This window comes from uncultured Salinisphaera sp., from assembly GCF_964012375.1.
Taxonomy (GTDB): domain Bacteria; phylum Pseudomonadota; class Gammaproteobacteria; order Nevskiales; family Salinisphaeraceae; genus Salinisphaera.
Window position 1 is genome coordinate 1 of sequence record NZ_CAXGSH010000015.1, and the last position, 46,858, is coordinate 46,858.

At 61.5% G+C, this 46,858-nt stretch carries 48 protein-coding genes; 15 read left to right on the forward strand and 33 right to left on the reverse strand.

Annotated features, from left to right (window positions below; all coding sequences use genetic code 11):
- Positions 1 to 326: sigma-70 family RNA polymerase sigma factor (locus ABNU97_RS04315; RefSeq protein WP_348765519.1), on the reverse strand; the 326-nt coding region annotated here is incomplete at its 3' end.
- 421 nt (positions 327 to 747) lie between these two features.
- The gene (locus ABNU97_RS04320) at positions 748 to 1,413 is read right to left on the reverse strand and encodes a hypothetical protein (protein ID WP_348765520.1); all 666 of its coding nucleotides are present in this window, start codon (positions 1,411 to 1,413) and stop codon (positions 748 to 750) included.
- Between the two features lie 467 nt (positions 1,414 to 1,880).
- On the opposite strand from ABNU97_RS04320, the gene ABNU97_RS04325 reads away from it, so the two are divergent.
- Positions 1,881 to 3,878, forward strand: coding sequence for a CocE/NonD family hydrolase (locus ABNU97_RS04325; RefSeq protein ID WP_348765521.1), 1,998 nt, complete (start codon positions 1,881 to 1,883; stop codon positions 3,876 to 3,878).
- 109 nt (positions 3,879 to 3,987) lie between these two features.
- Here the strand turns inward: ABNU97_RS04325 and ABNU97_RS04330 are convergent, their stop codons facing one another.
- From ABNU97_RS04330 to ABNU97_RS04380, 11 genes are all read right to left on the reverse strand, one after another.
- A complete protein-coding gene (locus tag ABNU97_RS04330; RefSeq protein ID WP_348765522.1) occupies positions 3,988 to 4,500 on the reverse strand; it encodes a hypothetical protein in 513 nt (170 codons plus the stop codon).
- Between the two features lie 162 nt (positions 4,501 to 4,662).
- Complete coding sequence (locus ABNU97_RS04335; protein WP_348765523.1) at positions 4,663 to 4,998, reverse strand: zinc ribbon domain-containing protein YjdM; 336 nt, start codon at positions 4,996 to 4,998, stop codon at positions 4,663 to 4,665.
- 180 nt (positions 4,999 to 5,178) lie between these two features.
- The gene (locus ABNU97_RS04340) at positions 5,179 to 5,820 is read right to left on the reverse strand and encodes a Vat family streptogramin A O-acetyltransferase (protein WP_348765524.1); all 642 of its coding nucleotides are present in this window, start codon (positions 5,818 to 5,820) and stop codon (positions 5,179 to 5,181) included.
- A gap of 519 nt (positions 5,821 to 6,339) precedes the next feature.
- The gene (locus tag ABNU97_RS04345) at positions 6,340 to 6,657 is read right to left on the reverse strand and encodes a hypothetical protein (protein ID WP_348765525.1); all 318 of its coding nucleotides are present in this window, start codon (positions 6,655 to 6,657) and stop codon (positions 6,340 to 6,342) included.
- A gap of 80 nt (positions 6,658 to 6,737) precedes the next feature.
- Positions 6,738 to 7,490, reverse strand: coding sequence for a hypothetical protein (locus ABNU97_RS04350; protein ID WP_348765526.1), 753 nt, complete (start codon positions 7,488 to 7,490; stop codon positions 6,738 to 6,740).
- 119 nt (positions 7,491 to 7,609) lie between these two features.
- Entirely contained in the window at positions 7,610 to 7,999 is a 390-nt protein-coding gene (locus tag ABNU97_RS04355; RefSeq protein WP_348765527.1) for a hypothetical protein, read from the reverse strand.
- A gap of 429 nt (positions 8,000 to 8,428) precedes the next feature.
- The gene (locus ABNU97_RS04360; RefSeq protein ID WP_348765528.1) at positions 8,429 to 8,995 is read right to left on the reverse strand and encodes a hypothetical protein; all 567 of its coding nucleotides are present in this window, start codon (positions 8,993 to 8,995) and stop codon (positions 8,429 to 8,431) included.
- A 124-nt stretch (positions 8,996 to 9,119) separates the two neighbouring features.
- A complete protein-coding gene (locus ABNU97_RS04365; protein WP_348765529.1) occupies positions 9,120 to 9,848 on the reverse strand; it encodes a hypothetical protein in 729 nt (242 codons plus the stop codon).
- A gap of 86 nt (positions 9,849 to 9,934) precedes the next feature.
- The gene (locus ABNU97_RS04370) at positions 9,935 to 10,561 is read right to left on the reverse strand and encodes a GIY-YIG nuclease family protein (RefSeq protein ID WP_348765530.1); all 627 of its coding nucleotides are present in this window, start codon (positions 10,559 to 10,561) and stop codon (positions 9,935 to 9,937) included.
- Positions 10,562 to 10,647: 86 nt separating this feature from the next.
- Positions 10,648 to 11,454 carry a DUF5677 domain-containing protein gene (locus ABNU97_RS04375; protein WP_348765531.1) on the reverse strand — a complete coding sequence of 269 codons (807 nt, stop codon included), beginning with the start codon at positions 11,452 to 11,454 and terminating at the stop codon, positions 10,648 to 10,650.
- A gap of 109 nt (positions 11,455 to 11,563) precedes the next feature.
- Complete coding sequence (locus ABNU97_RS04380; RefSeq protein WP_348765532.1) at positions 11,564 to 12,310, reverse strand: hypothetical protein; 747 nt, start codon at positions 12,308 to 12,310, stop codon at positions 11,564 to 11,566.
- 1,136 nt (positions 12,311 to 13,446) lie between these two features.
- Here ABNU97_RS04380 and ABNU97_RS04385 point away from each other — a divergent pair.
- Positions 13,447 to 14,421, forward strand: coding sequence for an integron integrase (locus tag ABNU97_RS04385; protein WP_348765533.1), 975 nt, complete (start codon positions 13,447 to 13,449; stop codon positions 14,419 to 14,421).
- Between the two features lie 48 nt (positions 14,422 to 14,469).
- Here the strand turns inward: ABNU97_RS04385 and ABNU97_RS04390 are convergent, their stop codons facing one another.
- On the reverse strand, positions 14,470 to 14,973 hold the full coding sequence (locus ABNU97_RS04390) for a hypothetical protein (RefSeq protein ID WP_348765534.1): 504 nt from the start codon (positions 14,971 to 14,973) through the stop codon (positions 14,470 to 14,472).
- A 287-nt stretch (positions 14,974 to 15,260) separates the two neighbouring features.
- Positions 15,261 to 16,652 (reverse strand): class II fumarate hydratase, encoded by a 1,392-nt coding sequence (locus ABNU97_RS04395; protein ID WP_348765535.1) that lies wholly within the window; start codon positions 16,650 to 16,652, stop codon positions 15,261 to 15,263.
- Positions 16,653 to 16,922: 270 nt separating this feature from the next.
- Between ABNU97_RS04395 and purB the strand changes: the two genes are divergently transcribed.
- On the forward strand, positions 16,923 to 18,305 hold the full coding sequence (gene purB, locus ABNU97_RS04400; protein WP_348765565.1) for an adenylosuccinate lyase: 1,383 nt from the start codon (positions 16,923 to 16,925) through the stop codon (positions 18,303 to 18,305).
- A gap of 17 nt (positions 18,306 to 18,322) precedes the next feature.
- The gene (locus tag ABNU97_RS04405; RefSeq protein WP_348765536.1) at positions 18,323 to 18,949 is read left to right on the forward strand and encodes a nitroreductase family protein; all 627 of its coding nucleotides are present in this window, start codon (positions 18,323 to 18,325) and stop codon (positions 18,947 to 18,949) included.
- A 16-nt stretch (positions 18,950 to 18,965) separates the two neighbouring features.
- Here ABNU97_RS04405 and ABNU97_RS04410 read toward each other — a convergent pair whose 3' ends face one another.
- On the reverse strand, positions 18,966 to 19,406 hold the full coding sequence (locus ABNU97_RS04410; RefSeq protein WP_348765537.1) for a thioesterase family protein: 441 nt from the start codon (positions 19,404 to 19,406) through the stop codon (positions 18,966 to 18,968).
- A gap of 285 nt (positions 19,407 to 19,691) precedes the next feature.
- Here ABNU97_RS04410 and ABNU97_RS04415 point away from each other — a divergent pair, with 285 nt between their 5' ends.
- From ABNU97_RS04415 to ABNU97_RS04425, 3 genes are all read left to right on the forward strand, one after another.
- Positions 19,692 to 20,342, forward strand: coding sequence for a TetR/AcrR family transcriptional regulator (locus ABNU97_RS04415; RefSeq protein WP_348765538.1), 651 nt, complete (start codon positions 19,692 to 19,694; stop codon positions 20,340 to 20,342).
- Between the two features lie 13 nt (positions 20,343 to 20,355).
- Positions 20,356 to 22,821, forward strand: coding sequence for an acyl-CoA dehydrogenase (locus tag ABNU97_RS04420; protein WP_348765539.1), 2,466 nt, complete (start codon positions 20,356 to 20,358; stop codon positions 22,819 to 22,821).
- A 72-nt stretch (positions 22,822 to 22,893) separates the two neighbouring features.
- Complete coding sequence (locus tag ABNU97_RS04425; RefSeq protein WP_348765540.1) at positions 22,894 to 23,316, forward strand: DUF3293 domain-containing protein; 423 nt, start codon at positions 22,894 to 22,896, stop codon at positions 23,314 to 23,316.
- Between the two features lie 289 nt (positions 23,317 to 23,605).
- On the opposite strand, the gene ABNU97_RS04430 is transcribed toward ABNU97_RS04425, so the two are convergent.
- From ABNU97_RS04430 to ABNU97_RS04440, 3 genes are all read right to left on the reverse strand, one after another.
- Complete coding sequence (locus tag ABNU97_RS04430) at positions 23,606 to 23,881, reverse strand: SelT/SelW/SelH family protein (RefSeq protein WP_348765541.1); 276 nt, start codon at positions 23,879 to 23,881, stop codon at positions 23,606 to 23,608.
- A gap of 2 nt (positions 23,882 to 23,883) precedes the next feature.
- Complete coding sequence (locus tag ABNU97_RS04435) at positions 23,884 to 24,327, reverse strand: thioesterase family protein (RefSeq protein WP_348765542.1); 444 nt, start codon at positions 24,325 to 24,327, stop codon at positions 23,884 to 23,886.
- A 125-nt stretch (positions 24,328 to 24,452) separates the two neighbouring features.
- Positions 24,453 to 24,893, reverse strand: a complete 441-nt coding sequence (locus ABNU97_RS04440) for a DUF3015 family protein (protein ID WP_348765543.1) — start codon at positions 24,891 to 24,893, stop codon at positions 24,453 to 24,455.
- Positions 24,894 to 25,093: 200 nt separating this feature from the next.
- Here ABNU97_RS04440 and sufB point away from each other — a divergent pair, with 200 nt between their 5' ends.
- The 6 genes from sufB to ABNU97_RS04470 all read left to right on the forward strand — a co-directional run bounded on the left by sufB (position 25,094) and on the right by ABNU97_RS04470 (position 30,734).
- Entirely contained in the window at positions 25,094 to 26,581 is a 1,488-nt protein-coding gene (sufB, locus tag ABNU97_RS04445) for a Fe-S cluster assembly protein SufB (RefSeq protein WP_348765544.1), read from the forward strand.
- An 82-nt stretch (positions 26,582 to 26,663) separates the two neighbouring features.
- The gene (gene sufC / locus ABNU97_RS04450) at positions 26,664 to 27,425 is read left to right on the forward strand and encodes a Fe-S cluster assembly ATPase SufC (protein WP_348765545.1); all 762 of its coding nucleotides are present in this window, start codon (positions 26,664 to 26,666) and stop codon (positions 27,423 to 27,425) included.
- Positions 27,422 to 28,750 carry a Fe-S cluster assembly protein SufD gene (sufD, locus tag ABNU97_RS04455; protein ID WP_348765546.1) on the forward strand — a complete coding sequence of 443 codons (1,329 nt, stop codon included), beginning with the start codon at positions 27,422 to 27,424 and terminating at the stop codon, positions 28,748 to 28,750. The genes sufC and sufD overlap by 4 nt, the downstream gene beginning before the upstream one ends.
- A 26-nt stretch (positions 28,751 to 28,776) precedes the next feature.
- Positions 28,777 to 30,027 carry a cysteine desulfurase gene (locus ABNU97_RS04460; RefSeq protein WP_348765547.1) on the forward strand — a complete coding sequence of 417 codons (1,251 nt, stop codon included), beginning with the start codon at positions 28,777 to 28,779 and terminating at the stop codon, positions 30,025 to 30,027.
- A gap of 40 nt (positions 30,028 to 30,067) precedes the next feature.
- Complete coding sequence (locus ABNU97_RS04465; RefSeq protein WP_348765548.1) at positions 30,068 to 30,388, forward strand: non-heme iron oxygenase ferredoxin subunit; 321 nt, start codon at positions 30,068 to 30,070, stop codon at positions 30,386 to 30,388.
- Between the two features lie 58 nt (positions 30,389 to 30,446).
- Positions 30,447 to 30,734, forward strand: a complete 288-nt coding sequence (locus tag ABNU97_RS04470) for a hypothetical protein (protein WP_348765549.1) — start codon at positions 30,447 to 30,449, stop codon at positions 30,732 to 30,734.
- A gap of 25 nt (positions 30,735 to 30,759) precedes the next feature.
- Here ABNU97_RS04470 and recJ read toward each other — a convergent pair whose 3' ends face one another.
- The 8 genes from recJ to surE all read right to left on the reverse strand — a co-directional run bounded on the left by recJ (position 30,760) and on the right by surE (position 39,816).
- On the reverse strand, positions 30,760 to 32,484 hold the full coding sequence (recJ, locus tag ABNU97_RS04475) for a single-stranded-DNA-specific exonuclease RecJ (protein ID WP_348765550.1): 1,725 nt from the start codon (positions 32,482 to 32,484) through the stop codon (positions 30,760 to 30,762).
- A 62-nt stretch (positions 32,485 to 32,546) separates the two neighbouring features.
- Positions 32,547 to 33,935: a threonine synthase gene (gene thrC, locus ABNU97_RS04480; protein WP_348765551.1), complete on the reverse strand. Its 1,389-nt coding sequence runs from the start codon at positions 33,933 to 33,935 to the stop codon at positions 32,547 to 32,549.
- 16 nt (positions 33,936 to 33,951) lie between these two features.
- Complete coding sequence (locus tag ABNU97_RS04485) at positions 33,952 to 35,265, reverse strand: homoserine dehydrogenase (RefSeq protein ID WP_348765552.1); 1,314 nt, start codon at positions 35,263 to 35,265, stop codon at positions 33,952 to 33,954.
- A 34-nt stretch (positions 35,266 to 35,299) separates the two neighbouring features.
- The gene (alaC, locus tag ABNU97_RS04490; RefSeq protein WP_348765553.1) at positions 35,300 to 36,511 is read right to left on the reverse strand and encodes an alanine transaminase; all 1,212 of its coding nucleotides are present in this window, start codon (positions 36,509 to 36,511) and stop codon (positions 35,300 to 35,302) included.
- Between the two features lie 208 nt (positions 36,512 to 36,719).
- Positions 36,720 to 37,640, reverse strand: coding sequence for a peptidoglycan DD-metalloendopeptidase family protein (locus ABNU97_RS04495; RefSeq protein WP_348765554.1), 921 nt, complete (start codon positions 37,638 to 37,640; stop codon positions 36,720 to 36,722).
- Positions 37,637 to 38,212, reverse strand: a complete 576-nt coding sequence (locus ABNU97_RS04500; RefSeq protein WP_348765555.1) for a YqaA family protein — start codon at positions 38,210 to 38,212, stop codon at positions 37,637 to 37,639. The genes ABNU97_RS04495 and ABNU97_RS04500 overlap by 4 nt, the downstream gene beginning before the upstream one ends.
- A gap of 25 nt (positions 38,213 to 38,237) precedes the next feature.
- Positions 38,238 to 38,888, reverse strand: coding sequence for a protein-L-isoaspartate(D-aspartate) O-methyltransferase (locus ABNU97_RS04505; protein ID WP_348765556.1), 651 nt, complete (start codon positions 38,886 to 38,888; stop codon positions 38,238 to 38,240).
- Between the two features lie 178 nt (positions 38,889 to 39,066).
- Positions 39,067 to 39,816 carry a 5'/3'-nucleotidase SurE gene (surE, locus tag ABNU97_RS04510; RefSeq protein WP_348765557.1) on the reverse strand — a complete coding sequence of 250 codons (750 nt, stop codon included), beginning with the start codon at positions 39,814 to 39,816 and terminating at the stop codon, positions 39,067 to 39,069.
- 103 nt (positions 39,817 to 39,919) lie between these two features.
- Here surE and ABNU97_RS04515 point away from each other — a divergent pair, with 103 nt between their 5' ends.
- The gene (locus tag ABNU97_RS04515) at positions 39,920 to 40,498 is read left to right on the forward strand and encodes a Smr/MutS family protein (RefSeq protein WP_348765558.1); all 579 of its coding nucleotides are present in this window, start codon (positions 39,920 to 39,922) and stop codon (positions 40,496 to 40,498) included.
- Entirely contained in the window at positions 40,495 to 41,085 is a 591-nt protein-coding gene (locus tag ABNU97_RS04520) for a DJ-1/PfpI family protein (protein WP_348765559.1), read from the forward strand. Before ABNU97_RS04515 ends, ABNU97_RS04520 begins: the two co-directional genes overlap by 4 nt.
- 90 nt (positions 41,086 to 41,175) lie before the next feature.
- On the opposite strand, the gene ABNU97_RS04525 is transcribed toward ABNU97_RS04520, so the two are convergent.
- The 6 genes from ABNU97_RS04525 to tilS all read right to left on the reverse strand — a co-directional run.
- Positions 41,176 to 42,237, reverse strand: coding sequence for a tRNA pseudouridine(13) synthase TruD (locus ABNU97_RS04525; protein WP_348765560.1), 1,062 nt, complete (start codon positions 42,235 to 42,237; stop codon positions 41,176 to 41,178).
- Positions 42,234 to 42,704, reverse strand: coding sequence for a septum formation initiator family protein (locus tag ABNU97_RS04530; protein WP_348765561.1), 471 nt, complete (start codon positions 42,702 to 42,704; stop codon positions 42,234 to 42,236). The genes ABNU97_RS04525 and ABNU97_RS04530 overlap by 4 nt, the downstream gene beginning before the upstream one ends.
- Before the next feature lie 27 nt (positions 42,705 to 42,731).
- Positions 42,732 to 44,015, reverse strand: a complete 1,284-nt coding sequence (gene eno, locus ABNU97_RS04535) for a phosphopyruvate hydratase (protein ID WP_348765562.1) — start codon at positions 44,013 to 44,015, stop codon at positions 42,732 to 42,734.
- Positions 44,016 to 44,039: 24 nt separating this feature from the next.
- Positions 44,040 to 44,882: a 3-deoxy-8-phosphooctulonate synthase gene (gene kdsA / locus ABNU97_RS04540; RefSeq protein WP_348765566.1), complete on the reverse strand. Its 843-nt coding sequence runs from the start codon at positions 44,880 to 44,882 to the stop codon at positions 44,040 to 44,042.
- A 5-nt stretch (positions 44,883 to 44,887) separates the two neighbouring features.
- Entirely contained in the window at positions 44,888 to 46,543 is a 1,656-nt protein-coding gene (locus tag ABNU97_RS04545; protein WP_348765563.1) for a CTP synthase, read from the reverse strand.
- A 78-nt stretch (positions 46,544 to 46,621) separates the two neighbouring features.
- Positions 46,622 to 46,858: tRNA lysidine(34) synthetase TilS (gene tilS, locus ABNU97_RS04550; protein ID WP_348765564.1), on the reverse strand; the 237-nt coding region annotated here is incomplete at its 5' end.

Below are 46,858 nucleotides of genomic sequence, written 5' to 3' on the forward strand. Positions count from 1 at the left end.
TCGAGCAGTGTAGCCATCATGTCCGGTTCCTCCGGCATCGCCACTTCAGGGCGCTTGCGTCTGAGTACATCCAGTGCGCGATAGCGGGCAATCGACAAAAGCCACGTCAGAGGCGCCCCCCGATCCGGAGCATAGGTGTCGGCTTTCTGCCAGACCCTCACGTAAGCATCCTGCAGCGCATCCCGTGCCTGCTCCGGGTTACGCAGGATACGCAGCAACAGCGCATAAAGTTGCGCGGAGGTCGCAGCGTAGAGTTCCTGGAAGGCGCGTTCGTCGCCCTCTGCTGTGCGCGCCAACAGCGCGGCCAATTGCTCCCGGTCGGCCACCTGCTAGTGGGCCGGCTCGCGCACAACCACGCGTACGGCGCGTAAAGTGCTGTAAAAACAACGGCTTGGTATCAAAACTCTACCTTCGTAATAACACTAGAGCGGGCGCTGACGAGCGCGACTCGGGCATACCGGCGCGGCGCAATTTAGCTGCGAAGCCTCCCGCACGCAAGGGCTTCGCGGGCCGCGTATTGTAGACCAATAGAGCTGTCCACCCCCAAGGCGGATGCCAAGGCTACCCCTCCCGGACGATCGTCGCCACCCGGCAGTCTTGATGTCGTCTAACCGCGATGGGCCTTCGCTACGGCGATATGCGACATCTCGGCCTTGCGAGCCAACGCGCGTCGCCAACCCGGACCGGCGACGACAATACGGCTTTTATTTGTGTTGATCGCTTCACAGGCGACGTGACGACGCACGGCTAAAGCGCTTCGCAGTTCTCCTGTTCGCCGAATGCCTCGACCATCGAGGGAAAATCCTTGAAGTGCGGGCCGATGGGGAGCGGGGTCTTTGCAAACTCTTCGCGCGCTGATTCGTACGTATCCAACGACGTGGCATATCGTTCGCAGGTCTTGTCGTGGTTCTCGTCGATCGAGTAGGCCACGCCCTGATTGAACTGGTCCAACGCCATGCCTACGTGGTTATCGATCGACGCCCAGGTCTGCTCGGCTTTCTCGAAGTGAGAGATCGATAACCCACTCGTCGGGTCGTAACGCCCCTGCTCGGCGAACCACTGCGCATGCTCCCGGTACAGGCCACTCTTATAGAAATTGCCCAGGTAGCGATGCGCGTTCGCGATCGCCGCCGGGTCGCCCGACTTCTCTCCCAGAGTCAGGGCTTCCCTGCCCAATCCCTCGGCCGGGACCCATCGGCCAACGCTCCACATTTGATACGCCTGATCGATCTTGCGCAGCGGGTCGCTGGTTTCTGGAACCAGCGCATAGGCGCAGCCCTGCAGAACGGGAACGACGGCGAGGAGCAAGGGCAGACTTTTCAAGGTTGGCATGGTCAGATGAGTTAAACCGCACGGTTGAAAACGATCAAAGCCGAACAGGCGCCCTCGACGCCGAGCACCGGAGAACATCATATCCAGTTGTGTGCCTTGGCGAGCAGTATTTCGCCGTGATTAAACGCCGGCGCGGTGAACGAACGATGCAACGCCTCCGGGCGCCAGGCCTGCCCGCCCCGAACATCGTCTCATCGACGCTGGGACCCAACAGCGTTGTGGCAACGATGTCTGCGTGCATAACCGGTATTGCCGCGTGTTTGCCTAGCGGCCGGCTTGATTGGACGGCACCGACGGAACGCGGCTCGCTATGAAAAGCATCGAATAAACCAGCTTCACGCTGCCCTGCAGGCGTTCGCGTGGCCGAGTGAGCTTTCTAGATAGTCTCCGCTTCGCGAGCACGATCCAGCGGCCCAGTACGCGCCGCCCGATTGTTCGTTCTGCAGGCAGGCTGGGTTCGCGGCTCGAATTCGCCCGCGCGTTATAAAAACCTGGCGTTTCCGATATATTCAATGATCAAAAAAATAAAGATTGTCGGAGGAGAACAGATGTTGCAGCGATACAGTTTCAGACGCGCGGGCCGCGCGATGGGTATGGCGGTGCTGACTTTGAGCCTGTTGGGGTTAGCCGCCTGCAACGACGACTCCGACACCGCGGAAGTGGCCAACGCGTCGGACAGCCAGTCGCAGCCCGGATCGGCGCCTGACGCCGACGAAACGCCGGGCGCCACCCCCGGGTCTACGCTCACGCCCGGCGGTGACGCCTCCCAGGCGATCGCGGCACGCGATTACAACGCCGTGGTGACCAACCCCACGGACGGCACCGATATCGCGATTACCGTGCTGCAGCCCGCACTGGGACCGGGCCAGGCCGCGCCCCTGATCCTGCACAGTCACGGCTTTGGCGGTACGCGCCTGCGCGGCCGCGACGAGAACACCCTCTACGAAACACTCACCGGCGGCACCCTCCCCTCTGCCGAGGCCGCACGTCGTGCCGCGGCCGATGGTTATTTCGTGATCAGCTTCGACGAACGCGGCTTCGGCGAATCCCAAGGCCAGGTCGAAGTGATCGACCCGCGCCTGGAAGGCGAGGACATCAAGGCGATACTCAACTGGGCTGAAGACCAGATGGCACATCGCGGCCATCTGGGCTATCGCGATGGCAACCTCGTCGTCGGCGCGCTGGGGCTGTCGTATGGCGGCGGCTTTCAGTTGGTGGGCGCCGGGGTAGACCCGCGCTTTGATGCGATCGTACCCACGGTGGGCTGGTACGACCTGCTCTATAGCCTGAGCCCCGACGACGTCATCAAGACTGATTGGGGCGTATTGCTGGTCGGGCTTGGGGCGCCCACATCGCGACTCAGACTCAACCCCCTGCTTTACCAGGCGCTCGTTGAAGGCGCAGCGGCGCCGCTGAGCCAACGCGGTTTTTCGGCCAACGTACGTGACAAGCTGTATGGCAACAGCCCACGCTCGTTTTGCCAAAGCCGCGAATCCACAGGCGGCGAATTCGGCCCCAGCACCTCTGGACGAATGCCACCCCAGGTGGATGCGCTGATCATCCAGGGGGTTGCCGATACCCTGTTCAACCTCAACGAGGGCTGGGCCAATACGCAGTGTCTGCGCGAAGCGGGTAACGACGTGCATTTTGTAGGCATGCGCTTCGGACATACGCTGCCAGTGTTGCAAAGCCTCAAATCACAGAATCGAATCGCCTACAGCACGGAAGCCACCCTGCACTGCGGCCGCCAGACCTTCGATACCGCCGCTCTCGAACTCGATTACCTCAACTGGAAACTACGCGGCACGCCGTTGCCGCAGCCTATCCCGCGCAATTGCGTAACGGTGACCGACAACCAAGGCGTGGCGCTGGATACCCTGCCCGTCGCCGACCCCGCCGAGGGCAACGGCTATCCGGTTAACGCGCAAGCAACCACCGGTGGCTTGAGCCTGCTACTGGATCTGTTGCGCACCCATACCGTGGACGATCTGGTGGATGCGCTCGCCGTAACCGTCGATGACGCCACCGATATCGTGGACACGCTGCTGAATCCGCAGGCCGCGGTGCCCGATGATGCAACGCCCAGTTTCGTGCTGGCCCAGTTGATCAACGCGTTGCCCGCCGACCAGGTGGATACGCTGCTCAGCGGAGGTACCTTTGTGCCCCTGACGACCGTGCAACGCGCCGGCCAGGCGCTGGTCGGCATCCCGGTGGCGGATATTCAGATCAGCGGCGGCGGGGTCGCGCCGGTGGCATTCCTTGGCATTGGCGTGCGCCGGAGTGCCAGCGACGGCGCCGAACTGGTTAATAAACAGGTTCGCCCCGTGCGTGGCACGGGCGAGCGGCGCGTCGAACTCAACGGCATCAGCCGGCCGCTTCAGGTTGGCGATGAAATAGGCCTGATGGTGTATGGCTATCATCCCCAGTATGCGGCGAGCTTTTCGACCATTCCCGGCGTGGTGCGTGTCGAAGGCGAGGTCGGTTTGCCGATCGTGGCGCTGCCTGACGCGGGGCCGGACGCCGGGGCTACCCAGCCCATGCGCTGAACCGAGGCGCTAGTAACCATCGGCTGCGGGTGCATTCTCCAAAAGCGCGCCCGCAGCCAATCGCATGTTGCTTGCGCGCACCCAAGACAAGCGCGAGGCCGGGGCACGGTCAGCGGTCGTGTTGATGGTCAACTTTTTGCTGGCGCCACTGCACGACGCAGTAAAGCCCTGCACCCACTAGACCGCTCCACAGGCATAGCTGATGCAGCATGCCCACCGACAACATCTCCAGGAACATGTTGGATCGGGTTACCGGAAAGAACGGCACCATATCCGAATGCATGATGCTATCGAGCAGGACGTGACTAAAGCTGCCGATAAACGCGCTTACGAATACCACCCACCACGCGATATCGACGCCACCAGTCGGCGCGATACGCAACAAGCGCAAGCCGATCTGAGCCAGATATTTCCCGCTAATCCCCGCGAAGATCGCGATCAGGGTCGCGCCGATATAGGTATGCGAAAAGCCGTGCAGATGGCCGTCGCCGGCGATAAGAACGAGAAGCGGCTGAATATCCATCACGATCTGCGTCCAGCCGAAAATCATCAGGCTGAACGAACCGCCCATCAACGCCTTGATGGCGATGCCCGGGCCCATGTGAAACGGTGTGAACGGCACTTGGTTTCCTGCTTGCGCTTACAAGACACGTATCGGTAGTTCCAGCTCAACCGCGATTTGCCCTGGCACCGATCCTGGACACAAACCGCCGATCGGCGTTGGCCGAGACGTCCGCTTCGACGCGTCGGCGAGAGCGTACTCCTGAAGCCAGCAACCTGGCGCTCAGGCCTTCTTGACGAACGCTGCCGTCACCATCATTTCACCGGCGCCATCCACCTTGCAGTCCAGCTGGTGATCTTTCGCATCGAGAATTCGCCTGACCACCGCCTTCGTGCCGATCTTCAGCACCATCGAACTGCCTTTTACTTTCACGTCCTTCGCCAGCGTGACCTTGTCGCCTTCGGCCAACTCCGTGCCATTCGCGTCCTTGGCACCCGTCTTGTCTTCTACGGTCACCTCGTCCGGATTCCATTCGTGCGCACATTCAGGACAAACCAGAAACGCCTGATCACGATAGGCAAACTGCGACTGACATTCAGGGCACGGCGGCAACGACATACGACTCATCCGGGGTGATTTGAGGCGCCATGATAAGCGCAGGACATGGCCCGAGCGAGCGCTAGGACGCTTCGCCAGACACAGTCCTACAAACGCGGTGGTGCGCTGGCTTCGGCCATATGACGGACTGCGCCCAGAAGCGCTTCGGCCAAAACCGTTTCGGCCGCCCGGAGCGCGTCGTCAGGACGTCTGCGCAAGCGCGGCCAGCGACTCGACGTCACCCGCTACGATCTGGTCCAGATGCTTCGTGATCTTTTCGATGGGCCAGTCCCACCATGCGACCTTGTTGAGCGTTTCAACCGCTTCCGGCCCAAAGCGCTGCTTGATCGGCTTGGCCGGGTTGCCGCCTACGATCGTGTAAGCCGGCACGTCGGATACGACAACAGAACGAGAAGAAACAATCGCCCCATTGCCAATATGGACACCCGGCATCACCAGCGCTTCGTAGCCTATCCAGACATCGTTGCCGATAACCGTATCGCCTTTGTATGGCAGATCGTCCGGCGCGGGCATGACCTTCTCCCAACCATTCCCGAAAATCTGGAACGGATAGGTGGATATGCCTGACATCCTGTGATTCGCCCCGTTCATGATGAACTTCACGCCACGGGCGATGGCGCAGAACTTGCCGATAATCAGCTTGTCGCCGATGAACGGGAAGTGATACAGCACGTTGCGCTCGAAATTCTCCGAATCCTCGGGGTCGTCGTAATAGGTGTAGTCGCCAATGACGATATTGGGATTACGCACCGTGTTCTTGATGAAGCACACCTGCGGAAATCCTGCCATTGGGTGCTTGGTTTCGGGGTCGGGACCGTTCAATTCTTCTCCAGCGTTTATCGCAGCCGCCAGATTTATGCCAAACGGGCCGCCGCAAGGCGGAGCCGAATCACGGCAGCGCGGTGGGCTTCAAACTGCAGCGCTATGTGATGTGACCGCATTAAGTACGGCAACAGCCACGCCGGCTAACAGCACAAAAAGCCGATATAAGCCCGTAGACAATAAAATCCGAGGTGCGTTGCTCACGCTTCGCCTTCATGCCTGCCCGTAGCGCTAGCACATTGATCGTGATTCCGACCGTGCCCAGCCATAAATGCGGCGACCCAAACCCGTCCGATATACCAAAACTGATAAACAGTGGTCCGAACAACCCGCCGAGCCGGCCCCAGAAAACTGCTTGCGCGTTCAAGAAGGCTGCGTACGAATCAGCGTTTTTCATTTCTTGTTGGCGCATAACGCCTAGACTCAGTTGCCGACCGAAGCGTGGCAGCGCTTTGGGCGGTCAACTGCGGCGCGTTGTTAGGTCCCCCCAGTTTACCGTGCCTGCCGCATAAGAAGCCTTCATCGCTCATCACGGTCTTGGTCCCACCAGTTTGTTTTAACACCGTGTAGCCAATCACTGAAAATCACGAAATCGATCTGTCTCCCGGCACCCTCATATACGAAGCTATAGCTGCACGTTCCTCTTTTGTAATAAGGCTCACTGGCAAGATGCTCGGGCGGCAGCCTCATTCGAAGAACTTGTTTCAGTGCCGATTTCCTGGCCTGCTTCTCGGATAAACCGCATTCGTCATAAGCAAGCTCTTTATATACAGCCCACGCGAATAAAGTCGCTATCGCGATAACAGCGATCGTAAGCACCCACAGAGCCTTCTTCATATAGGGCCTAACGCCTGTCGTGAGGTGCAAATGCGTAGCAGCCGTAGGCTGCGGAGCATTTGTCACACTCCACGGCATTGTTATGTGACTTCACGAGCACTGCGGTAAACACACCTAAGCATCTCTTTTTCTTGAGGATCATTCGACCGCATACCTTTTAATGTTATAAACGCGAGCTCTTTGGCCTCAAGTAAATTTTTCCCTGGAATTCGAATTAACTCCCCGAATTCGTACCGTTTCATGCCTTTTACTTTCAGCAATACCTGGAAAGTGTATTTTTTCCCCGTGCCATATATCCGGACGTAATCGTGGCCGTGCTTGGCTGCAATATACGATTTCTGCTTTTTAGTTCTTCCCTCAAACCATTTTGATCCGTGAACGAATTTGCTAATGCCACAATAGCAGGCGAGAAGTTTTCCACTAAGTGCGCGATCTTTTTGTGTTAAATGTTCTATGCAAGTGCTTCCCAAGGTTTTGTAGCCCCATTGGGGATGATAGGTGTAATGCTCATAACGAATTCCGTTGCCGCAATTTTCGCGCTCGCAAGTCCCATCAAGCCCCCCTAGATCGACAATAGAAAGAAGAAACCACCCCCGATTTGGCTCGATGATTCCGTGCTCTCTTGCGTGGCACCCTCGACAAAGCGTGATGCAATCACTCGTTGCGTATTCCCACGGCTTCTTATTTGCCACATACAACTGGTGGTGGACTTGTAAGACGGTCTCGGACGGTGAGCGCCCACACTTCATGCACCGAAAGTCATCTCGGCGCTTTACTTTGAGCGAAAAAGCTTCCCACTCGCTATTCGTATAAAGATTTCGTTGTTTGGCCATAGCATCGGGCTGGGCGAGTCAGATAATGCCTGCCGTCACCGGTGACATAACCGAAGCAAAGCGCAGGTTTTGGCATCCGGTGCACGGCCTGGTTATATGATCTACAGGTCGTCACCGGACTAAACCTCATCTATTTTTGCTATCAAATCCTGTAGCTCTTTAGCCACGTCACCACCACCCCGGATAGTCACTCGGTGCCCTTTGTAGTCAACTGTGACCTCTTTCTGAGGGCGAGTCTTGAGGTATTCGATTACCAGTGGGGCGAGATGTTTGAGGAGAAATCCGGCAGAAGTGATGACCGCAGGTATAGAAAATCCCGAGATCAAGTCACTGGCGATCTGAGCAGAAGAGTTATTAGCACGAAACCCCGATGTCATGAGGTTTGGCTTTCTCTCGCCATGAGATTCGCACTCGTGTATCAGTTGCTTGACAACTTCTGCCTGCCTATCTTCATCAGTTGGCTTCCATCGATCAACATCATGCAGGGAGATCGAAAATCTGTTCTCCATCACTATTCCCCCTCATATAACGCCGAAGCTCAGCGGCCGCCGGAGCGGCCGAAGGCCGCGGAGGGAACCCGAAGCGCGGCAGCGCTTTGGGCGGTCGGCTGCAGCGACTCGTTGTACGTGAACTCCACTATTTGACGCTCCCCCGAACTTGCCTGCGGACCACGAAGCCCAACGCCCCGAAAGAAAGAATTGCCCGAACTCAAACTTACCGCGGATGATCGCTGACGGGAAGGCGCCGACATGGATCGACGGCGGTTTGCCCCGGAGCTAGCGAGCAGCGAGAAAGACGGGCCAGGGCCCAACTACCGGCTCGCCTTCGCTAGCCGACGCAACAGCTCAACCACAATACAAATCAACCGCGTACAACGCCAAAGCTCAGTTGCCGGCCGAAGCGCGGGAGCGCTTTGGGCGGTCAACTGCAGCGATTTGTTATGCTTCCTGCAATTTCTCGTAAATTTCTTCTACTACAGGTTCGAGAATACGAGTTACCGGGCGAAGTAGTTCTAGCTGCACGGCGTTAAACGCTTTGTGTCCGTGGAAGAGATTACACCGAACCTGATATACTAATTCAAGGATTGCAAGAGCACGTGACTTTCCAGTGGATCGAAGTTCACGGAGCAACGCGCGATCTTTCTCCGGCTGGCGATCTCCCGCTGGCATACTTAGACGAATATAAAACCTTTCTTCCTCAATCAGGTTCGCCACTGCTTCTACCTGTGGCTCCAGTACTGCAGCGTATAGGCGATCAAAGTCTTCGACGCCAATTAAATCTAGAGTATATTCAGTCGCGCCTTTTTTGTCGGGAAGTGGCCTGTTGGGTGATAATTCAACCTCTCCCCTTCTGTGCAGAGTGAATGTTGCTTCAGAGTAAAGTCGATTAAATACGACAAAGAGAGTAAAAAATTTATCGAAACACTGGTTCTGTTCGTCGTCGCTATACGACTTGGCGCGTTCGAGCCACTCGTCAACGAAACGTTGAAATTCCTGGTTGAGCACAAAACTCTCCTTGGTGAATAACGCCAAAGCTCAGTTGCCGCCGGAGCGGCCGAAGGCCGCGGAGGGAACCCGAAGCGCGCCAGCGCTTTGGGCGGTCAACTGCAGCGACTTATTATGTAACGAATTACGCTACATTCCCGACTAAAATATCTATCGGCGTTTTATACGCCTTTACCGAAATTCCCCAAATTTCATTCGTCTTTTCGCAGCCCTTGCACACAAGCGCGACGAGTGAACCTGTACTACTAAAAATGGGAGCACCACTGCATCCTTTGAAGTGCTCGTGCCCCGGGTGAGCGAAGGGCAATGAGAAAACGTGGTAATCGCCTTCCGTTCTGAGAAACGACAATCCAGAGTAGATTCGCAGCTCGCTACCGAAATAGACTTGCCCAAAATGCTCCTCGGCCGAAGGCATTACCATCCCACAAAATCCAAACGTTTCCTTTGAATTCGGCAATTCGTTTAAATCGGACGCATGGACCGAAATAGGTATTTCAGATCTTACGATGTTTTCCTGCAAGTCGATTTCCTGCCGATAGCCACGAATATCGGCCGGAACTTCAACATACGAAAAATCGATGTCTTCTAGTCCAAGGCGCGAAAGCGTTCCTTTCGCTAAAAATTGCATTGCCCCAAGTTGATACGTCTTAGTGCCTTTGCCGGGAACGTATTTGAGCTGAATTGCCCAATTCCCCTGATCGCCCGTTGCGTGAGAAACGGTTAGAAGAACTCTTTTGCCTAAACAGTCGACCAAACAGCCTGATGCAATTCCTGTTGGTAGCCGCTCATCGCTTAACCTTACGAGCGGAACGCTAGAAAGCCATAGGTGTTCTCGGAACTCCGCGTTATTCACAAGCGACCCTCTTTAGAACATAACGCCGAAGCTCAGTTGCCGACCGAAGCGCGCCAGCGCTTTGGGCGGTCAACTGCAGCGTCCTGTTAGGCATTATCTCTCGCTTCTTCTATAAGATCCTGAGCGTAATGATTGCCATCAAACATAAACTTCACACCTCTGGGTAATAATTGCCAACAGCCTATGCCTTCATGCTCACGGTTCACGCGTTTGACCAAACCATATGCTTGTAGCTGAATAAGCTTAAGCTCCACTTCCAACGGGGCGTATCCAGAATGATGTTCAGCTAGTTCCGCGCTAGAGAACGCTCGCCTCTGCTCATAACCGTCATGTAATAAATAGAGCATGAAATAAATGTCGTCGCTATCAGGAGCGAACTCGGGTGGGCTGTCTTCAAGCTTGGATGACACCAAAGACGGTGAAAGGTAGCTTCTAATAACGGGAATAGATTGAGTTAGCAAGTCTGAGAGAGAGTGAGCGAAAAACTCTCGCTTTGGATTTGTCCGGTAAGGCGCAAGCTCAGCGTGGACTTCCTTTTCACACTGAGCCGAATTCGAGACATAGAAAGTTGCAGCAATCTGGAATGGCGAAGGCGTACCAGTAGTATTTAGCTGCGAAATCCGCGCGCTCAAATCGCCGGTAGTGTGACCAATTTTAACGATGCCGGGCATGGCCTCATTAGTCAAAAAATACAATATTCCGGGAGCACTCATAGTTAAATGCCTAACGCCCGCAGCAAGCGCGGCGTATCCGTTGTGACAAAGGAGCAACGGATGCGCCGTCGCTTTGCCTGCGATTGTTAGGCGCCACTTGGCTCACAAAGACCTTGCCCGGGAGACATCTCGGCCAGTTTCAAAAGCGAGTCTTGGTAAGGGGCTCCACCCATCTCCATAACCGACCTTATTTCGCTTATGCACTCCCACACAATCTTCCGCCACTTGAATGAGCTGTAGTTCATGGCATCTTGCAGGATCATGGACGCGGTCAGTAGCGTATTTGATATTACAGTTGTATTAGAGGGAAACCTCGCTGCTGGCTCCAGACCCGTTATGATAAAAAAGTCTTGCTGGCCATCGTTCGCCATAGGATGAACATGCGTGGAGGCGTAGTCATAGCCGTATTTATATAGAAACTGCATCCCCATGTCGTTTGCTACCGCTGCAGCTTTTGGTCGCCTCCAAACCGGCTTATTTTTCTCGAGAGCTCTTATCCGCTCCTTTTGTTTCTCGGACAGGTTGTATACCCAGCCCACGGCTTGATTTTTGAATAGCTCGTCACTTTTCACCCGGTTTTGCGCTTTGTACTGCTCATAAAACGACCAGTCATCAAAAACTTCAAACTCATTTTTTTCTCCGAGGCTATGTAGATGAAACATCCTATCTATAAGGACTCGATGTATAGCCCACGCATTTTGATAATCCTGATTATCCCATAGCAAAAAAACGCTTTTGAGGGTTCTAGCGGATCGAGCAACGAAGTTTCTAATGATGATGTTTTTCGTATCGCATTCATGTCGCGCGAAAGCGATAAGAACCATTCCGCTGACAATGTAAAGAGCGTCCGCTGCAGCGCGGTATACTTCAACCGGTTGATGTTCTTTCGACATGGCGATCTCGTTACCTAACACCGAAGCTCAGCCGCCGCCGGAGCAGCCGAAGGCTGCGGAGCGAACCCAAAACGCGCCAGCGTTTTGGGCGGTCGGCTGCAGCGATTTGTTAGGCCGCGGCCCAACCATACTTGAGTTGATAAGGCGAGTGATATTCACTTGGCACAAACCCTGCCCCCATAGCCAATGGCGTAGCGTTTACTACTAGCAAATTGCCTTCGGTCGCAACATCTTTCGCGACCATGAACACGGCGGAAAAGTTGCTGCCGCAGAAGTTGGTGTACAGCGCCGACGACCCATACATGTGTCGTGTATTTGCATGAAGCCTGATTTCAATTCCTTTGGCTCTTGCGTACACAAGCCGTGACTCTTCTCTGTTGATTGTTTCACCGACCCTGAAACGAAACCCTCGAATGGCATAGCAAAACGTACCCGGCTTCACCAAATCTCGAATTTCGGGCTTAGTCCATATTGCTCCAAGCTCGACTGGATTAGTTTCTAGTATGAGTTGGTCAACGGCGCCCATGTACATATGGTGTAGGCGCTGAGAAGTGTCCCATTCGAATCGGTCATAGATTGTGACAAGCCTTCCGGACTTCGGCATAGGCTCCTGAAAGATTGGAACGCCGTCAGGGTCGATGGCTTCAATACTGCGCAAATACTTATAAAGCCAATCTTCAAAGTTAACGCCCTTTTGCTTCAGAAGTCTGGGCAGCTTTTCGTGGTTCACATAGGTCCACATAGCCTGTGCCAAATTTGATCCCGGCAACATGGCGAAGGAAGCCCGCTCTGCGACTTCACCCAACCATTTTTCTTTTGCATGTTTCAGGTGATCGACCGACAGGTTTTTCGACATTGTGTGCTTGGTATGAGCCTCATCATGGCAATTGCGGCAAATAACCACCAAGTTCGATTCAATGTTGTTCGATGGATCTTGGTCTATGTGGTGAATCTCCACAGGCTTGCGGGGGACACGACATACGCAACATGTTCTCGCGGCTTCATACAGAAGCTTGCGCTCCAAGGGCTTTCCTATGGGAGTTCGAGTTTTTGCCATGGTATGACGAGCGGCCTAACGCTGAAATTTGCGGCAGTTTTGGAGCGGCGAAGCTGCGGAAAAACTGTCCGACAACATTGACTGGTTAAGGGCCGGTTACCCCCGGGCCCCGACCGGGCAATCAATTCCGAATGCCTACTCCCGATACTGTGTACCAACTGGACCCGTGGCGCCAGGAACCAGAACACTGAATAAAAGCCTGCGCCGGATTGCCCCGAGACCTGAACGCCAAATTGGCCGGCATAACCGTTGAAAGACCGAGGGCTGTTTTTGCCTGCAGGCGACCGCTGAGGCAGCGGCCAAACACCCAACCAATGCGCGCCGAAGCCAAGACCTTTAACGCCGAAGCTCAGTTGCCGGCCGAAGCGCGGCAGCGCTTTGGGCGGTCGACTGCAGCGACCTGTTGGGTGACACCAGCTTCACTGCCAGTACAGCTCACTGGTTATCTTTCTTGACTCCGGATCGTACCGAAGCGTTCTACTCTTTCCGCCGGGGTTCCCTACTGCTGCCTGCTCCCGTTCAAACGCAGTAACGTGCCACAACGGCAACTCAACCTCTCCTGAATCTTCAGAAATTTCGCCAACGTAGAAGTCAGCCGGGTCGTCACCATTCTTGGCCAAGTACTCTCGAGCGGTTAGCAATGCAGGCAATAAGCGCGCCGGAAATGACGTCACATCATCAAGCGGCTTAGCCGCTACCGATGCCGGAGTTATTGAATACGGCTGCCGTAGATCGTTGCGCGCCCCACATCCGCTAATTAACGCTGTCGACAATATAAGGGCTACTAGCTTCATATGAATACCACCCAACGCCAAGTATACGACTGCTGCTAGGTATAGCACGCTACCCAAAATTCGTATAGCAATACGAACGTCTCATGTATCGGTCTTGTTTGCTGTTATTCTAGGACGCTATACCCCATAGGGTGTGAAGCAATGACGGATTCAGCAAAGCGTCCCCATAAGCTGATGGATCAGGTTAGCGATCGACTACGTCTGGGCCATTACAGCCTGCGGACCGAGAGAACTTACCTTGCCTGGATCAAGCGCTTCATTCTGTTCCACGACAAGCGCCATCCAAAGGATATGGGGAAGCCGGAAATCGAAGCTTATCTCACCCATCTGGCGGTTGATCGTCACGTGGCTGCCTCAACGCAGAATCAGGCGCTGAATGCGATTCTGTATCTCTACCGGCAAGTGCTCGAAATCGACCTGCCGTGGATGGACGATGTCGTGCGTGCAAAACGCCCCGAGCGTATCCCCGAGGTATTAAGCCCCCAGGAAGTGGGCCGGCTGCTCGCCCAGCTCGAGGGCACCTACAAGCTGATGGCGTCGCTGCTCTACGGCTCGGGCCTGCGGTTGATGGAGGTTATTCGTCTCCGCGTGAAGGACGTGGACTTCGATTACCAGCAGATCGTGGTGCGCGACGGTAAGGGCGCCAAGGATCGGGTGACACCCCTGCCCGCGTCGGTGACCGCCGAGTTGAAGGCGCAGCTGGATTATGTGGCCTGCCTGCATCGGGACGACCTCAAGGCCGGTTATGGCGCGGTGTATCTACCCAACGCGTTGGCAACGAAGTATGCCAACGCAGAGCACGAGCTGGCCGGGCAGTACGTATTTCCGTCTTCGCGGTTGTCTACAGACCCGCGTTCGGGAGCAACGCGGCGGCATCACGTGAATGAAAAAGGCCTGCAACAGTCGGTGAAGCGTGCGGTCCGCCGGGCGGGCATCAACAAGAAGGCGAGTTGCCATACGTTGCGACATTCATTCGCAACCCATCTGCTGGAACGCGGCAGCGATATTCGTACGGTCCAGGAACTACTCGGGCATAAGAACGTGCAGACGACCATGCTTTATACCCACGTGCTCAAGCGCGGCGGACACGGCGTAGTCAGCCCTCTAGACGCCTAGCCGGACACCGCGCGAGGCGCGCGTCGGCATGGAATGTGCACGCGCACATCAGCTGGCGACGCCATGACGCGCCACGACGTTCATCCGATCGAGCACGGCATGCGCCTGGCGTACGTGGCCGACGCGCCAGCAGTCGCTGGTGCGTGCCTGCGCGTCGGTCATGGGCCCGGCAACGTCGTGTCGGGCGGCACGGGCTTTGAGCGCGCTGACGCGCTCCGGCGTTGCCGGGCAGCAGTCGAGATACTGCACCAGGCGTTTGCTGACCAGGTTCACAACGGATAACAGGGCCAGCACGATGCCGGGCATGAGTACCCAGACATCGACGCCGGCGTTGGCATGGCTCAGGCCCGCCATTACGCAGATCACGCTATAGGCGAAGCCGGCCATGAAGACGCCGAGCGATGGCAGCCGCCGTAGGGCGACCAGCAGCACGAGTGCGCCACGGGGTTCGTGATTCTCAAGGACGAAGGGCGCTTGGTCGGGCCAGTCGTCCATATCGCCGCTGGTGGGCGGCGGCGACAGGTCGCCGACGAGCATACGTTCGTTGTACATGTTCTATTCCTCTTGCACGCGCGGCGCCACGGCCGCTGCGGTATGGGTGTTCGTTGGAAGCCGGCACGGGCGCGGCGCGCAAGGGCGCGGGGCTGGCCGGGGCTGGCAATGCCGCAGGCTGCGGTTTACTCGGCGAGTGCGAAGGGTGAAGCCCGAATTGCGCGGGTTCCATCCGTATAAAGTGGGATATTTGGTTCGAATGGCGGTCGATTTCGCCCCACGGCAACTATTGCGCGCATAAAAAAGGCCCGCCGAAGCGGGCCTTCCAATAGCGTGCGTGAACCGCCCTATTTCTTGATGCCGCCCTTGGTGAGGTCGGCCGGGTCGAGCAGGCGGTCGATCTCTTCTTCGCTGAGGTCGGTCTGCTCCAGAGTGAGTTCCTTGATGGGCTTGCCTTCCTTGTACGCCTGCTTGGCGATGGCCGCGCCCTTGTCGTAGCCAATCACCGAGTTGAGCGCGGTGACGAGGATCGGGTTCTTGGACAGCGCATCGTCCAGGTTCGCCTGATTGACGGTGAAGCTGGCAATCGCCTTGTCGGCCATGACCTGGCTGGTGTTGGCCAGCAGCTCGATGCTCTGCAGCAGGTTGTAGGCGATCACCGGCAGCATGACGTTGAGCTGGAAGTTGCCGGACTGGCCGGCGACGGTAATCGTGCTGTCGTTGCCGATGACCTGGGCGCTGACCATGGCGGCGGCTTCCGGAATCACCGGGTTGACCTTGCCGGGCATGATGCTGGAGCCGGGCTGCAGCGCTTCCAGCTGGATTTCGCCCAGACCGGCGAGCGGGCCGGAGTTCATCCAGCGCAGATCGTTGGCGATCTTCATCATGGAGACGGCGATGGTCTTGAGCTGGCCGGACAGTTCGACCGCGGCGTCCTGCGAGGACAGGCTCTCGAAGTAGTTGCCGCTGGTTTCAAAGCGGCAGCCGCTGGCCTTGCCGATGGCCTTGGCGAAACGCTCGCCGAATTCGGGATGGGCGTTAATGCCGGTGCCCACGGCGGTGCCGCCCTGGGCCAGCCGGCGCATGCGCGGCAGCGCCGCTTCCACGCGGGCGATGCCGGAATCGATCTGTGCGGCCCAGCCGCCCAGCTCCTGATCGAAGCGTACGGGCATGGCATCCATAAGGTGCGTGCGCCCGGTCTTGACGACCTCCGAGAGCTCTTCGCCCTTCTTGCGCAGCGTGTCGCGCATGTGGGTGAGTGCCGGCAGCAGCTTGCGCTCGCATTCGATGACGGCCGCCACATGAATGGCGGTCGGGATCACGTCGTTGGACGACTGGCCCATGTTGACGTGGTCGTTCGGGTGCACGGTCTGGCCGGCGGCTTCGGTGGCCAGATGGGCGACCACCTCGTTGGTGTTCATATTGGTCGAGGTGCCCGACCCGGTCTGGAAGATATCCACCGGGAAATGATCGTCGTACTGGCCTTCGGCCACGGCCGTGGCGCTGTCGATGATGGCCTGGGCGATATCGCCGTCGAGCAGCTCCAGGTCGCGGTTCACGTCGGCCGCACTCGCCTTGATCAGGCCCAGGGCGTTGATCATCGCGCGCGGCGCACGCAGATCCGAGATCGGAAAATTGTCGACCGCACGCTGCGACTGCGCGCCCCAGAGCGCATCGGTGGGCACCTTGAGTTCGCCCATGCTGTCTTTTTCGATCCGGTAATCGTTATCTGCGGCCATCGAGTGCTCCTTCGTTTTCAAGGCTTGGCGGCCGGGCGCGGCCCGGACCGGGATGAAATCGCTCATGCGTGAACGAGGCCACGCACCACGAATGAATTCGGTAGAATCCGCGATTCTATCACCGACTATTGCAACCTCCGATCGCCCGGCGGCCCACCTGCCAAGGCACGGCGGCGGCCGCGGCGTTTGTGCGCTGGCAGCCCGCTCCGGCCCAGTGCTAAGCAGCCGCTGCGATCGACGGTTACACAACGGAAACACCTGCTCATGGCCATGCAACTCACCGCACTCTCCGCGATTTCACCGATCGACGGCCGCTATGCGGATAAAACCTGGGACCTGCGCTCGATCTGCAGCGAATACGGCTTGATCCGGTATCGCCTGATCGTGGAGGTTCGCTGGCTGCAGGCCCTGGCCGCGGAACCCGAGGTCGGCGATATCGAGCCGTTCTCGGCCGAGGCGACCGAATTTCTGGACAGCCTCGTCAACGAGTTCGATATCAATGAAGGCCAGCAGGTGAAGTCCATCGAGGACACCACCAACCACGACGTCAAAGCCGTGGAGTACTACCTGCGCAACAAGATCAAGAACGTCGAGGAAATCGCGCACGTCAACGAGTTCATCCACTTCGGCTGTACCTCGGAAGACATCAACAACCTCGCCTATGCGCAGATGCTGCGCGATGCCCGCGACGACAATCTGCTGCCGGCCATCGACCGCGTGATCGAGGCGATTTCGGCCCTGGCCGAAGCCCATGCCGATACGCCCATGCTCTCGCGCACGCATGGCCAGTCCGCCTCGCCCACCACGCTGGGCAAGGAGATGGCGGTGTTCGTGCAGCGACTCACGCGCCAGCGCGCCCTGCTGGCGGAAGTGACCATCTTCGGCAAGATGAATGGCGCGGTCGGCAACTACAACGCCCACTTTGCGGCCTATCCGAACGCGGACTGGCCGGGCATCGCCACCCGCTTCATTCGGGGCATGAATCTGGAAGTCAGCCCGGCGACCACGCAGATCGAGCCGCACGATTTCATCGCCGAGTTCTTCCATGCGCTCATGCGCGTGAACACGGTGCTGCTGGATTTCGCCAAGGATATCTGGGGCTATATTTCGCTGGGCTATTTCAAGCAGGCCACGGTCGAGGGCGAGGTGGGTTCGTCGACCATGCCGCACAAGGTGAACCCCATCGATTTCGAGAACGCCGAGGGCAATCTGGGCCTGGCGAACGCCATCATGGACCATCTGGCCGCCAAGCTGCCCATTTCGCGCTGGCAGCGCGACCTGACCGATTCCACCGTCCTGCGCAATCTGGGCGTGGGCCTGGCCCACGGCGGCGTGGCATACGCCTCCTTGCTCAAGGGCATCAACAAGCTCGAAGCCAATCCGGCCCGTCTCGACGCCGATCTGGAAGACAATTGGATCGTGCTCGCCGAAGCCGTACAGACGGTGATGCGGATTCGCGGCATCAGCGGCGCCTACGAACAGCTCAAGGCACTCACCCGGGGCAAGGTGATCGACGCCACCGCCATGCGCGACTTCATCGAATCGCTGGATATTCCGGCCGACGACAAGGCGCGGCTCAAGGCCATGCGTCCGCACGACTACGTGGGCAATGCGCCCGAACAGGCGCGCGCCATTCGCGGCACGCAGGGCTAACCTCGCAGGGCTGATTTATGGATGTATTCGAAGCCATCGCCACGCGCCGCTCGGTGCGGCATTTCGATCCGGACCATCGCATGGCCGAAGACGAGGTGCGCCAGCTCATGGAGCACGTGCTGCTCTCGCCCACGGCGTTCAATATCCAGAACTGGCGTTTCGTCGCGGTCGAAGATGACGCCTTGCGGGCCGAAATCCGCAAGGCCGCCTGGGATCAGGCACAAGTGACGGAATGCTCGCTGCTGCTGGTGCTCTGCCTGGACCTGAAAAGCTGGGCCAAGTCACCGGAACGCTACTGGCGCAACGCCCCCACGGCGGTGGCCGAAAGCATGGTCCGCGAAATCAAGCACTTCTATCGCGACGACGAATGCCTGCAGCGCGATGAAGGCATGCGTTCCTGCGGCATGGCCGCCCAGACCGCCATGCTGGTGGCCCGTGCCATGGGCTACGACTCCTGCCCCATGGACGGCTTCGACTTCAAGCGCGTGGGGCATCTGATCAACCTGCCGCCGGACCATCGCATCTGCATGATGATCTGCATCGGCAAGACGTTGAAAGGCGCGCATCCGCGCAGCGGCCAGCTCGCGCTCGACGACGTACTCATGCGCGATCGCTTCCCAGAAAGCGAGCACGACGCCGACTAGGCGTTGCAGCGCCGGCTTATTCCTCCGGCGGCACGGCTTCGTATTCGCGAATGCGCTCCCGAATGGTTTCGGGCACGCGCATGCTGGTCTGGGCGCCGAAGTCGAACCACACCACCACCGTGTTGTAGACCGCGATCACATCCTCGGTTTCGGCAAAGAACAGGCACTGTTCCAGCTCGAAGCTGCTGCGGCCGATGCGCTTGACGCGGGTGCCGATCTCCACATCCGCGGGAAAGCGCAGCTGCTGGCGAAAGCTGCAGCGCAGGTCGGCCAGAATCGGCCCGTCGCTGGTCTGCGTATCCCCGCCGTCGGAAATCATGTGGATATAGTCGATCCGGCCGTCTTCCGAGTAGCGGTAGAACACGGTGTTGTTCACGTGGCCGAGGCTGTCCATTTCGCCCCACTTCACGCGGATCGGCACGTAGTGAACGAAATCGGAACGGGTGGGTTGACGCATGCAGGCTCCGCAAGAACTCCAGATCGGTCGATGACGCGCCATTCGGCGCGCCCGACCCCAACGCGAACGCCGTCGCGGCACTACGCCAGGCCACGGCCACATCACGCCCCCGCTGCCAGCGGGGGCGCTATCGTCGCCCAGGCGCCCCGGTGACGACAAGCACCGCTTGTGTACGGCTGTTTCCTGTATCGGCCGCAGGGTGAAATTCTTTTCCATACGCTGGCGTATTGACACGCCGCCGCATATGCGCGAAGTTATACGCAAGTCTTATTGGTGCAGCGCCGCATGACGAAATCGCAGAAGGTGATGCTCACCGCCAACGATTGGGCCGAAGCCGCGCTCGACGCGATCGGTCGCCGCGGCGTCGAAGGCGTCGCGGTCGAACCGATCGCGCGCGATCTCGGCGTGACCAAGGGCAGCTTCTACTGGCACTTCCCCAATCGGGAAGCCCTGCTGGTGGCCGCCCTGCAACGCTGGGAAGCGCGTGAAACCGACGAAGTGCTCGACCGCGTACAACAAGAGACAGACCCTCGTGCGCGGGTGAAGCGGTTGATCACGGAAGTGAATACGTCGAAGAAGGCCAGCCGTATCTATAGCGCGCTATCCAGCGCGACCAAGCCGGCATTCGTGCGTGATTACGTCGAGCGCGTCTCCAAACGCCGGCTCGATTTCATCATCGACAGCTACGCAGCACTGGGCCTGTCGGCCGAGAACGCGCGCCGCTGGGCGCTGATGACGTTCTCGGTATTTCTGGGCTCGCTGCAGATCCGCCGGGATCTGCCGGATGAATGGCCGAACGCCGACGAGCCCGCGTTCGCTGAATACGTGCGGTTTCTGATGGTGAGCTTGATGCCCTCGGAGCTCGACGCCGCCAACAACACGCCGGCGCCGGATGTGCCGGAATGGCCTGCCCGCAGCGGCAGCCAAGGTTTTTAAACGGGAGGTTGTTATGACAGCTTTGATATCGATACTGGTCGCGATCGCGGCCGTCTGGACGCTGGCGTATGTCGGCGCGTCACTGGCGGTCTGGAGTGCTGCGGTCGTTGTTTATTTCGTGGCCCTGGCCGCGGTCGGCGCCATTGGCTGGCCCGGGGTTATCGCCGCGGCGGTGATCTTCGTGCCAATTCTGGCCATCTTCAATACCAAGAGCCTGCGCAAGAAGCTGGTAACCAAGCCGGTCTTCAAGGGCTTCAAGGCGGTGCTGCCGCCGATGTCGGACACCGAGCGCGAAGCGCTGGAAGCCGGCAGCACCTGGTGGGAAGCCGAGATGTTTCGCGGCAAGCCCGACTGGCAGTACCTGCTGGACTTCAAGCGCACCCAGCTGACCGCGGAAGAACAGTCGTTTCTGGATAACGAAACCGAAACGCTGTGCGACATGCTGGACGAGTGGGAAATCATGTCCGAGCTCAAGGACATTCCCGAAGAAGGCTGGAAGTATATTCGCGACAACAAGTTCTTCGCGATGCTCATCCCGAAGGAGCACGGCGGCCTTGGTTTCTCGGCAGTCGCCCAGTCCACGATCGTGGCCAAGATCGCCTCGAGCTCGCTGACCACGGCCGTGACCGTGATGGTGCCGAACTCGCTCGGCCCGGGCGAACTGCTCGTGCACTACGGCACCAAGGAACAGCAGCAGAAGTGGCTGCCCGGCCTGGCCGACGGCAGCGAAATCCCCTGCTTCGGCCTGACCGGTCCGGAAGTCGGCTCCGACGCGGGCGCACTCCCCGATACCGGCATCGTGTGCAAGGGCGAGTACAACGGCAAGGAAGTGCTGGGCATGAAGCTCACCTTCTCCAAGCGCTGGATCACCCTGGCCCCGGTGGCGACGGTTATCGGTCTGGCGTTCAAGCTGTATGACCCGGAAGGCCTGCTCGGCGACGAGAACAAGACCGAATACGGCATTACCTGTGCCCTGATCTCGGCCGACGAGCCGGGCGTGGAAATCGGTACCCGCCATGCACCGGGTGCGTTCATGAACGGCCCGATCTTCGGCAAGGACGTGTTCGTGCCGCTGGATGCCATCATCGGCGGCCAGGAGAAGGCCGGCGGTGGCTGGCGCATGCTGGTCGAGTGCCTGTCGGCCGGTCGCGGCATTTCGCTGCCGGCGCTGTCCTCGGCTGCCTCGAAGACGGCCTATCGCATGACCGGCGCCTTCGGTCGCATCCGTCGCCAGTTCAAGGTGCCGGTCGGCAAGTTCGAAGGTGTGCAGGAAGCCACCGCCCGTATTGGCGGCCTGAACTACAAGATGGAAGCCGCACGTATCTTCACCGCCAGCGGTGTGGATCAGTGCACCCCGTCGGTGGTCACGGCCATGGCCAAGTACCACATGACCGAGTGGATGCGTCAGATCGTCAACGACTCCATGGACGTCCACGGCGGTCGTGGGATTCAGCAGGGTCCGCGCAACTACCTGTTCGGTTCCTATCAGTCGGTGCCGATCGCGATCACGGTCGAGGGTGCGAATATCCTCACCCGCAGCCTGATGATCTTCGGCCAGGGCGCGATCCGCTGCCATCCGTTCGTCTTCCCGGAAATGGAAGCCGCACGCGAGGACAATCTGGACGAGTTCGATCACCTGCTGTGGTCGCATGTCGGCCATTCGGTCAACCGTGCCGCGCGTACGCTGACCTTCGGCCTGTCCGGTTCGATCACCGCCAAGGCGCCCGTGGACGGCGTGGCTGCGCCCTACTATCGCAAGCTCGAGCGTTTCTCCTCGGCGCTGGCGATCTGTTCGGACATCACCATGGGCATGCTCGGCGGCGAGCTTAAGAAGAAGGAACTGCTCTCGGCGCGTCTCGGTGACGTGCTCTCCGAGCTGTACTTCGGTTCGGCCACGCTCAAGTACTTCTACGACGAAGGCAAGGAAGAGCCGGAAGATATCGCCCATCTGCAGTACGTGATGGACGAATGCCTGCACAAGATCGAAGAGTCCTTCGACGGCTTCTTCCGCAACTTCCCGAACAAGTTCGTGGGCGGTGCCATGCGGGTGCTGGTGTTCCCGACCGGCCGTCGCCACAAGGGCGCGAGCGACAAGCTCATCAACGCCCTGGGCAACGCCATTCTGGAACCCTCGGCGTTCCGCGATCGCATGACCGCGAACATCTATCTGGGCACGAGCGCCAACAGCGCCACCGGCCGGATGGAGCGGGCCTTCAACAAGCTCGTGGAGGTCGAATCGGTCTACGACAAGTTCGCCAAGGCCGTGGCCAAGGGCGAGGCCGAAGGCTTCACCGTGGATGCACAGCTCAAGTCGGCCGTAGCCAATGGCGTGCTCACGGATACCGAAGCCCGCAAGGTCAAGGAATACGACGACCTGCGCTACGACGCCATCCTCACCGATGCGTTCACCAAGGAATACCTGCGGGATCCGGTGAACCACAAGCACGAGGACAAGCGTCTGGAATCGCGCGTCGCTTAGTCGGGAATCCCGGCTGACACGCGCACCGCTTCTGCGGTACAAGGCCCGGGTGGTTTCACCCGGGCCTTTTTCATGTCCGACGATCTGAGCGCCGCGTTCGAAGCGACCCACTATCGCGTTTTTCTCGATGGCCACAGCCACGTGATTCGAATCGGCTCCGCCTGCCCGCCCGCCGTGGCCGAGTGGTTGTCGCAACGCGCGCTCGTCCGTTGCGCCTGGCTGATCACCGCCTATAACCCCAACGCCCGGAAAGCCAAGCCCGCCGAGAACCGGGCCCGCGATGGCCTGCTACGCGACTGGGCTCAACGCCGCGCGCCGGCGTGGCTGGACACCGTCAACCAAGACCCGACCGGCCAGTGGCCGGACGAACCCGGCGTGCTCGTCGCCGGCGTCGAGGAACATGAAGTCCGCGCCATGGCATGCCGACTTGAACAAGCGGCGATGGTGCAGATCACAGCGAATGAACCCGCGGCGCTGGTCTGGCTGCGTGGCTGACAGGTCGTTCGCCCGGCTAGCGACTCCCCCGGTCCAGAAATAGATTATTCAATCGATGATTTTGCGGCTTATAACCGCGCCTGTGCGAAAGCACGCGCGCCACGTCCAGCCGTCGTGAAGCCATAGGATTAGGCGACGGACACCTGCCGGCGTTTGTCTTGATCGCGTTGAAAACAGCTGGCGCAGTCGGCTGTTCGGATGCCGGATCAACAGCCCGGCGCGGGTGCGCAGCGCCGGCTATGCCAGCGGTCTGGCGTTTTTGGTCCGGCGTGCTGCGCGTCTGGCCGCCTCAACGATCGGTGTGGCCCAGTCCGCGCGCCGGATCGATACGATCACGGATCATCTGCTTGATGGGCTTGGTTTCAGGGAAGCCGCCGTCGCGCTTGCGCGAGTGCAGCAGCTCGCCGTCGAGATGGATTTCGAACACGCCCGAGGCGGCCGGCACGATGGCGACTTCGCCGAGTGCCTCGCCGAAGGTGGTGAGCAGTTCCTGAGCCATCCAGGCCGCGCGTGCCTGCCAGCGACAGCCCGGACAGAAATGGATTTCCACACGCGGTGCGGCCATGGCTAGGCGTCGGACGCGGGTCGGTAGGCGTCGACGAACAGCTGTGGCATGCGGCGGGCGCGCCCGTTCGACAGCTTGACCGTAACGTAATGGGTGCGGGCCCGGAATACCGTCCGCCCGTCGCCTACGCGCCGAAACTGAAACGCACGCCACATGGTGAGCCGGCCGTCGTTTTCGGCAATCCAGGTGGCCACCTCGAGTTCGTCGCCCAGGTGGGCGGGCATGAGGTAGTCCAGCTCGTGGCGATGCACCACACAGGCCGCGTCCAGATCGACATAGCTCTGCCAGCCGATGCCCAGGGCTTCCGTGTGCTGCCAGGCCGCCTGTTCCATGAAGGTCAGGTAGACAGCGTTATTCATATGCTCGAGCCGGTCGATATGCGACGCATCGACTTCGAAGCGGGCCACGAACGGCGTGGCAATGTCCCAGTTGTCCGTGCGCGCCATCGCGCCAACCTCGCGGCAGTGGTTTTAAATCGCCCGCTAGCCTAGCTCGTGATGGCCTTGCAGGCCACACGCGCATAAAAAAAGCCGGCACGCGTACATGCCGGCCGCCGTGTCGCGCAGTGCGCTTAGCCTGCGGAAGCGAGCGCCATATCGGGCGGCGTGCCCATGACGTCGTAAAGGCGGGTCAGCCACTGGTCGGCATCGGCATCGGATGCGAACAGCGCCTGGTAGTTAGCCTGCACCTGCTGCTCGAAGGCCTGGGTGTCTTCGGCGTGCATCATGTACGCCAGCGTTTCCAGGTTCTCGCCCTGGCCGCGCGCCGCTTCACGCTTGATCATGGCCATTTGCGAGCCCACGAATTCGCGCCGTGCGGCATGGGTGCGCGCATCCACGTCGTTGGCGGTGTTCGTAGTGACGTTGCTGGTGCCCTGCACTGCGTTGGTCGTGGCATCGGCGATACGGGCCGTGCCGTCGACGATGGTGTCGGACGTAATCGTGATCTGCGAGCAGCCGGCCAGCGCCGTGCCCGCCAGTGCCAATGCCCCCAGACGAATCATAGGCCGCATATGGAACTCCCTTGTATAGATGGTGAGCGACCATTAAATCGATAAATCCGGTCGTCCGCAATATGTTGGCGCTGCCAATGTCTTGAAGACTTTCAATAGACCCCCACTATCATCGGTATCGGTATGGATGCCGCCGGGCGACCGCCGATTCACGTTATACTTGCGTCATTAAACGCGTAATTTCGAACGATCCAATCGCTATGGCCGCACATCAGGAAGACGTCGAAACACTGGTCGCCGAGCGCGAGTACGAAGCCGGCTTCGTTACCGACCTGGAGTCCGATACCGTCGCTCCGGGCCTCAACGAAGACGTGATTCGCTTCATCTCGGCCAAGAAGGACGAGCCGGAATGGATGCTGGAATGGCGCCTCGAAGCCTTTCGGCAGTGGAAACAGATGCGTGCCCCCACGTGGCCGCACCTGCACTATCCGGAAATCGACTACCAGAAGATTTCCTACTACTCCGCACCCAAGAGCGCCAAGGACAAGCCCAAGAGCCTGGACGAGGTCGACCCCAAGCTGCTCGAGACCTACGAAAAGCTGGGCATTCCGCTGCACGAGCAGGAAATGCTGGCCGGCGTGGAAGGCGCGCAGTATCCGACCAAGAGAAGCAACGTCGCGGTCGACGCGGTCTTCGACAGCGTGTCGGTGGCGACCACCTTCAAGGACAAGCTCGCCGAGGCCGGCGTGATCTTCTGCTCCATCTCGGAAGCCATCCGCGAACATCCCGAGCTGGTCAAGAAACATCTGGGCACGGTGGTGCCGCGCGGTGATAACTTCTTCGCCGGCCTGAACGCGGCGGTGTTTACCGACGGCTCGTTCGTCTACATCCCCGAAGGCGTGCGCTGCCCGATGGAGTTGTCGACCTACTTCCGTATCAACGCGGAGAACACCGGCCAGTTCGAGCGCACGCTCATCATCGCCGAGAAAGGCAGCCATGTGAGCTACCTGGAAGGCTGCACCGCCCCGCAGCGTGACGAAAACCAGCTGCACGCAGCCGTGGTCGAGCTCGTTGCCGAAGACGATGCCGAGATCAAGTACTCGACGGTACAGAACTGGTACCCGGGCGACGAGAACGGCAAGGGCGGCATCTACAACTTCGTGACCAAGCGTGGCGAATGTCGCGGCGAGCGCTCCAAGATTTCCTGGACCCAGGTAGAAACCGGCTCGGCGATTACCTGGAAGTATCCGAGCTGCGTGCTCACCGGCGACAACTCGGTGGGCGAGTTCTACTCGGTGGCGGTGACCCGCGGCATGCAGCAGGCCGATACCGGCACCAAGATGATCCACGTGGGCAAGAACACCAAGTCAACGATCATCGCCAAGGGTATTTCTGCCGCGCGCGGCGAGCAGTCCTATCGGGGACTGGTCAAGATCCTGCCGAGCGCCGACAACGCCCGTAACTTCACGCAGTGCGACTCGCTGCTGATCGGCGACAAGTGCGGGGCACACACCTTCCCGTACGTGGAAACCAAGAACTCCACCGCCAAGCTTGAACACGAGGCCACCACCTCCAAGATTGGCGAAGACCAGATGTTCTATTGCCAGCAGCGAGGCCTGTCGGAAGAAGACGCCGTCAACCTCATCGTCAACGGCTTCTGCAAGGACGTCTTCAAGGAGTTGCCGATGGAATTCGCCGTCGAGGCCCAGAAGCTGCTCAACGTCACGCTCGAGAACGCCGTCGGCTAGTCGTTACCGACAGCCCGGCACAAGAATATCGGGCCCGCGCCATGTGCGCGGGCCTGCCACGTTCAACCGCTAAAAACACTCTATGCTTTCCATCAAGAACCTACAGGCCGAGGTCGAGGGCAAGCCGATCCTGCGCGGCATCGATCTCGAGATTCCCGCCGGCGAAGTCCATGCCATCATGGGCCCGAACGGCTCGGGCAAATCCACCCTGGCCAGCATTCTCGCCGGCCGCGAGGACTACGAGATCACCGGCGGCAGCGTGACTTACAAGGGTAAGGACCTGCTCGACCTCGAAGCCGACGAGCGCGCCTGCGAAGGCGTATTCCTGGGCTTCCAGTACCCGGTGGAGATTCCCGGTGTGTCGAATCTTTACCTGCTGCGCGCGGCCCTGAACGCGCGCCGCAAGTACCGCGGAGAGCCCGAGATCGAAGCGATGGAGTTCATGCAGCTGGTCAACGAAAAGATCGGCCATGTCGGCATGAGCATGGATATGGCCAAGCGCGGCGTGAACGAGGATTTCTCGGGCGGCGAGAAGAAGCGCAACGAGATCTTTCAGATGCTCATGCTCGAGCCGAGCCTGGCCATTCTCGACGAAACGGACTCCGGGCTCGATATCGACGCGTTGAAGATCGTCGCCGACGGTATCAACCGGCTGCGCTCGCCCGAGCATTCCACCATTCTCGTGACCCATTACAAGCGCCTGCTCGAGCACGTGGTGCCCGACCGGGTGCACGTTCTAGCCAACGGGCGCATCGTGCGTTCGGGCGGGCCGGAACTGGCCGACACGCTCGAAGAGCAAGGCTACGTGAACCTGGAAACCGATAGCGAGACCGCCTCGTCATGAGCAATATCGCGCCGCTTATCGACCATTATCTGGCCGAGTACGCCCGTCTCGAGCGTGATCTGCCGGGCAGCGACGCGAACCAGCGGGCCCGCAAGGACGCGCTCAAGGCCTTCGCCGATGCCGGCTTTCCGGATACGCGCCAGGAAGACTGGAAGTACACCAGTCTGCGCCCGGTGGAAAAACGCCGTTTCGAAGCCAGCTCCGAGGCCGGCGACGTATCCCAGGACGCCCTCGCCGCCTTCCTGCCGGCCGATCTGGACGCTTATCGCATCGTGATCGTGGACGGCCACTTCAACCCGCGGCTGTCGTCGCTCGACGGCCTGCCGCAGGGCGTGCAGGTGCAGTCGTTTGCGCAGTATCTCAACGACAACGACGACGCCCGCGTGAAATCGTCCGCGATCGACGCGCAGCCGGGCAGCCTGTCCGACATGAACGCCGCGTTCGCTACCGATGGCGCCTATGTACACGTCGCGGCCAATGCAGCCGCAGACAAGCCGATCCACGTGATCACGCTCTCCAGCGGCGGCCACGAAGACCGCATGTCGCAGGTGCGTCATCGCTATGTGATGGAGCGCGGCAGCCAGGCCACGGTCATCGAACATTACGTGGGCCTGGGTGAAAAAGCCTACTTCACCAACGTGGTGACCGAGGCCGAGATGGGCCAGAACGCCCAGCTCACCCGCTGTCGCGTACAGCAGGAATCCGACCGCGGTTATCACACGGCCAGCTTCTTCGCCCACCAGACGCGCGACAGCCGCGTGTTCAACCATGGCTTCGACCTGGGCGGTCGCCTGGCGCGTACCGATACCCACACGCATCTGGTGGACCCGAACGCGGAAGTGCATTTCTACGGTGTTTACGTGCCGACCGGGCGTCAGCATATGGACAACCACACCTGCGTGGATCACGACACCGAACACAGCGTGTCGCGCGAAATCTACAAGGGCGTGCTGGCCGACCACGGACGTGGCGTGTTCAACGGCAAGATCCTGATTCGCAAGGATGCCCAGAAGACCGATTCGGATCTGAGCTGCGATGCCCTGCTGTTGTCCAACAAGGCCGAGGTGGATGCCAAGCCCGAGCTGGAAATCTATGCCGACGACGTGGTGGCCGCGCACGGCTCCACCGTGGGTCAGCTCGACGAGGACGCCGTGTTCTATCTCAAGAGCCGCGGCGTGGCCGATGACGGCGCCCGGGCGATCCTGACCTACAGCTTCGCCAACGCGCTGGTACAGAAAGTCGGCATCGCGCCGGTCGAGCGGTTCGTGGAAGCCGCGCTGCTGTCCAAGCTACCCGGCGGACAGGGCTACGCCGACCTCGCCTGAATACATCGGGTCAACCCGGAGGACTCATGGCCATTGCAAACGCTGCCGGACATAGCACATTCGATGCCGCCCGTTTTCGCGCCGATTTTCCGATTCTTTCGGAAGCGCTCGACGGCGGCATGCGGCTGTCGTATCTGGACAACGCGGCGACCACGCAGAAACCGATGGCCGTGATCAAGGCGAGCGACGACTACTATCGCCACGCCAACGCGAACGTGCATCGCGCCATCCATGCCCTGTCCCAGCGGGCCACGCGCCAGTACGAAGGCGCCCGTGATCGGCTCATGCGCTTCATTAACGCCAGCGCCCGTTCGGAGCTGGTGTATACGCGGGGCACGACCGACGGCATCAACCTGGTCGCCCAGTGCTTTGCCCGGCCGCGCCTGAAGGCCAGCGACGAAATCCTGCTCACCGAGCTCGAGCACCATTCGAACATCGTGCCTTGGCAGATGGTCGCCGAACAAACCGGTGCGAAAATCGTGGTGGTCCCGGTCGAGGACGACGGCAGCATCACGCTCGAGGCCTTCAAGAACAAGCTGTCCGAGCGTACCGCGATCGCCGCGTTCGCACATGTATCCAACGCGCTGGGCACGGTGCTGCCGGTGGCCGACATGGTTGAGGCCGCCCACGCGGTCGACGCCGTCACCCTCATTGACGGTGCCCAGGCCGTCGCCCATATGCCCGTCGACGTGCAGGCGATTGGCACGGATTTCTACGTGTTTTCCGGCCATAAGCTGTTCGGCCCGACCGGTATCGGCGTGCTCTACGGCCGCGAGGCTCTGCTCGATGCCATGCCGCCCTACCAGGGCGGCGGCGACATGATCGAAACCGTGTCGTTCGAGGGTACGACCTGGAACGAGTTGCCCTACAAGTTCGAAGCCGGCACCCCCAATATCGCCGGTGCTGCCGCGCTCGGCGCCTCCATCGAATATCTCGAAGACGTGGATCTCGATGCCGTGGCCGCCTACGAACACGGCCTGCTGGAACGCGCCACCGCCGGCATGCAGGCCATCGACGGGCTGCGCATCATCGGCAACGCCCCCGGCAAGGCCGCCACCATCTCCTTCGTGATGGAGGGCGTGCATGCCCACGATATCGGCACCCTGCTCGACGAATCGGGCGTGGCCATTCGGACCGGGCATCACTGCGCCATGCCCTTGATGACCCGCTTCGGCGTGCCGGCCACAGCCCGGGCATCGTTCGCCGGCTACAATAACGACGACGACGTCGATGCCCTGATCAAGGGTCTGGAGAGCGTGCAGCGTATCTTCGGCTGATACATACGACCGACCGAACAAGCAGTAACGAGAGCGAACCATGACCGATTGGGTGAATGTCGCCAAGGACGGCGAACTCAAGGAAGGCCAGTGTCGTGTCGTCGACGTGGACGACGTGATGGTGGCCGTGTTTTATCGCGAAGGCAGCTATTACGCCATCGAGGACATGTGTACCCACGACGGCGGCGAGCTCGCCAGCGGCGAGGTCGAGGGCTATGAAATCATCTGCCCGCGCCACGGTGCCCGTTTCTGTATCAAGAACGGCAAGGCGCTCACACCGCCCGCCTACGAGGATGTTCACCCCTTTCCGGTGCGCATAGAAGACGGTATGGTCCAGGTCTGCGACGATCGTTTCGACTGAGAGCGGCCGCTGGCGCCAGGCGCCGGCATCTGGCCGAGCTTACCGGGGGCAACAGGTCATGGGCGTACTCGTACTGATCTTTCTCGGCTGGACAGCGAGCCAGTTCGGGCGACCTTTCTTGTTCGCCGGGCTGTGGGCCCTTTTCGCCTTCTTTACCGGCATCGCTCTACAGGATGCCGGGCTGATCGCAGCCCTGATCCGGAGTGTGGTCGCCTTCGTCTTGGCTGCGGCCTACTTCTGGCTTCTTGATCGCTTTTCGGACCAGATACTCATCTGGCTCGCCATCCTCATCGGCGTGCCCGCGCTCATGTTCGTTTTCCAACTGCAGCTGCTGGCGCGTCTCTAGGCCGGCGGCTAGCGCGTGGCGCCGGTCAATCCGCACGAATTGCGTTGACGATCAGATTCGCGCTCATGCGCTCGCGGAAGACGTTGACCGCCAGCCGGTACACCAGTCGATAGATCGCCCCCGTTTCCAGTAGATCAGCCTGGTTGAAGACCATCGCTTCGATGCTGTGGTCGGCGTGTAGATGCCGCACTTCGAGCTTGAGATGGCGTTCGCCGACAATGCGCTGCGATACGACTTCGAACAGCCCATGAAAGAGCGGTTCCTCGAAACCGTTGCCCCAGGGCCCACTCGCCTCCAGCAGCTTCGCGGTTTCCAGATCGAGTTCTGCTGCGGCCAGCGAACCATCGGTGACGATATCGGGGCTGAGCATGTCCGGCGTCAGCCGCTGTGCGACGGTCGCTTCGAGCGCCTGCTCGAAGGCGTCCACCGCGTCCGGCGAAAGCACCAGCCCCGCGGCCTGGGCATGGCCGCCAAACTGATCGATCAGACCCGGATGGCGGGCATCGACGGCGGCCAACGCATCGCGAATATGCAGCCCGGTAATCGAGCGCGCCGAGCCCTTGAGACGGCCGTTCGCACCCGGCGCAAATGCGACCACCGGCCGGCCGTGGCGCTCGCGCAGCCTGGATGCGATCAATCCGACGATGCCTTCATGCCAATCGTCGCTGTGCACCACCAGCGCCGCACGCTCTGCCGGACTGCGCTCGAGCGCTTCCAGGGCGGCGTCGGCCTCGCCCTGCATACGCCGCTGTACGCTCTGGCGCTGGCGATTGATGGCCGCCAGTTCACTGGCGGTCGCACGTGCGCTGGCGGCGTCCCTCGCCCGCAGACAGGCGACCCCGATCGACATGTCTTCGAGCCGGCCCGCTGCGTTCAGGCGCGGGCCGACCGCGAAGCCGATATCGGCCGCATTCAGGCGGGCGGCATCACGCCCGGCGACCTCGATCAGCGCCGCGATGCCGGGTCGGGCCAGGCCACGACGAATCCGCCGCAGCCCCTGGCTGACCAGCATGCGGTTGAGATGATCCAGGCGTACAACGTCGGCGACGGTGCCGATCGCCACCAGATCCAGATAATCGCTCAGCCGCGGCAATGGGCGCTGCGGTTCGCTGCGCGCCACGCGCGCACGTACCGCGGCCATCAGGTAAAACGCCACGCCGACGCCAGCAAGTGCCTTGCCGACGAATTCGCAGCCCGGCTGATTGGGATTCACGATCGCCTCGGCGTCGGGCAAGGTATCGCCCGGCAGATGATGATCGCAGACGAGTACCCGCCAGCCGGCCCGCTGGGCCGCCGCCACCCCGGCGATGCTGGCAATGCCGTTATCGACGGTGATGATCAGATCGCCCGGCGCGCCTGCGCCGATGGCTTCCACGACCGCGGGCGACAGCCCGTAGCCGTGGCGCGCGCGATGCGGCAGAAAATAGGATACGCGTGAAGCGCCCATCGCTTCGAGGGCGTCGCAGACCAGCGCCGTGCTGGTGGCCCCATCGGCATCGAAATCGCCCACCACCACAATGCGATGGCCGCCCTGCATGGTCACGTCGACCAGTTCGCTCGCCGTATCGATACCGCGCAGGCCGGAAAAATGCGGCAGGCCTTTCAGGCCGTAGTCGAGTTCGTCCGCCGTGCGTACGCCGCGGCCTGCGTACAGGCGCTGCAACAGCGGCGGGCCAACGCCGGCCAGTGCTGGAGTGATGTCGGCCTGGCGCTCGACGATACTCGCCGATGAAGGTTCGTCGCGATTCATGATTTTTTCAAGCACGGCCGCGCACCCACACGACATGCAGCGCACTGCGCTGCCGCCGCTGGCTAGTGCCGATGTTCGGCCACGTAGCGCTGTACTGCCTTCAGCTCGGCCGGCAGCACGTCGTAACGCTCTTCGCGCGTCATCAGGTCGTGCATATTGTCCGGCAGCGGCGCGCCCTTGAAACCGGCCTTGACCACGGCCTCCTCGAACTTCGCAGGATGCGCGGTGGCCAGGGTGATCATGGGCGTGGTTTCGTCGGCGCGGGCACGCTGGGCCGCGCGATAGCCGGTGGCGGTATGCGGGTCCAGCAGCTCGCCGGTATGCTCGAAGGCCTCACGAATGACTTCCAGGATGGTGTCGTCGTCCACGCTATGGCTGGCGAACAGCTTGCGCAGTTCGGCCAGCGGCGCCTCGTGCAGCGACGTCGGGGAATCGGCAAAACGGGCCATCAGATCGGCCACCGCCTGTCCGTCACGACCATAGGCCTCGAACAGCAGCCGTTCGAAGTTCGAAGACACGACGATATCCATGGACGGCGCCAGCGTGGGCTTGAGCTCGGTCTTGGAGAAGTCGTTGTCGGTGAGGGTGCGATGCAGAATGTCGTTGGCGTTGGTCGCGATCACGAACTGCTTGACCGGCAGGCCCATGCGTTTGGCCATGTAACCGGCAAACAGGTTGCCGAAGTTGGCCGAAGGCACACAGAAGCTGACTTCGCGATGCGGCGCGCCTACAGCCACCGCCGACGCCACGTAGTACACGATCTGGGCCATGATCCGGGCCCAGTTGATGGAATTGACCGCGATCAGCTGGGTGCCCTGCAAAAAGCCCTGATCAGCGAAGCTTGCCTTGACCATGGCCTGGGCATCGTCGAAGTTGCCTTCGATGGCGATGTTGTGGACGTTGTCGGCCAGCACCGTGGTCATCTGCCGCCGCTGTACCGCGGACACGCGCTCGTGCGGATGCAGAATGAATATGTCCAGATTGTCGCAGTGGCGACAGCCCTCGATCGCGGCCGAGCCGGTATCGCCCGAGGTCGCCCCCATGATCACGCCTTTCTGGTCGCGCTTGGCCAGGAAGTGATCGAGCAGCCGGCCCAGCAGCTGCAGGGCCACATCCTTGAAAGCGAGCGTCGGGCCATGAAACAGCTCGAGCAGATAGTGGTTGTGCGACAGCTGCTTGAGCGGCACGACCGCGTCGTGCTTGAAGGTGGCATAGGTTTCGTCGATCAGGCGACGAAAAGTCTCGTCGTCGACTTCGCCGCCGACAAACGGCTTCATCACCCGAAAGGCGATTTCGCTGTACGGCAGCCCGGCCATGGCCGCCAGCTCGTCGTGCGAGAAGCTGGGCATATGCTCGGGCACATACAGGCCGCCGTCGCTCGCGAGGCCGGTGAGCACGACCTCTTCGAAACTCAGCGCAGGCGCCTTGCCCCGGGTGCTGATATATCTCATGTGCTGGCTCGGCCCGTTAATCTTCGAACTGGGCCACGCGCATGTGCACGATGCCCTCGCGCACATACGGCAACGACCGGATATGGTCCAGCACCTTCAACAGATTGCTTTCGCGCGCTGCCTTGGTGACGATCATCACGTGGGCGTCGTCTTCCTCGGTGGGCGGATCCTTCTGCAGGATCGCTTCGATGCCGATCTGCTGATCGGCCAGCGCACGGGTGATTTCGGCCATGACGCCGATCTGGTCGGCGACCTGAACCCGGAAATAATGCCCGCAGACGAAATCATCGCTGCCCACGATCGGCTCTTCGGTGAGCTGGTCGGGCTGGAAGGCCAGATGCGGCACCCGCCCTTTCGGGTCGATGCTCATGATACGAACGGTGTCGATCAGGTCGGCGACCACCGACGACGCGGTCGGCCCGGCGCCGGCGCCCGCGCCGTAGTACACGGTCGGGCCCACGGAGTCGCCATAGACCATGATCGCGTTCTTTTCGCCTTCGACGTTGGCCAGCAACGCCTTCTGCGACACCAGCGTGGGGTGCACGCGCAGCTCCACGCCCTTCTCCGCGCGCCGTGCAATGCCGAGGTGCTTGATACGGTAGCCCAGCTCCGCGCAATACTCGATATCCATGCTGTCGATATCGCGAATGCCCTGGGTATAGATCTTGTCGAACGACAGCGGGATGCCGAACGCGATGGCGCCGATGATGGCCAGCTTGTGGGCAGCGTCGATGCCTTCCACGTCGAAGGTGGGATCAGCCTCGGCAAAACCCAGGCGCTGGGCGTCGGCCAGCGCATCCTCGAAGCTCTGATCTTCGAAGATCATCTGGCTGAGAATGAAGTTGCCGGTGCCGTTGATGATGCCGGCCACCCATTCGATATGGTTGGCCGCCAGGCTTTCGCGCATGGCCTTGATGATGGGAATACCGCCGGCCACTGCGGCCTCGAACGATACCACCACGCCGGCCTCGTCGGCCGCGGCGAAGATCTCGTTGCCGTGCAGCGCGATCAGATGCTTGTTGGCGGTGACCACATGCTTGCCGTTGGCGATGGCGGCCATGACCAGATCGTAAGCCTCGGTGTCGCCGCCGATCAGCTCGATGACCACGTCGATATTCGGATCGGTGACCACCGCGTTGCAGTCGGTGCCGATCTCGATGCCAGTGGTCGCGCACTCGCGCGGCTTGTCGGGGTTGCGTACCGCGGCACGCACCACGCGAATCTCGCGCCCGGCACGACGGGTAATTTCCACGCCGTTGCGTTCGAGCAAATTGACCGCGCCCGCACCCACGGTGCCAAGCCCGAGTAGTCCCACGTTGACCGGTTGCACTGTCGTCTCCTGGTTGTATTCGCGCGCAGCGCGGCTACAGGCTGTCGATCAGCCCGTCGCGCTTGAACATGCGCTTGATGTTGCGCAGCGCCTGACGCGTGCGCTGTTCGTTTTCGATCAGGCCGAAGCGCACATGCGTATCGCCGTATTCGCCAAAGCCGATGCCCGGCGAGACTGCAACCTCGGCATCGGCCAGCAGCTTCTTGGTGAACTCCAGCGACCCCATTTCCAGATACGGCTCGGGGATCGGCGCCCAGACGAACATCGTCGCCTTGGGCCGATCGACCTGCCAGCCAATATCGTTGAGGCCGTCGCAGAGCACGTCGCGGCGCTTCTGGTACATGTCGCGGATTTCGGTCACGCAATCCTGCGGGCCGTTGAGCGCGGCGATCGCGGCTACCTGCACCGGCGTGAACATGCCGTAGTCGAGATACGACTTCATGCGTGCCAGTGCGGCGATCAGGGTCGGGTTGCCGCACATGAAGCCCACGCGCCAGCCCGGCATGTTGTAGCTCTTGGAGAGCGTATAGCACTCCACGGCCACGTCCTTGGCCCCCGGCACCTGCAGAATCGACGGCGCTTCGTAGCCGTCGAAGCACAGATCGGCGTACGCCAGATCCTGCACGATCCACAGATCGTATTCGCGCGCCATCTCCACGCAGCGCTCGAAGAACTCGAGTTCCACGCACTGAGTGGTCGGATTGGCCGGAAAATTGAGCAGCATCATCTTCGGCCGTGGCCAGGACTCCTTGATCGCGCGCTCGAGTTCGGCGAAGAAATCGGAGTCGGGCATCATGCGTACGTGGCGCACGTCAGCACCCGCGATCACCGCGCCGTAAGGATGGATCGGATAGGCCGGATTGGGCACCAGCACCTGATCGCCATGCTCGAGAATGGCGAGCATGAGATGCGCCAGCCCCTCTTTCGAGCCCATGGTTACGATCGCTTCGCTGGCCGGGTCCAGATCGACGTCGAACTTGCGCTTGTACCAGTCGCAGATGGCCAGCCGCAGGCGCGGCACGCCCTTGGAGACGGAATAGCGATGCGTGTCAGGTCGCTGGGCCGCGTCCGTGAGCTTTTTGACGATGTGCTCCGGCGTGGGCTGATCGGGATTGCCCATGCCGAAGTCGATGATGTCCTCACCCCGCGCTCGTGCCGCCTGCTTGAGTTCGCCGATGATGCCGAACACATACGGCGGCAAGCGCTTGATTCGCGCGAATTCAGATTTGGGCGACGGATTTGACATGATCGATCGGGTTCGGGAGCCGTGTCGGACTCGGTGACTCATACAGAGGAACAAGACAAGACGCGGCAGTTTGCCAGAATCGCGGTAAGGCGACTACCGATCGGCCCGCCGTCGCGGCGGCGTGTACCACCATTCGCAGACGTATTGCCGCACCCGCGGTTCGACACACGCTACGAGCCAGGTGCATCGGGCGCTGCCGCTCGCCGCGCTAGTCGGCGTTCGGCAACACGCTTGCGGGGTCGATCGGGCGGCCATCGCGGCGGATTTCGAAATGCAGCATCGGCCGATTCTGCGGCCCCAGGCCCATGTCGGCGATATGCATGCCCGCGGCTACGTCCTGGCCCTGGGATACCCGCGTATTGCGGGTGAAACCGTAGGCCGACAGATACTCTTCGTCGTGTTTGATGATGATGAGCTTGCCGTAGCCCTTCAGGCCGGTCCCGTTATAGACAACCCGACCGCTGGACGCCGCGTATACCGGCGAGCCCTCGCGACCGCCGATATCGATGCCCTGGCGCGTACGCTGGGCCGCATAGCCGCGGATGATCGACCCGCTGGCCGGCCATTGCCAGCCGTCCTCGGTCGGCCCGCCGGTACGCGTGGGCTGGGCGGCGGATTCACGGCTTGCCTCATTGATTTCGGCCTCGGCGGCCACGTTGGCTTCCTCGGCGACCGTTTCGGCCGGCGCGGGCGCGGGACTAGGCGGCGCGCTCGGTGTCGTACCGCGGGCGGGCGAACCGGACGGCTCGATCGTACGCGTGAGTTGCGGTGTCGAAGCCTGGATGGCTGCCTCCTGGGCGGCACGGGAGTCCTGCGGCGCGCGCGCGACCCGGGGCTGTCTCGGCGCCGGCGGTGCGGCTGCCTGCGGGCCGCGCGTGGGCCGGTTCGCACGTGAATAATCCAGCGGCGGATACGGGTCGAGCGACAGCTGCTGGCCTACTTCGATTATGTAAGGCGAACGCAGGTTGTTCCAGCGCGCGAGGTCGCGCCAGTCCATGCCGTAAGTGGCCGCGATCTTCGAGAGGGTATCGCCACGGCGTACGGTATACGTATCCGGGCGCATCGCCGTGCGCAAAGAGCAGCCGGCGAGCGCGACCGCGACCAGCAGCACCAGTGCCAGGCGCTTCATCGCAGCTGCAGTACGGCGATTACGACAACGATGACGGCGACGATAGCCCATCCGATCCAATCGATATATTTGAGCAGGCGCTGCTCGAAAACCGGCCCGAGAGAGCGTACCAGCCCGGCCACCAGAAAAAAGCGAACGCCGCGGCCGACGATGGAGCCGGCCATGAACGGCAGGAACGGCATCGCCACGGCGCCCGCGGCCACGGTGAACACCTTGTACGGTATCGGCGAAACGCCCGCCAGCAATACCGCCCAGAAGCCGTAGGTTTCGAACCAGTCGCGCGCGGTGCTATAGGCCGAATAATAGCCCAGCTCCTTGAGCCAGGGCAGCAACGCGTCCAGAAACAACGCCCCGATCCAGTAGCCGAGCATACCGCCGAGCACCGAGGCAACGGTGGTGATCGCGGCAAAGCGCCAGGCGCGTTCGGGGCGTGCCAGCGTCATCGGTGCCAGCATGACGTCCGGCGGGATCGGAAAGAACGAAGATTCCGCGAACGCAAGCAGTGCCAGAAGCGACGGCGCCCGGCGGTGGCCGGAGGCACGTACGACCCAGTCGTAAAGACGGCGAAACATCGGTGGGAACGTCCCCTAACGGCTATTAATGGCTGGGTTCATCGCTGCGCTGCTCGATCAGCGGTACGAAACTGACCGCATCCAGCGCCTGCTGTTCAAAATAGCCGCCATCGCGACGGACCACGATCAGACGCTGATCGCCGCTGGGGCCGACCGGCACGATCATGCGCCCGCCGTCGGCAAGCTGTTCGTAGAGCGAGGTGGGCAGCGTCTCGGCGCCAGCGGTGACCACGATCGCCGCGAAGGGCCCGTAATCGGGCAGTCCCAGCATGCCCTCGCGTGCCAGGCGTGCGCGCACGTTGCGATAGCCAAGCTCGGCGAAGCGTCGCCGTGCGCGCTCATACAGCGGCTCGATGCGTTCCACGGTATAGACCGCGGGCAGAATCTCGGCCAGCACGGCGGCCTGGTAGCCGCTGCCGGTGCCGATCTCGAGCACGTTGTCAGGCACGCCGCCGGCGATCAGCAGCGAGGTCATCTGGGCGACGATATAGGGTTGCGAAATCGTCTGGCCATAGCCGATCGGCAAGGCCGTATCGTCGTAGGCACGACTGCTCATGGCCTCGTCGACGAACTGGTGACGCGGCACGGTTTCCATGGCCGTCAGCACGTTTTCGTTATCGATCCCCAACTCGCGCAGGCGTTCGATAAGGCGCGCGCGGCTACGCCCCGAGGCCATACCGAAGCCACGGACGTGGGGATGTTTTGGAAGCCCGAATCTAGTCATGCAAGCGCTGCGTGTAAACCCCGACAAGCGTCCCCGACGAACGCCTGCACGCCGGTCCGGCTGCGCGTCGGGCGCTGTGCGCCCCCGCCGCGCCGAGCCCGGACTGAAGGCTTCGATGATACCGATCCGGTCAAAGCCGCCCCACCCAGTCACCCAGGGCGCCGAGCGCGTCGTGGCGGGTCAGATCGATCTGTATCGGCGTGATCGACACCTGGCCGCAGCTGATGGCATGAAAATCGGTGCCCGGGCCGGCATCGGCCTCGCCGCCGGCACGGCCGATCCAGAATATCGGACGCCCGCGCGGATCGCTGTCCTCGACCAGTCGCTCGGCGCGATGCCGGTTGCCCAGTCGGGTCGCGGCAAAGCCGGCCAGCTCTTCGTAGGCCAGATCGGGCACGTTCACGTTGAGGATCGTGTCGTTAGGCAACGGCTGGTCGATAAGCAGTTTGACCACCGATACCGCCACCCTTGCCGCGGTATCGAAATGGCGCGGGTTTTCGCCCACGAGCGAGATCGCCACCGCCGGCAAACCAAGAGAACGCCCCTCGGTGGCCGCCGCCACGGTACCCGAGTAGAGCACGTCGTCGCCGAGATTGGCGCCGTGGTTGATGCCGGAAACCACCATGTCCGCTTCCTGCTCGAACAGGCCGGTCGTTGCCAGGTGTACGCAGTCAGTCGGGGTGCCGTCGACGGCATACACGTTTTCGGCCACCTGGTTCACGCGCAGCGGACGTTCCAGGGTGAGCGAGTTGCTCGCCCCGCTACGGTTGCGGTCCGGCGCGACCGTGACCATGTCGTCACAGATCTTGGCGAGCGCACCGCGCAGGGCGCTCAGCCCGGGCGCGTGACAGCCGTCATCGTTACTCAGCAGTAATCGCATGCAAGGATTCGATGGAAAGCGAGGTTATCGACGCGTGCAAGCGCGCCGCAGGCTCGCTAGCATAGCCTAAATCGAGGCTTTCCTGCTTGAGTGAATCGCCGGTATGGCCGACCGCTCCCGTTCTCAAAACCGCGCATCCGCCGATCGCGATACGCAGATCAGCGACGACGACAGCGCCCTGTTTCGCGACGCGGTCGGCCCGGTGACCGAAGTGGCGAAGGGGCAACGACGTCGACCCTGGCGGCATATGCCTTCGGCCCGGCCTGCCATGCGCGAAGCCGACGAACAGGCCGTGATCGGCGAACTGCTCGATTTCTCCCCCGGCGACGATATCGAAACCGGCGACGATCTGTTTCACCGCCGCGAAGGTGTGCAGCTGTCCGTGATGCGCAAGCTGCGGCGCGGCCAGTATCGCTGCCAGGCAGAACTCGACCTGCACGGCATGATCGTGGACGTCGCCCGCCAGTGCCTGGCGGTCTTCCTGCGTGAAGCGCTCGATCGTGGCTATCGCTGTGTGCGCGTGGTCCACGGCAAGGGACTGCGCTCCGGCAACCGCGGCCCGGTGCTCAAGGTCAAGGTCGCGCACTGGCTGCGCCAGCGCGACGAGGTACTGGCCTATTGCTCGGCACGCGAAAACGACGGCGGCACCGGCGCGGTCTACGTGCTTCTGCGGCGCGCATGACTCGCATGCAGATCGGTATCTATATCTACGACGGCGCCGAAGTGCTCGACTTCAGCGGGCCGTACGAGGTGTTCTCCACCGCTAGTCGAATCGGCCCTATGAACCTGCAGCCGCGCCTGCTGGCGTCCGGCCCGGGCGTGGTCACGGCACGCGGCGGCTTTCGCGTACTGCCCGACGAGATCATCGGCGTGACCAGCGCGCTGGATGTGTTGATCGTAGCCGGCGGTGAACACGAGCGCACCCTGTCATGCTCGGACACCTTGTTGGCGCTGCGCACAGCCGCCGAGCCCGCACAGATTGTGGCGAGCGTGTGCACCGGCGTGTTTCTGCTGGCCGGCGCCGGGTTGCTCGACGGACGCCGGGTGACCACGCATTGGGAAGATCAAAGCGCCCTCGCCGCGCGCTTTCCCACTCTCACGGTCGAACGCAATCGGCGCTGGGTACGCGACGGCCGCTATGCAAGTTCTGGAGGGATCTCGGCGGGTATCGACATGAGCCTTTATCTGCTGGCCGAGCTGGCTGGCCGCGAGCTGGCCGAGCGGACCGCAGAGCAGATGGAATACCGCTGGATCGACGACCCCGGTTAGCAGACGGTCACTCCAACGGCGTTGACGGTCGTCGCTGAATGCGATCGGACATGGCCACGATGATCGCGACGGCGTCGCTCCAGGCCCGCGTCAGCCCTCTTCGATGGTTTCCACGAACTCGCGCAGCACGCTGGTCGCGAACGCACCGGGCGGCAACCAGAACGACAGCACCAGCGTTGCGTCATCCTCGAACTGCCAATCGAGTGACGGTACCGCAAGGCGCAGCGCGCGGCGCCCCGCATCGACATCGCAGCGTTCGAGCCCGGCCACCAGATCGGCGTATTCCGCGAGCACCGCCTGCTCGAGCGCTTGCGCCCGGCCGCTGATGACGTCGTTGCTGCCCCGTCCGGCCATCGGCCCGCTGGGATGGATATCAAACCGTGCCAGCCGCTGTTCGAGCGCATCGTCGTGCTGATCGGTGTCGGCCAGAGAGAACACGCTGTGACTGCCATCGAGCATCACCGCTTCGCCGTCGATCAGCGTATTCCAGCTGCCCTCGCGAACGCGCGCATCGACCACCGCATTGAAAAGCAGCGACCGCGCGGCCGAGAGCGCGAAGCCGCGGCGGTTGCGCGACAAGCGCTTGCCCGCGAACAGCGCCCGCGACAGGCCGAGATTGCGCCCGCCGTGGCCAAAACGCTGGGCACCGAAGTAGTTGGGTACGCCCCGGGCACGAATATCGGCGAGATCGGCCTCGATCCTGTCACGATCACCTTCAAGCTCGCGCAGGCGCAGCACGAAATGATTGCCGCGATGGGCACCGCGTTTGAGCTTGCGCCCGTGCCGGCCCATTTCGAGGACCTGGATACCGTCGATACCGCCCAGCTCGGGCAGATCGCGGGCGATCGGCCAGGCAATGGACAGCCACTGGCGCGTGACCGCGACCCGGTCCTTCATGCCGGCAAATCCGATCTGGCGCGGATGCACGCCCGTGGCCCGCGACAGCGCCTGCACGGCGTCCTGGGTGTTCAGCCCGCTCTTCTCGATACGACACCACAGATGTTCGCCGCTGCCCGACAGCGCGATATCGCAGTCTTCGTCGACGAAAAAATCGGCCGGAGATGAGCGCAGGCGGGCCCGCACATCGGGCGCAGCACCCCGCGCGTAGGCGAACGCGGACATATCGACCGCGTCGCCGTGGATCAACGTCATTGGTCGTCGGATCCGTCGTCGTTCTGGGCGTTGCCCTGCTGCTTATCCCGCGTCTTGGGCGGCGTCGGGCCCGGCGGCGCGATGGTCAGAAAGAACTCCTCGTCGCGTCGAATCATGCCCATATCGGAACGCGCGCGCCCTTCCGTGGCGCTCTCGCCGGACTTGAGATCGTCCACCTCGGCCTGCAGGGCGTCGTTACGAACCTGGTTGCGCTCGTTGGCGGCGGCCAGCTCCTGCTTCATTCCGCTGAGCCGATGCACTTCCGCCCAGCCGCCGTCGGCCACCCACAGCCGGTATTGCAGCGCGGCGAGCACGAGCACAAGCACGATAATGACGGCGCGGTACATACGCCGATTGTAGCGCGGGGGGCGGACCTGTCTAGCGCCCGACAGATCGGTACTCAGGCGCGCCAGGCGGCTGCCGATCTCAGCGCGCATCGTGCTCACGTCGCGACGCCAGTCATGCATGGCCGGATAACTCGTAGCGCCGCGCGCCTAGAATCCGACATTGAATGCGCGGCGCCCGGGATATACCGCCCGTGCGCCCAGCTCGGCCTCGATCATGAGCAGGCGGTTGTACTTGGCGATACGGTCGGAACGCGACAACGAGCCGGTCTTGATCTGGGTCGCCGAGGTGGCCACGGCCAGATCGGCGATGGTGGAATCCTCGGTTTCGCCGGAGCGATGCGACACGACGGCCGTGTACTCTGCGCGGGTGGCCACGTCGATGGCGCGCAGCGTTTCGGTGAGCGTGCCGATCTGGTTGGGCTTGATCAGAATCGAGTTGGCAATGCCTTCCTCGATACCTTTCTGCAGGATGCGCGTGTTGGTCACGAACAGGTCGTCGCCGACCAGCTGCACCCGGTCGCCCAGGCGCTCGGTCAGCAGTGCCCAACCGTCCCAGTCGTCCTCGGCCATGCCGTCTTCGATGGTGATGATCGGGTACTTGTCGACCAGGCCGGCCAGATAATCCACGAAGCCGGCTGCGTCGTAGTCGGCGTTTTCCGAGGCCAGCTTGTAGCGCCCGTTTTCGCAGAACTCGGTGCTGGCCGCGTCGAGGCCGAGCCAGACATCGCCGCCGGGCTGGTAGCCGGCGCGTTCGATGGCTTCGACGAGCGTATCCAGCGCTGCCGCATTCGAGGGCAGATCGGGCGCAAAACCGCCTTCGTCGCCCACGGCCGTGGCCAGACCCCGTTCGCCCAACAGCTTCTTGAGATGCTGGAAGATCTCGGCGCCGCAGCGCATGGCTTCTGAAAAGCTCGGCGCGCCGGCCGGCACGATCATGAATTCCTGCATGTCGACGTTGTTGTTGGCATGCGCGCCGCCGTTGATGACGTTCATCATCGGCACCGGCAGGTTCACGGCGTCGTCGTGGCCAAGAAAGTCGTACAGGCCCTGTTTGTTGTCGTTGGCCGCGGCATGGGCCACGGCCAACGACACGCCCAGCAGCGCGTTCGCGCCAAGCCGACCCTTGTTGTCGGTGCCGTCGAGTTCGATCAGCGTCTTGTCGAGGCCGGCCTGGTCATCGGCTTCGAAGCCCTTGAGCTTCTTGGCGATCTCACCGTTGATATTCGCCACGGCCCGGGTCACGCCCTTGCCCAGGAAGCGATCGCCGTCGCCGTCGCGCAATTCGACCGCCTCGAGGCTGCCGGTGGACGCGCCCGAGGGCACCATCGCGGTACCCACGGCACCGGTTTCCAGCGTCACACGGGCGGCGACCGTCGGGTTGCCGCGCGAATCGATGACCTGATATCCACGAATCTGCTTGATCTTCGACATAGGAATACTGCTTTCGCGTTTCGTTTAAGGTTGGACGAGCGTCGACTCGATCGTGCCGCGGCGTTTGACCACGCCGTCGAGCTCGACCAGCGTCTCCAGCAGCTCGCGCATATGCGCCAGCGGCCAAGAATTGGGCCCATCGCACAGGGCGTTGTCTGGGTCCGGATGCGTTTCCATGAACAAACCGGAAATTCCGGCGGCCACGGCAGAGCGCGACAATACCGGAATCTGTTCGCGGGCGCCGCCCGAGCGGCTGCCCTGGCCGCCCGGCAGCTGTACCGAATGGGTGGCATCGAACACCACCGGGCAGTTCGTAGCGCGCATGATGGCAAGGCTGCGCATATCCGCAACCAGGTTGTTGTAGCCAAATGCATAGCCGCGCTCGCAGACCATGATCTGCTCGCCGCCGCCCGCGCGCGCCTTGGCCACTACGCCGTTCATTTCGGCCGGAGAAAGAAACTGGCCCTTCTTGATATTCACCGGCGTGCCGCTGGCCGCGACCGCCTGAATAAAGTCGGTCTGGCGACAGAGAAAGGCCGGCGTCTGCAGCAGATCCACCACGGCCGCCACCGGCGCGATCTGGTCTTCGATGTGCACGTCGGTGGTCACCGGCACGCCGATCTCGCGCTTGACCGCGGCCAGCATGTCCAGCCCGGCCTCGATGCCCGGGCCGCGATAGCTGTCGCCGGAACTGCGGTTGGCCTTGTCGAACGAACCCTTGAAGATATAGCCGATGCCCAGCTCACGGCACAGCTCGGCCAGATGGCCGGCCACGTCCATGACCATGCCGGGCGATTCCAGGCTGTCCGGCCCGGCAATCAGGAACAGCGGCCGGTCCATGCCGACCTCGAAACCGCAAAGCTGCATTGCCATCAGGCGTCCGCGCCCGCCGTGCTATGGGCGCGGGCGGCGGCGATGAAGCCAATGAACAACGGGTGCCCGGCACGCGGCGTGGAGGTGAACTCGGGATGGAACTGGCAGCCGAGAAACCAGGGATGATCGGGCAGCTCCACGATCTCGACCAGATTGTCTTCGGCGGATATGCCGGAAAACACCAGCCCTTTCTCGGCCAGCACGTCCCGGTAGCGGTTGTTGAACTCGTAGCGATGGCGATGACGCTCGAATACTTCGGTGGCGTCGTAGCAGCGCGCGGCCAGCGTGTCGGCAACCAGATCGCAGCGCTGTTCGCCCAGGCGCATGGTGCCGCCGAGATCGACGTTGGCGTGGCGCTTTTGCACCTCGCCGGCCAGATCGTGCCATTCGGTCACCAGGGCGATCACCGGATGCGCGGGCTCGGCCATGAACTCGGTGCTGTGCGCGCCTTCCAGGCCCGCGATTTCGCGGGCGAACTCGATACAGGCCACCTGCATGCCCAGGCAGATACCGAAATACGGAATGCCGTGGGTTCGGGCATAGCGCGCGGCGGTTATCTTGCCTTCGATGCCGCGTTCGCCGAAGCCGCCGGGCACCAGGATCGCATCCATGCCGGCCAGGCAGTCGCCGCCATCGCGTTCGACCGTCTCCGAGTCCAGATAGTGGATATCCACCCGGGTGCTGGTATGCAACCCGGCATGGGAGAGCGCCTCGTTGACCGACTTGTAGGCATCGGCCAGATCGACGTACTTGCCGACCATGGCGACCTTGACAGTGACATCCTGGGTGCGGCGGGCCTCGACCAGCTTGGCCCAGTTCGACAGATCCGCGCTCGGTGCGGAAATATCGAAGTGTTCCAGCACCAGCGCGTCCAGCGACTGCGCCTGCAGCAGGCCGGGCATCTTGTAGATGTCGTCCACGTCGATACAGGCAATGACGGCGCGCTCGGAGACGTTGGTGAACAACGCGATCTTGCGGCGCTCGTTCTCCGGCAGCGGGCGGTCCACGCGACACAGCAGGATATCCGGCTGGATACCGATCGAACGCAGTTCCTTGGCCGAATGCTGGGTGGGCTTGGTCTTCATCTCGCCGCTGGAGGCGATATAGGGCACCAGGGTGAGATGCATGAACAGCACCCGGTCATGGCCCAATTCGACAGCGAACTGGCGGATCGCCTCGAGAAACGGCAGCGATTCGATATCGCCGACGGTACCCCCGATCTCCACCAGGCAGATGTCTGCGCCCTCGCCGCCTTCGAGAATGCAGCGCTTGATCTCGTCGGTGATATGCGGGATGACCTGAACCGTGCCACCCAGGTAGTCGCCGCGGCGCTCCTTGTTGATGACGTTGTTGTAGATCTGGCCCGTGGTGAAATTCGACAGCCGCGAGGTGCGCGTCTTCAGAAAGCGCTCGTAGTGGCCCAGATCGAGGTCGGTTTCGGCCCCGTCGCGGGTGACATAGACCTCGCCGTGCTGGAACGGGCTCATGGTGCCCGCGTCCACGTTGAGATACGGATCGAGCTTGATCACCGAGACGCGCTGGCCCCGTGATTCAAGCAGTGCGCCGAGCGACGCTGCCGCGATGCCTTTACCGAGCGAGGACACCACCCCGCCGGTCACGAAAATATAGCGGGTGCCCGCCGCGTCGCCTGCCATCGCGATCCAAGACTCATGCCGGGGAATAACAGCGCGCATGCTAGCCGAAAGGTCGGCGACCGACAACGCGCGTACGCGTTACGGCCGCGATTTGTGCCAGATGAACGCGCCGATTTCGCTAGCCGTGAGTTGATGAATATGCGGATGGCGCCAGAGATCGCCGATCGCTATCAATGTATCGTCCCGGTATACCAGCGGAATACGCTCGCGCAGCCAGGGCGGCAGGCGCGCCTCGCGCAGTACGTCCTTGACGCGCCGATGCCCGCCCGACCGCGCGGGCACGCGCTCACCGCCGCGCCGCAGGGCGACGGTCAG

Excerpts from the sequence above, each read along its gene's own strand:
- eno (WP_348765562.1), bottom strand. The coding sequence starts at position 44,015 with ATGTCGAAGATCAAGCAGATTCGTGGATATCAGGTCATCGATTCGCGC.
- sufB (WP_348765544.1), top strand. The coding sequence starts at position 25,094 with ATGGCCGCACATCAGGAAGACGTCGAAACACTGGTCGCCGAGCGCGAG.
- thrC (WP_348765551.1), bottom strand. The coding sequence starts at position 33,935 with ATGAGATATATCAGCACCCGGGGCAAGGCGCCTGCGCTGAGTTTCGAA.
- ABNU97_RS04440 (WP_348765543.1), bottom strand. The coding sequence starts at position 24,893 with ATGCGGCCTATGATTCGTCTGGGGGCATTGGCACTGGCGGGCACGGCG.
- ABNU97_RS04505 (WP_348765556.1), bottom strand. The coding sequence starts at position 38,888 with ATGGCCTCGGGGCGTAGCCGCGCGCGCCTTATCGAACGCCTGCGCGAG.
- ABNU97_RS04385 (WP_348765533.1), top strand. The coding sequence starts at position 13,447 with ATGACGGATTCAGCAAAGCGTCCCCATAAGCTGATGGATCAGGTTAGC.
- ABNU97_RS04420 (WP_348765539.1), top strand. The coding sequence starts at position 20,356 with ATGACAGCTTTGATATCGATACTGGTCGCGATCGCGGCCGTCTGGACG.
- ABNU97_RS04430 (WP_348765541.1), bottom strand. The coding sequence starts at position 23,881 with ATGGCCGCACCGCGTGTGGAAATCCATTTCTGTCCGGGCTGTCGCTGG.
- alaC (WP_348765553.1), bottom strand. The coding sequence starts at position 36,511 with ATGTCAAATCCGTCGCCCAAATCTGAATTCGCGCGAATCAAGCGCTTG.
- ABNU97_RS04395 (WP_348765535.1), bottom strand. The coding sequence starts at position 16,652 with ATGGCCGCAGATAACGATTACCGGATCGAAAAAGACAGCATGGGCGAA.
- ABNU97_RS04530 (WP_348765561.1), bottom strand. The coding sequence starts at position 42,704 with ATGCATGACTGGCGTCGCGACGTGAGCACGATGCGCGCTGAGATCGGC.
- ABNU97_RS04460 (WP_348765547.1), top strand. The coding sequence starts at position 28,777 with ATGGCCATTGCAAACGCTGCCGGACATAGCACATTCGATGCCGCCCGT.
- ABNU97_RS04325 (WP_348765521.1), top strand. The coding sequence starts at position 1,881 with ATGTTGCAGCGATACAGTTTCAGACGCGCGGGCCGCGCGATGGGTATG.
- ABNU97_RS04370 (WP_348765530.1), bottom strand. The coding sequence starts at position 10,561 with ATGAGTGCTCCCGGAATATTGTATTTTTTGACTAATGAGGCCATGCCC.
- ABNU97_RS04435 (WP_348765542.1), bottom strand. The coding sequence starts at position 24,327 with ATGGCGCGCACGGACAACTGGGACATTGCCACGCCGTTCGTGGCCCGC.
- ABNU97_RS04335 (WP_348765523.1), bottom strand. The coding sequence starts at position 4,998 with ATGTCGTTGCCGCCGTGCCCTGAATGTCAGTCGCAGTTTGCCTATCGT.
- ABNU97_RS04320 (WP_348765520.1), bottom strand. The coding sequence starts at position 1,413 with ATGATGTTCTCCGGTGCTCGGCGTCGAGGGCGCCTGTTCGGCTTTGAT.
- ABNU97_RS04425 (WP_348765540.1), top strand. The coding sequence starts at position 22,894 with ATGTCCGACGATCTGAGCGCCGCGTTCGAAGCGACCCACTATCGCGTT.
- ABNU97_RS04470 (WP_348765549.1), top strand. The coding sequence starts at position 30,447 with ATGGGCGTACTCGTACTGATCTTTCTCGGCTGGACAGCGAGCCAGTTC.
- ABNU97_RS04545 (WP_348765563.1), bottom strand. The coding sequence starts at position 46,543 with ATGGCAGGCGACGCGGCGGGCACCCGCTATATTTTCGTGACCGGCGGG.
- ABNU97_RS04350 (WP_348765526.1), bottom strand. The coding sequence starts at position 7,490 with ATGGCCAAACAACGAAATCTTTATACGAATAGCGAGTGGGAAGCTTTT.
- surE (WP_348765557.1), bottom strand. The coding sequence starts at position 39,816 with ATGCGATTACTGCTGAGTAACGATGACGGCTGTCACGCGCCCGGGCTG.
- ABNU97_RS04375 (WP_348765531.1), bottom strand. The coding sequence starts at position 11,454 with ATGTCGAAAGAACATCAACCGGTTGAAGTATACCGCGCTGCAGCGGAC.
- ABNU97_RS04415 (WP_348765538.1), top strand. The coding sequence starts at position 19,692 with ATGACGAAATCGCAGAAGGTGATGCTCACCGCCAACGATTGGGCCGAA.
- ABNU97_RS04500 (WP_348765555.1), bottom strand. The coding sequence starts at position 38,212 with ATGTTTCGCCGTCTTTACGACTGGGTCGTACGTGCCTCCGGCCACCGC.
- recJ (WP_348765550.1), bottom strand. The coding sequence starts at position 32,484 with ATGAATCGCGACGAACCTTCATCGGCGAGTATCGTCGAGCGCCAGGCC.
- kdsA (WP_348765566.1), bottom strand. The coding sequence starts at position 44,882 with ATGCAGCTTTGCGGTTTCGAGGTCGGCATGGACCGGCCGCTGTTCCTG.
- ABNU97_RS04380 (WP_348765532.1), bottom strand. The coding sequence starts at position 12,310 with ATGTCGAAAAACCTGTCGGTCGATCACCTGAAACATGCAAAAGAAAAA.
- ABNU97_RS04355 (WP_348765527.1), bottom strand. The coding sequence starts at position 7,999 with ATGGAGAACAGATTTTCGATCTCCCTGCATGATGTTGATCGATGGAAG.
- ABNU97_RS04495 (WP_348765554.1), bottom strand. The coding sequence starts at position 37,640 with ATGAAGCGCCTGGCACTGGTGCTGCTGGTCGCGGTCGCGCTCGCCGGC.
- sufD (WP_348765546.1), top strand. The coding sequence starts at position 27,422 with ATGAGCAATATCGCGCCGCTTATCGACCATTATCTGGCCGAGTACGCC.
- ABNU97_RS04520 (WP_348765559.1), top strand. The coding sequence starts at position 40,495 with ATGACTCGCATGCAGATCGGTATCTATATCTACGACGGCGCCGAAGTG.
- sufC (WP_348765545.1), top strand. The coding sequence starts at position 26,664 with ATGCTTTCCATCAAGAACCTACAGGCCGAGGTCGAGGGCAAGCCGATC.
- purB (WP_348765565.1), top strand. The coding sequence starts at position 16,923 with ATGCAACTCACCGCACTCTCCGCGATTTCACCGATCGACGGCCGCTAT.
- ABNU97_RS04465 (WP_348765548.1), top strand. The coding sequence starts at position 30,068 with ATGACCGATTGGGTGAATGTCGCCAAGGACGGCGAACTCAAGGAAGGC.
- ABNU97_RS04390 (WP_348765534.1), bottom strand. The coding sequence starts at position 14,973 with ATGTACAACGAACGTATGCTCGTCGGCGACCTGTCGCCGCCGCCCACC.
- ABNU97_RS04410 (WP_348765537.1), bottom strand. The coding sequence starts at position 19,406 with ATGCGTCAACCCACCCGTTCCGATTTCGTTCACTACGTGCCGATCCGC.
- ABNU97_RS04515 (WP_348765558.1), top strand. The coding sequence starts at position 39,920 with ATGGCCGACCGCTCCCGTTCTCAAAACCGCGCATCCGCCGATCGCGAT.
- ABNU97_RS04525 (WP_348765560.1), bottom strand. The coding sequence starts at position 42,237 with ATGACGTTGATCCACGGCGACGCGGTCGATATGTCCGCGTTCGCCTAC.
- ABNU97_RS04345 (WP_348765525.1), bottom strand. The coding sequence starts at position 6,657 with ATGAAGAAGGCTCTGTGGGTGCTTACGATCGCTGTTATCGCGATAGCG.
- ABNU97_RS04405 (WP_348765536.1), top strand. The coding sequence starts at position 18,323 with ATGGATGTATTCGAAGCCATCGCCACGCGCCGCTCGGTGCGGCATTTC.